This is a genomic window from Stenotrophomonas sp. SrG (genome assembly GCF_050031795.1).
Taxonomy (GTDB): Bacteria; Pseudomonadota; Gammaproteobacteria; order Xanthomonadales; family Xanthomonadaceae; genus Stenotrophomonas; species Stenotrophomonas rhizophila_A.
The window spans coordinates 1-55,353 of sequence record NZ_JBNBBE010000017.1; the positions used below are offsets into that span (position 1 = coordinate 1).

Consider the following 55,353-nt stretch of genomic DNA (forward strand, 5'->3'; position numbering starts at 1 on the left):
TGCCGACGCCGGGGGACATTCGCCGGAAAGGGCATGGCGGCCCGGCGCTCGATTCACCGGCAGCCGCGTCTGATCGGAGCGCGCGCTCCAATCAGACGGGAGAAGAACCAGGGCTCAGGCGACGCCAGCGCCCTTTGCCTGCACATCGGCGTGGTACGAAGAGCGCACCATCGGGCCGGAGGCCACGTGGCTGAAGCCCAGCTCGTAACCGTAGACCTCCAGTTCCTTGTATTCCTCGGGCGTCCAGTAACGCAGCACCGGGTGGTGGTGTGCGGTCGGCTGCAGGTACTGGCCGATGGTGATCATGTCCACGTCGTGCGCGCGCAGGTCGCGCATGGTTGCCCGCACCTGGTCCATGTCCTCGCCCAGGCCCAGCATGATGCCGGACTTGGTCGCGATCGACGGGTGCTGCGCCTTGAAGTTCTTCAGCAGGGTCAGCGACCACTGGTAATCCGCACCCGGGCGTACGTTGCGGTACAGGTCCGGCACGGTTTCGATGTTGTGGTTGAACACGTCCGGCGGGTTGGTCGCCAGGATGTCCAGCGCCCGCTCCATGCGGCCCTTGCCGCGGAAGTCCGGGGTCAGCACTTCGATGCGCGTGTTCGGCGACTTGGCCCGGATCGCCCCGATGCAGTCGGCGAAGTGCTGGGCACCGCCGTCGCGCAGGTCATCGCGGTCCACGCTGGTCACCACCACGTACTTCAGGCCCATGTCGGCCACGGTCTGGGCCAGGCTGGCCGGCTCACCCGCGTCCGGCGGCTTCGGCCGGCCGTGGGCCACGTCGCAGAACGAGCAGCGCCGCGTGCAGACCTCGCCCAGGATCATGAACGTTGCCGTGCCGTGGCTGAAGCACTCGTGGATGTTGGGGCAGCTGGCTTCCTCGCAGACCGTCACCAGGCGGTTCTCGCGCAGCTTGGCCTTCAGCGTCTGCACCGCGTTGCCCGACGGAATCCGGACCCGGATCCACGACGGCTTGCGCAGCACCGGTGCGTCGGCGAACTGCACCGGCGAGCGGCCGATCTTGTCACCGCCCAGCTGTTTGACACCGGCCTGCAACGGCGCGGCGGACGGCGTGTCGCCCTGCACGACCTGCAGGGGAATGATGCGAGCGGTGGTTTCAGTCATGGCCTTGGTCGGCGGCGCTCAGGCCGCGTCAGTCAGATCGGGCAGGTCCGTGGCAGGCTGGAGGTCCAACCCGAACTGGCGGGCCAGATGGCCCAGCAGTACCGGCTTGACGGCCGCCATGCCGGACGGTCCCCCCAAGTCTACCATCGAGGTGACCTGCAGCCCTTGGTAGCCGCAGGGGTTGATGCGGTGGAATGGCTCCAGGTCCATCGCCACGTTGAAGGCCAGCCCATGGAAGGTGCAGCCGCGGCGGACCCGGATGCCCAGCGCGGCCACCTTGGCCCCGCCCACGTAGACCCCCGGCGCGCCGTCCAGCCGTTCAGCCCCGATATTCCACTCGTCCAGCGTGTCGATGATCGCCTGCTCGATCCGGCACACGTAATCGCGCACCCCGATCCCCAGCCGGCGCAGCTGCAGCAGCGGGTAGACCACGATCTGGCCCGGCCCGTGGTAGGTCACCTGGCCGCCGCGGTCCACGTGCAGCACCGGGATATCGCCCGGGGCCAGCACGTGCTCGTCCTTGCCGGCCTGGCCCAGAGTGAACACCGGATCGTGCTCGACCACCCACAGTTCGTCCGGGGTGTCGTCGTTGCGTGCATCAGTGAAACGCTGCATTGCGTGCCAGACCGGCGCATAGGGCTGGCGGCCCAGGTCGCGCACGATCGCCGGCTGCGCCGGGCGCTGGCCCGGTGCAGCGGTGGTTTCGCAGCTGGTTACAGCGTCCACTTCACTTCCGGGTGGTCGCGCAGCGCGGTGTGGGCAAGGTCCAGCTGCTCGCGGCTTTCGGCCATGAAGACCAGCTTCACGGACACGTATTTGCCGTTGGACGAGGTCTTCCAGGTGATGCGCTCTTTGAGCACCTGGATGCCGGCCAGATGCAGCAGCTGCGGAAGTTCGTGCTCCAGACCGATGTTCGCGGCGCCCATGGCGCTGAGCTCGAATTGACCGGGGAACTGGAAGCCGTGTTCGGGATTGTCAGACTTGATTTCCATGACCGCGATTATGGGGACGGAAGCGTCTGAACCCAAGACCTGCATGATCGTGCCCACAGCTGCGCCGAACGGTACGTGAAGATCGGCCTTCACGAACAAGACGCACCAGTGCGTGCGCGGTGCTGGTCAGGGCATCACGCCGTGAATACCCTGCTCCCGCTTAAAAATGAATAAACCATCCGCGGGAATCTTATGCTTCTGAAGCGATTCGCGTTACCGGCCGCACTTGCCGGTGTTCTTGCAGCAGCCGCGCCTGCGGTACAGGCAGCCGAACAATGCGGGCCCGACGCCATGCGCGAGCACCCGCCGCAGGTCAACTTCCGCGTCGACAACGATCTGTTCGGCGGCGCCGACCAGGACCAGGGCTACACCAACGGGGCGCAGATCACCTTCGTCTCGCCCAACCTGGTCGATTACACCGACGATCCGTGCCTGCCGAAGCTTGCCCGCTGGGTCAACCGCCACCTCGAACGCCTGGCCCCCGGCGAGTTCGAGCAGCAGAACATGATCTTCAGCTTCGCCCAGCAGATCTACACCCCCAAGGACTTCACCCGCCGCGACGTGATCGAGGACGATCGGCCGTATGCCGGCGTGCTGATCGGCAGCTTCGGCTACAACGCCCGTCGCGGCGACCGCCTGCAGACCACCCAGCTCGCGCTCGGCGTAGTCGGGCCGTGGGCGCTGGGCAAGGAAGTGCAGGACGCCGTGCATGACGCGCTGGGCGATGAGAAATTCCAGGGCTGGGACAACCAGCTGCACAACGAGCCGGTGTTCATGCTCACCCACGAGCGCATGCACCGCTGGGGCGATGCCGAGGACAACCTGGCCGGCTGGGGCTGGGATGCGATCAGCCACTACGGCGGTGCGGTCGGCAACCTCGCCACCCACCTCAATGCCGGCGGCGAAGTCCGCTTCGGCTGGAAGCTGCCGGACGATTTCGGCAGCACCCCGCTGCGCCCGGCCGGCGAAAACACCGCGCCGACCCGCGGCGGCAAGCCGACCGGGTGGTCGTTCCACCTGTTCGCCACCACCGACGCGGCCTGGGTGATCCGCGACATCACCCTGGACGGCAACACCTTCCGCAACAGCCACAGCGTGGACAAGCGCAACTGGGTGGCCCAGGGCGGTTACGGCCTGGCGGTGATGTACAACCGCTGGAAGTTCGCCCTCGCCCGCTACCACAGCACCCGCGAGTTCGACCTGCAGGACCAGTCGCCGATCTACGGGTCCTTCACGATCAGCAGATCGCTATAGCGATCTGCGGGTAGGTGCCCACCGTTGGTGGGCACACCGAAAAGAAAAAAGACCGGCTTGCGCCGGTCTTTTTTTTGCCGTTCCAGGCGGAACCGTTATTCCGATTCCCACCACATCCAGAAGCTGTCCCACAGGCGCTTGAAGAAGCCGGCTTCTTCCACCGCGGCCACTGCCACCAGCGGAGCCTGCGCCACCACCTTGCCGTCCAGGGTCACCTTCAGCGTACCCACTGCCTGGCCCGCGGTGAACGGGGCTTCCAGGGTCTTGGGCACGTCGATGCTCGGCTTGAGGTCGTTGTAGCGGCCGCGCGGCACGCTCACCAGCAGCGGCTGGGCCACGCCCAGCTGCAGCGTATCGGCCTTGCCCTTCCACACCTTGTGTTCGGCCACGGCCTTGCCCGGCTCGTACATGCGGTGCGTTTCGAAGAAGCGGAAGCCCCAGTTGAGCAGCGCCAGGCTGTCATCGGCGCGCTGCTTCTCCGAAGCACCGCCCAGCACCACGGCGATCAGGCGCTGGTCGCCACGCTGGGCCGAGCTCATCAGGCAGTAGCCCGCTTCGGAGGTGTGTCCGGTCTTGATGCCGTCCACGCTCTGGTCGCGCCACAGCAGCAGGTTGCGGTTGGGCTGGGTGATGTTGCCCACGGTGAATTCCTTCACCTTGTTGTAGGCGTAGGTTTCCGGGTAGTCGCGCACGAACGCACGGCCCAGCAGCGCCAGGTCGTAGGCGGTGGTGCGATGCCCTTCGGCGCTCAGGCCGTGGGCGTTGACGAAGTGCGAGTCCTTCATGCCGATCCTGGCGGCGTAGCTGTTCATCAGCGAGGCGAAGGCTTCTTCGCTGCCGGCCACATGTTCGGCCAGCGCGATGGCGGCGTCATTGCCCGACTGGATCGCCATGCCCTTTTCCATGTCTTCCAGACGCGCGGTCTGATTGACCGGGAAGCCGCTGTAGCTGCCGTCGGTGCCGGCGCCACCTTCGCGCCAGGCACGCTCGCTCATCATCACCTGGTCGTCGGTACGGACCTTGCCGTTCTTCACTTCGGCGGCAACCACGTACGAGGTCATCACCTTGGTGATGCTGGCCGGGGCCAGCTGTTCATGGATGTTCTCGCCGGCCAGCACCTGGCCGGTGGCGTAATCCATCAGCACCCAGGCCTTGGCCACGCTGGGCTTGGGCGCCGGCGGGGTGGCCACGGTAACGGGGGCGGCGGCGGCAGGAGCGGGTGCCGGGGCCGGGGTCGGCAAGGGGGTCTGGGCGGAGACCATGCCCACGAACAGGGTCGTGGCCATGGCAGCAGCGGCAAAGCGGAATTTCATCGGACAGCAAGCTCCAGGAGGGCGCCAAGGGAATTACAGGGGACGGTCATTGTAGGTCGTTTACTCTTTCACGATCTGCGGCGACCCGAATCCCAGACCGACAATGCGGCCGGCAAGTTCCGAGGCGCTGGCATGGTCGGCCGCCGGCACCCGCAGGCGCCACAGGGTGCGGCCGCCGCTGACGATGTCGCTGATGCTGGCGCCGACGATGCCGGCCGAGGACAGCTGGCCCAATGCCTTGGTGGCGTTCTCGCGGCTGGCGAAGCTGGCTACCTGCAGCAGCACGTTGCCGACCTGCTGCTGCAACGAGGGGCTGGGTGTGGCGGCCGCGACGGGCGCAGGCAGGGGGCGGGCGGCGGCGGCCACCGGCGCAGCCGCCGGCAGCGCGCTCACCGTGACCGGGCCCGTCTCCAGCGTTGCCGCCTGGGTCGCGGCCGGCTGGGCCGGGCCGGCCGGACGCGCGGCAGGCGCCGGCAATGCGCCGACCAGCTTGTCCATGTCGCTGGCGCGGCGCACCGTGGCCGGCGGCGTTGCAGCTGCCACGGTCGCGGCCGCTTCCGCCGCACGGCGCTCACGGCGCGAGGGCTTGTCGGCCAGCAGGTTGTCCTCGCCCGGGGTCAGCGCACGTACTTCCACGTTGCCGGTGCCGCGCTGGGTGATGCCCAGGCGCACGGCGGCGGCGTAGCTGAGATCGATCACCCGGCCGTCGTGGAACGGGCCGCGGTCATTGACCCGCACGATCACCGATTCGCCGTTGTCCAGGTTGGTGACCCGCGCAAAGCTTGGCAGCGGCAGGGTCTTGTGCGCGGCGGTGAAGGCGTACATGTCATACACCTCACGGTTGGAAGTCAGCCGGCCATGGAACTTGGCACCGTAGTAGGACGCCGTGCCCTTCTCGGCATAGCCCTTGGGCCGGTCCAGTACCTGGTAACTCTTGCCCAGCACCACGTAAGGCGATTTGTTGCCGATCGCCGAGCGTGGCAGGTCCACCACGTCCGGTTCGGGAATGCAGGCCACGTTGGGAATGTAGGTCGGGGTGCTGTCGTTGACGCCCGGCTTGTACAGCCCGCCCGCGCGGTAATCGCCGCGCGTGCTGGGGTCTTCGGAGGCGGCCTTGTACGGCGAGCCTTCAGGGCAATGCGCAGGGCGGCTGCCCTTGCCCTTGCCCTGCCCCTGCACCAGCGCGCCCGACGGTTTGCCGGTAGTGCCGCTCGCGCTGGGCGGCTTTTTAGGTGCACTGCTGCAGGCGGCCAGCGCCAGGATCAGCAGGCCGGGAACCGCCCATCTGCAGCGCGCGCGTGCGTTCATGCCGGCGGCAGCTCCTGGCCGGCGATGGCCTGCGACAACTGGTACACGGCCATCGCGTACATCTTGGACAGGTTGTAACGGGTGATGGCGTAGTAGTTCTGGAAGCCCAGCCAGTACTGCTTGCCGGTGCTGCCCTCCAGCGTGATCGGGGTGGCCGTCAGCCCGGACGGGACGGGTGCCGCGGGCTGGTAGCCGCGCTGGGCCAGGTCGGACAGCGTCCAGGTCGGGGTCCAGTCGGTGGGGTCGAACGGCGCGCGGCCGGGCGCCAGCGTGGCCGGGACCGCAACCGGGCCGCCGCGCACCCACCCGCCCTTCTTGACGAAGTAATTGGCGATGGAAGAGAACACGTCGTCGTAGCTGGTGAACAGATCGCGGCGACCATCACCGTTGCCGTCCACAGCGAAGTCCAGGTAGCTGGACGGCATGAACTGGCCCATGCCCATCGCGCCGGCATAGCTGCCCTTGATGGACAGGATGTCCAGCTTCTCGTCGCGGCTCAGCGCGAACAGGCGCGCCAGCTCATCGCGGAAGAACAGTTCGCGCCGCACTTCGCGTTCGAGCTTGGCCGGGTCGCCGCTGCGCGGGTAATTGAAGGCCAGCGTGTACAGCGCATCGAGCACGCGGTAGCTGCCGGTGTTGGCGCCGTAACTGGTTTCCACGCCGATGATCGCCACGATCACTTCAGCCGGCACCCCGGTACGTTCCTGCACGCGCATCAACTCATCGCGGTGCTGGGCCAGGAACTTCCTGCCGCCGTCGATCCGCGCCTGGCTGATGAACATCGGCCGGTACTCGTTCCACGGCTTGACCCGCTCGGCCGGACGCGACATGGCGGCAATGATGGGAGCGCGCACCTGCGCCTGGGCCAGCGTGGCCTCGATCTGCGCAGCGGGAATGCCATAGCGGGCGGCGGTATCGCGCACGAAGTTGGCGCGTGCCACTTCGAACGGCACCGGGGTGAGGTCAACCGGCGGCGCGTTGGCTGCGGCCCCTTCCGGCGCGGCTTCGGCAGGCCCCTTGTGGGCAACTCCCGGCTTGTTGGGCGCACCTGACGCCTGCGGCGGCGGTGACGGGGAGTGCGGCTGGGTCGCGCAGGCAACCAAACCGAGCGTAAGCATGCAAGCCAAAGTGCGTCGAATCATCGCCGCAGGTTAGCAGGTCAAAGATGAAATAAAACCCCTAACACCATGAATCCCAACGATTTGCCTGAAGTTTCGGGGGTTCGTTAAGAGCGTGTGTAAAGGTATTCCGGCTGCGCCCCCATCCCCATGGGCGCAACCGGGCTACCGACCCGGTCGATACTGGTGCGACGCGCTACTCCCCAGCGCAACGCCGCACCCCCTGTACCCGTTGGGTCAACTACGTCCCGCAGCGCCTTGCGCGTCGCTTGGCTCGATGCGCAGCTGCTTGCGGGCCGCCATTGTGCAGGCCGTTTACGACAAGTCCATTGATCGTGATCAAGCGCATTCATATTTGTGCGCTACATCTCACTTTACCGACGGGTTGTTGACACCCTCTACATCCACACCGCCGATTTCAGCACAATCCTCACGCTGCAATAACGAATCTGCGCAAGAACCTGTCCCTGCTTGCCGATCTTTTGACGGTCAGCTGTAGCCGCCGTGCACCGGGTTGTGGCTGCGTGCGGCCATGACCAGCCCGAACCCGGCCAGCAGCGATACCGCCGAGGTGCCGCCGTAGCTGATCAGCGGCATCGGCACGCCCACCACCGGCAGCAGGCCGGAGATCATGCCGCCGTTGACCAGCACGTAGACGAAGAACGCCAGCCCGGTGGCGCCGGCCAACAGGCGCGAATAGGAATCGCGCGACTGCGAGGCGATCCACAGGCAGCGCCCGATCACCACCAGGTACAGGAACAGCACCAGCGCGACGCCGATCCAGCCGAACTCCTCGCTGAGCACGGAGAAGGCGAAGTCGGTGGTCTGCTCGGGAATGAAGTTCAGGTGCGACTGCGAGCCCTGGCCCCAGCCCTTGCCATCGAAACCGCCCGAACCAATGGCGATCTTGGACTGGATGATGTTCCACCCGGCGCCCAGCGCATCCATCTCCGGGTCCAGGAACATCATGATGCGGTCTTTCTGGTAGGGCCGCAGCAGCCAGATCCAGGCGACGGGTGCGGCGGCGGCGACGCCCCCCACGGCCACGCCCACCCACCACCACGGCAGGCCGGCCAGCAGCAGCACGAACGCACCGCTGGCGGCGATCAGCACGCCGGTACCGAAGTCCGGCTGCAGCATCACCAGCCCCGTCGGCACCCCGATGATCACCGCGCTGACCATCACCGTGGAAAAGCGCGGCGGCAGCGGCATGCGGTGCAGGTACCAGGCCACCATCATCGGCAGGCTGACCTTGAGCAGCTCGGCCGGCTGCAGGTAGAACAGCTTCAGGTCCAGCCACTGGCGGCCGTACTTGCCGGTGCCGAGCACGAACACGGCCAGCAGCGGGATCATCGACACCGCGTAGATCAGCGGGGTGGCCGAGCGGATGCGCAGGATCGGCATGCGCGAAATCGCCCACATCGCGCCCAGCCCGACCACGAAGCGCGCGCCCTGGGCGAACACCAGCGAATCGCCGCCGGCGCTCTTGAGCACGGCAAGGCCGATCAGCATCAACGCACCCAGCGCCAGGCACAGCACCCAGTCCAGGGTGCTGCTGAAGCGCACGACCATGTCGCTGGCCCAGCGCAGGAAATCCTTCATCGGCTGCGCTCCGGCGGGGCGGGAGGTTGGGCCGCCGGCGCCAGTGGCGCGCCAGGTACGGGTGCAGGCGCGGGAACCGGTTCAGGCAGGCCGACCAGCACCGGCAGCGATTCCAGCACGGCGGCAGCGGCATCGCCGGCCTCGCGCGCGGCACTGTCGCCTTCGAATGCGGTGATGCCGATCGCGGTGGTGCCGCGCAGGCTGTCCAGCGGCTCCATGCCTTCGGGCATCTTGCCCAGCAGCCAGGCATCGAACAGCTTGCGCGCGATCGGCGCCGCCGCCGAGCCGCCGTAGCCGCCGCCTTCGACCGCAATGGCCAGCACGATCACCGGGTTTTCGGCCGGTGCAAAGCCCACGAACAGCGAGCGGTGGCGCAGGTGCATCGGCAGGCTCTTGGGGTTCACCGCCGCAGTGCCGCGGCGGCTGATGACCTGCGCGGTGCCGGTCTTGCCGGCGATGGTGTACGGCGCGCCGGCCGCCGCGCGCGCGCCGCTGCCGCCCGGGCGCATGGTGCCCATCATGCCTTCGCGCACGGCTTGGAGGTTCCCCGGACTCGGGCTGACCGGCTTGCTCGTGCCGGCCGGCGTGGGCACCCAGTCCGAATCGAAGCTTTCGCGCTGCTGCATCACCAGGTGCGGGGTGCGCAGCTGGCCGTCGGCAATGCCGCCCACGCCGTGCACCAGCTGCAGCGGGGTGACCTTCCAGTCGCCCTGGCCGATGCTGACGTTGACCGTATCGCCGGGATACCAGCGTTCCTTGCGGGATTTGTACTTGTTCTGCGGCGAAGGCAGGATGCCGCCGATCTCGCCGGTGAGGTCGATACCGGTCGGCTCGCCGAAGCCGTAATAGCCCATGTAGTGGTCGAACCGCTCGATGCCCAGGTCCAGCGCCAGCTTGTAGTAATAGGTGTTCACCGACTGGGTGATCGACTTGCGCAGGTCGGTCCAGCCGTGGCCGCCACGGTTGGCATCGCCCCAGCCACGCGAGGTGCCCGGAAGGTAGAACATGCCGGTGGAGAGGATCTTGTCTTCGGGCTTGCGCACGCCGCTGTCCAACCCGGCCAGGCCGATCAGCGGCTTGATGGTCGAACCCGGTGCCACGCCACCCAGCACCAGGCGGTTGAACTGCGGGCGCGAGGGGTTGTCGTTGAGGGCCTTGAAATCGGCATGCGAGATGCCGTTGACGAACAGGTTGGGGTCGTACGACGGCAGGCTGACCATGGCCAGGATTTCGCCGGTGCGCGGATCCATCGCCACGCCGGCGCCGTCGAAATCGCCGAAGGCCGCCACCATGGCGCGCTGCAGGTCGGCATCGATGGACAGTCGCAGGTCGTTGCCCGACTGCGCCGCGACCCGGCCGATGGTGCGGATGGCGCGGCCCTGCACGTTGGTTTCAACCTGCTCGTAGCCGACCTTGCCGCGCAGCTGCTGCTCGTAATAGCGCTCCAGGCCGGACTTGCCGATATGGGTCAACGCGGCATTGCCCTCGCCCAGCGTTTCCAGGTCCTTGTCATCGACCCGGCCGACGTAACCGATGATGTGCGCGAACAGATCGCCGTAGGGATAGCGACGGGTCAGGTACGGTTCCAGCTCCACGCCGGGATAGCGCCAGCGGTCGACCGCGAAGCGCGCCATTTCCTCGTCGGTGACCCGCAGCTTCAGCGTCACCGGCAGGAAGCTGCGACGCGCCTTGCGTGACTTGTTGAACGTTTCCAGGTCTTCCGGGGTGATCGTCAGGATCTTCGCCAACCCGGCCAAGGTGGCGTCCATGTCCTTGACCTTGTCCGGGGTGATGTCCAGCCGGAACGCGGGCACGTTTTCGGCCAGCAGCCGCCCGTTGCGGTCATAGATCATGCCGCGCCCGGGCACCACCGGCCGCGGCTTGATGCGGTTGGCTTCCGAACGCGTGGCGTAGGTGTCGTGGTCCAGCACCTGCAGCTTGAAGTACCACCCGCCCAGCCCGACCAGGCAGACCAGCACGCCGAGGAAGCCCAGCGCGGCGCGGCGCCGGAACTGCTCGGCTTCGGCGCGCGGATTCTTGGCCTGGCGGCGCACGTACATGTCAGCGCCCGCGACGCCCGAAGCGCACGGCGTCGAGCAGCACGAACACCAGCGGCCACAGCCCCATGCCCAGCAGCGGCGCCCACCAGTACGACCACGGCAGGGTCGGTTCGCCCACGGCGATGTGGACCACGGCGCTGACGATGCGGTCGTTGAACAGCAGGCCACCGATGGCCAGCACCTGCTGGGACATCGGGAAGAAGCGGATGCGCGCACGGAAGCGCTGCAGGATGAAGGTGAGCATCACCAGCCGCAGCGCCTGTTCGCCGAGCACGCCGCCGTACAGCAGGTCGGCGATCACGCCGCAGGCGAAGGCCACGCCCAGCCCGACCCGGTCCGGCGCCTCGATCACCCAGTACGCCAGCACCAGCGCCAGCCAGTACGGGCGCAGCGGCTGCAGCAGCACCGGCAACGGCAGCAGGCCGAGCAGCAGTGCCAGCACGATGCTGACCGGGAGCACCCAGGGTTTGTCGCGCAGGCGGCTCATGGGGTGGGCCCGGTTGGGGATGGCTGGGGTGCGGGTTGGGCCGGTTGTGGCGCGGTTTCCGTGGGCCGACTAACAGTCGGCGCTACCGGGGTTGCCGCCGCAGGTGCAGGCGCTGCCGGTCCGCCTGCGGCTTCGGACAGTTGCACATTGGGCGGAACGCGAATTGCTGCGCCGGGGCGGAGAAGCAGTACGTCGCGGCCGCGGTCGAGCTGGGCGGCGGGCTTGAGTTCGCCGACCAGGAAGGCATGGGTATCGTCCGGGCGCAGGGCGGTGATCCTGCCGACCGGGAAGCCGGCCGGGAAACGGCCGCCCAGGCCGGAGGTGACGATCTCGTCGCCCACTTCCACCCCGGCGCTGAGCGGAATGTCGCGCAGTTCCAGGGTGTCGCCGCGGCCGTAGACGATCAGGCGCACGCCGTTGCGGGCCACGGTGACCGGCACCGCGTGGTCCGGATCGGTGAGCAGCAGCACGGTGGCGTTGCTGGCGGTGGTGGCGATCACCTGCCCCATCAGGCCGCCGGCGTCGATCACCGCCTGCCCCATGTGCACGCCATCGCGGGTACCGGCGGCCAGCACCAGGCGCTGCCGGACCGGGACCAGGTCGATGTCCAGGATCGGCGCCAGCTGCACGTCCAGCCCGCTGCGTTCGGCCACGTTGAGCAGTTCGCGCAGCTGGGCGTTGTCCAGCGCGGCGGTCTGCAGGCGGGTCAGGCGTGCATTGGCGATCAGCAGCTGGTTGCGCAGCTCGCGGTTCTCATCGACCAGCTGGCCGTGGCTGGCCGCATTGTCCTTGACCTGGGTGCCAAGCCGGCCCGGCAGGCCGGCCAGCGCCCACACCGGCTGCACCAGCACGTTGGCCTGGGCGCGCGCGCGCGCCAGCCAGCCGGCCTGGTCATCGAGCACGATCAGGGTGATGGCCAGGGCCAAATAGGCGAGCAGCCGCAGGGGGCTGCTGGCATCACCCTGGCGGGAGGCTACGGGAGGACCGGCGTAGGGCGGCACGACTGGCTTCGACTGGACAAGGTGGAAAGGGAGCGCGGGGCCGCCACGTGCGGCGGCACCGGGATGCAACAACGCCCCGGCGCTGCGATGCCCGGCGTGGCAGGCACGCAGCGGGCATCACGCCGCAGGGGCGCGTCCAACACACAGGACCGGTACGGCTTACTCCGGCGCAAAGAACTCGTTGCCGTGCATGTCCACCAGCTCCAGCGCACGACCGCCACCGCGGGCCACGCAGGTGAGCGGGTCGTCTGCCACCTGCACGTGCAGGCCGGTTTCCTCGGAGATCAGGCGGTCCAGGTCGCGCAGCAGGGCGCCACCACCGGTCAGCACGATGCCGCGCTCGGCGACGTCGGCGCACAGTTCCGGCGGGGTCTGCTCCAGCGCCAGCTTGACCGCGCTGACGATGCCCGAGAGCGGTTCGTGCAGCGCTTCGAGCACTTCGTTGGAGTTGATCTTGATCATCTTCGGCACGCCCTCGGCGAGGTTCCTGCCGGAGATTTCCATCTCGATGACCTCGGCCTGCGGGTAGGCGCAGCCCAGCTCGACCTTGATCCGCTCTGCGGTGGCCTCACCGATCAGCATGCCGTGGTTGCGGCGCACGTAGTTGGTGATCGACTCGTCGAAGCGGTCGCCGCCGATGCGCACCGAGGCCGAATAGACGATGCCGTTCAGCGAGATCACGGCCACTTCGGTGGTGCCGCCGCCGATGTCGATGACCATCGAGCCACGGGCTTCGGTGACCGGCATGCCGGCGCCGATCGCGGCGGCCATCGGCTCTTCGATCAGGAACACGTCACGGGCACCGGCTTCCTCGGCCGATTCCTTGATGGCGCGGCGCTCGACCTGGGTCGAACCGGCCGGCACGCAGACCAGCACGCGCGGGCTCGGGCGCAGGAAGCGCGACTTGTGCACCTTCTTGATGAAGTGCTTGAGCATCGCCTCGGTGTAGGTGAAGTCGGCGATGACGCCATCCTTCATCGGGCGGATGGTGGTGATGTGGCCCGGGGTACGGCCCAGCATCTGCTTGGCTTCGGCGCCGACGGCGGCCACCGAGCGGGTGCCACCGATGGCACGGTCCTGGCGCACGGCCACGACCGACGGTTCGTTCAGCACGATCCCCTGCCCGCGCACGTAGATGAGGGTATTGGCCGTGCCCAGGTCGATGGACAGGTCATTGGAGAACATGCCACGCAGTTTCTTGAACATCTGGGAGTTGATCCTGAGGGGTGTCGCGCCCAACGCGGGATGGCGAAAAATTGGGCAGAATTCGAGGTCGACAAGCCTAGCAATCCCCCTGTGCGCGAGCAAGGAGAAATGTCCGTCAACGCCAGCCTTGGCGGCCATTCAGCCCAATCCGGACAGCCGGGGTTCTGGCCCTGCGGCGCCGCACCCGTTAACCTTTGCGCCATTGGGCGCCTCAGGGCGCCGTTTCGTTGCCCGCCTGCCGGGCCTCAAACCCCTTCCGCATAGGCCTTAATCGATGTCCGCTTTGATCTGTGGTTCTCTTGCCTTCGACACCATCATGGTGTTCCCGGACCAGTTCAAGAATCACATCCTGCCGGACAAGGTGCACATCCTGAACGTGTCGTTCCTGGTGCCGCGCATGCGCCGCGAGTTCGGCGGCTGCGCAGGCAACATCGCCTACAACCTGCACCTGCTGGGCGGCGAGCCGATCCCGATGGGCACGGTGGGCTCGGACTTCGGCCCGTACCGCGAGTATTTCCAGGGCTTGGGCATCGACCTGAGCCGGATCAAGGTGATCGACGAGCTGTTCACCCCGCAGGCATTCATCACCACCGACCACGACAACAACCAGATCACCGCCTTCCACCCGGGCGCGATGATGCGGTCCTACGAGAACCATGTGAAGGACGTGCCGGGCGTGACCCTGGGCCTGGTCGGCCCGGACGGCCGCGAGGGCATGATCCAGAACTCGCAGGAGTTCTTCGAGGCCGGCGTGCCGTTCATCTTCGACCCGGGCCAGGCCATGCCCCTGTTCAACGGGCCGGAGCTGCGCACCTTCATCGAGCAGGCCGACTACGTGGTGGTCAACGACTACGAGTCCAACCTGCTGCAGGAGCGCACCGGCTGGGATGAAAAGGAGATCGTGAGCCGGGTCAAGGCCTACATCACCACCCGCGGCCCCAAGGGCGCGGTCATCCACACCCCGGAAAAGACCTACGACATCCCGCCGGCGCACGAGCGCCGCGTGGTGGATCCGACCGGCTGTGGCGACGCCTTCCGCGCCGGCCTGATCTACGGCATCGAGAAGGGCTACGACTGGCTGACCATCGGCCGCATGGGCAACCTTATGGGCGCGCTGAAGGTGGAGCATCCCGGCACGCAGAACCAGCGGTTCACCTTCGAAGAATTCAACGAGCAGTTCAAACAGCAATTCGGTTACGCGCTGGGCGCGTAACCGAATCGCTGGTTGACCTGCTCGCCCAGAATTCGCCTCCGGCGAATTCTGGGCCCCGTGGCATGTTTCCTATCCCCGCGCCTTCGGCGCGCCCCCTTAACAAAAGGGGGCTGTTCCTCCAGCGAGGTCCCCGCGCCGACTGTACCGACCAACGGTCGGTACCTACCGGGACACGCAAGGTTGGTAGGTGCCGACCGTTGGTCGGCACTTTGCCTCACCGCTCGGTTAATTCCACCAGTTGGGCATGCGGCTGGCGTCTACGCCGCCGGTTTCGAATACTGCGGTGCGGGTGCCGCCGGCCTTGACCGGGAATTCGATGGTGATGGACCTGGCCTTGCGGGCCAGCTTCCATAGCGCCTTCTGGTCGGTGATGAACATGGCGATGGCCTCGTCGGTCTTCGGGCGCCAGGCGGCCATCGAGATCGGCTTGCCGTCGTCGACCGTCACCTTCACCGTGCACTGCGGGCAGCGGAAATCACCGGCCTGCAGCACCAGGTAGGCGTGGCGCTTCCACTCCGGGTGGTCGCGGAAGATCAGCTGCACCGTCGTCGGGCCGCTGCCGTCCACGTCCACCCGCTCCTTGCTGTAGATCGAGGCCGAGACCTGGTTGCCCTTGCTGCCCACCGGCACCTGGTTGTACTGCCACAGGCCCTGCATGCGGCGTAGTTCGCGCGCGGTTTCGGCCTTGGCCTTGACCTCGGCGTAGCCGGGTTCGATCCGTGCCGCGACGTCCGTGTCCTTGTACTGGTCCAGCAGCGAACCGCCATGGATGCGTGCACGCTCCCAGTCCTGCGCGGCCACGGCCATGTCGTACTGCTTGGCCACGCCTTCGGCCTTCTCTTCCTGCTGCGCCTTGGCGGCGGCAGTCGCGGCTTCCTGCGCCTTGCGCTCTTCTTCCGGGTTGCTGCAGGCAGCCAGGGCCAGTGCGCAGGCCGCGGCAAGGATCAGTCGTTTCATTACGGGCTCCAGGTGTCAGCGAGGACGCCAAGAGGCGTCACCTGTGTACTTTAACAATGAAAAACGGCGGGGTTTCCCCCGCCGTTCCTGATCAACGCAGCGCTGGCGGTTACTTGCCCGCGCTTGCCTTGTCCAGCATGTCCTGCACCGATGCCGTGGTGATCGGGTGGTAGCTGGGCTTGGCCTTTTCAAAGGCCGCCTTGGCGAACGCCAGGCCTTCCGGGGTCTTCACCAGTTCGGCGTAGATCGGCAGGATCAGCTTGCGCCGGCCAACGCGTTCGATGAAGGCACCGGCCGCTTCATTGGCCTCCAGATAACCGCTGCGGATGGCCAGCGGGTACCAGCGCATGGCGATCTCGCCATTGGCGGTGCCGGTGAACGCGTACGCCTTGTCCAGCGCGGCCAGCTTGTCCACGGGCAGGGTCTTGCCCATGCCGTCGATGAAGTGCACCCATTCCTGGGTACCCCACTCGCTGGTGATCTGCGCGCTCGGCAGCGTGCCACTGCCCTGCCATGCAATGCGCGCGGTATCGACGATGGAGAAGTTGCGCGAACGCGCCTTGGTGGCGAACGCCGGAATACCCGGCTCGTCCAGCCATGCCTTCAGCTCGGCGTCGGTCACCGCGCCGGGCTTCTTGGACAGCAGGTTCTTCTTCAGGTACTCGACGAACTGGTCGGTGTTTGCGCTCTGGAACGCATGGTCATCGAACCAGCCACGCAGGAACGGATCGAACACTTCACGGCCAAAGCGCTGCTCCAGGAACTGCAGGAACCACGAGCCCTTGACGTAGGCCACGTTGCTCAGCGCCTCGTCCGGGTCGCGCTCGGTCAGCGGCGGCAGGGCCAGGGCCTGGTCGGCCGGGCTCATGTCCTTGACCTCGGCCAGCAGGTCGTTCTGGTCGATCTCGCGCTCCATCTCGGCCATTTCCTGGCCGTACAGCGCTTCGGTGATGCGGCCCTGCACGTAGGTGGTAAAGCCTTCGTTGAGCCAGATGTCCTTCCAGCTGGAGTTGGTCACCAGGTTGCCCGACCAGCTGTGCGCCAGTTCATGGGCCACCAGCGAGACCAGCGACTTGTCGCCCACGATCACGGTCGGGGTGGCGAAGGTCAGGCGCGGGTTTTCCATGCCGCCGAACGGGAACGACGGCGGCAGTACCAGCATGTCGTAGCGGCCCCAGCGGTATTCGCCATAGAGCTTTTCGGCCGCACCGATCATCTTCTCGGTGTCTTCGAATTCCTTGGCGGCCTTGCCGACCATGGTCGGTTCGGCCCAGACGCCGGAACGCCCGGAGATCGGCTCGAACACCAGGTCGCCGGCGGCAATGGCCAGCAGGTAGGACGGAATCGGCTGCGGCATCTTGAAGGTGTAATCACCGTCACGCGCGGCCTTGGGGTCGTTGTCGGCGCTCATCAGCACCATCACGTCCGGGCGCGAGGCCACGTGCGCGCTGTAGGTGAAGCGCACGCTCGGCGTGTCCTGCAGCGGCACCCACGAACGCGCGTGGATGGCCTGGGACTGGCTGAACATGAAGGGCAGCTGCTTGCCTTCGGTCATCGACGGCTCCAGCCACTGCAGGCCCGAGGCGGTCGGCGCGGTGTGGTAGGTCACCCGCACCTTGCCCGGCTGGGCCGGGGCTTCGATGGTCAGCTTGCTGCCGAACACCTTGTCGGCCGGCGCCAGCGCGAACTGCAGCGGCGCGGCGCTGCCATCGGCGGCGACGGCTTCGACCTTCTCGATGGTCAGCTCGCGGGTGTCCAGCACCAGCTGCTTGGCTGCCTTGTCCTTCCACTCCAGGGTGTAGGTGGCGGTGCCGCCGATCTGCCTGCTGTCGAAATCCAGCTTCAGGTCCAGCCCCAGGTCCTTGATGACGACCTTGTCCGGTTCGGCGTAGGAACTTTCATCGTGGCTGCGGTTGACGGCTTTCACGGCAGTGTCGGCGCTCGGCTGGGCGGCGGGGGCCGCGGTCGGGGCGGCGGGCTCTTTGGAGCAGCCGGCGGCAAGCGCGACGGCCAGGGGAATCAGCAGGAACGGGGATCGCATGAATCGGGACCGATCAGGGTGAAACCGCCAGTTTACCCCCGACTTCGCTCGCCCGGGATGTGACCGGCTGCCCATTCCCCATTCAGTTACCCTCGCACAGCAGGCGCGCCCCACCGGCCGCCTTGGCTCACCGGGAACCGGACCGGTGTCTCAAACCTTGTAGCCGGAGTGGATCGAGACGATGCCGCCGGTCAGGTTCTTGTAATGGCAGCGCGCGAAACCCGCCTCGCCCATCATGCTCTTGAGCTGCTCCTGCGGCGGGTGCTTGCGGATGCTCTCGGCCAGGTACTGGTAGCTGTCGCCGTCGCGGGCGAACAGCTGGCCCAGCTTGGGCAGGATCTTGAACGAATGGAAATCGTAGATCGGCTTGAACCAGTCGGCGGTGACTTCGGAGAACTCCAGCACCCGCGCCTGGCCGCCCACCTTGAGCACGCGGTACATCTCGCGCAGGGCGGCGTCCTTGTCGGTCACGTTGCGCAGCCCGAAGGCGATGGTCACCAGGTCGAAGCTGGCATCCGGGAACGGCAGCGCCTCGGCGTTGCACTGGACGAAGTCCAGGCCAGCCACCAGGCCGCGGTTGGTCAGGCGGTCGCGGCCCACGGTGAGCATGCCGGCGTTGATGTCGCCGACCACCACCTGGCCGTCGTCGCCCACGCGCTCCTTGAGCAGCGCGGCGATGTCGCCGGTGCCGCCAGCCAGGTCGAGCACGCTGTCACCCGGCTTCACCTGCGCGGTGGCCACGTAGTAGCGCTTCCACGCCCGGTGGATGCCCAGGCTCATCAGGTCGTTCATCAGGTCGTAGTTGCGCGCGACCGAGGTGAACACTTCGCCCACCAGCTTCTGCTTGTCCTTGGCGGCGACATCGCGGAAGCCGAAATGGGTGGTGCCAGTCTTGTAGGGGGATTCGCTCATGGCCCCGATTATCGCACCGCTGGCCGGCCGGCGGCACCTTATGATGGCCCCTTCAGTTGAACGGACCGCCCATGATCACCACCCCCGACTACGCCGCCCTGCTTGAAACCGCCATCGCCGAAGCCCGCCAGGGCCTGGCCGAAGGCGGCATCCCCATCGGCGCTGCCCTGTACCACAACGACGGCCGCCTGCTCGGCTGCGGCCACAACCGCCGGGTCCAGGAGGGCGACCCGTCCGTGCACGGTGAAACCGACGCGTTCCGCAAGGCCGGCCGCCAGCGCCGCTACCAGGACACCATCATGGTCACCACCCTGGCCCCGTGCTGGTACTGCAGCGGGCTGGTACGCCAGTTCAACATCGGCACGGTGGTGGTGGGTGAATCGGTCACCTTCCAGGGCGGTATCGACTGGCTGCGCGAAAACGGCGTGCAGGTGATCGACATGCAGAGCCAGGAATGCATCGACCTGCTGGGCGGTTTCATCTCGGCCCATCCCGACGTCTGGAACGAAGACATCGGCGAGTGAGCGCCGGTTCCTGCGCGGTCACGCAGCAAAACATGCCAGATGCGCCACACCGCCTGCGTGTGGCGCCACGCAGTCATGAATGCTTCAGTTGAATGGCAGTGCGCGCACGCGCGCTGCACATCGCCATGACGCGGCATGCACCGGGTTTTACGCACTATCAGGTTGCCTTTCCCTTCCTTCCTTTCGAATCGAAGCAGCCATGTCCTCCGTCCCGCGCTCCATTCCCGCCGTTATCAATGTCGAGGCCGAGGTGAACTACTGGCGCGAGAAGCATGTCGCTGACGAGCTGAAATCCGCGTCCTTCGGGCATTACATCCCGTGGATCAAGTTCGCCTGCGATTCGCTGATCACCCACCCCAAGGCCTCCGACGAAGAGCGCGAAGAAGCCTTCCAGCACCAGTACGCGGCGCAGATCATGGCCAAACTCAGCGTGGATGACGCGCGGAAATTCGTCGAGGACGTCTGGGAACACGTCTACCTGATGAGCCAGCATGACCAGAATGCGCGTCCCCGCCTGAGCGCGAGCGCCTGAGCCACGGCTGCACGGCGCCTACACGGGGCGCCTGCCATTGATGGGGCCAGTTCCCGCGTTACGGTTCCCATGAAACTTCGCAGCGTGTTCAACCTCGTCGCCAAGAAGGCGTCCTACGCGGCGGGTACGCCGTGGACCTTCCTCGGTGCAGTCAGCATCGTGCTGATCTGGGCCCTCACCGGGCCCGTATTCAAGTTCAACGACACCTGGCAGCTGGTGATCAACACCGGCACCACCATCATCACGTTCCTGATGGTGTTCCTGATCCAGCACAGCCAGAACGCCGACACCGCCGCCATCCAGATCAAGCTCGACGAGCTGATCCGGGTGACCGCGGCGGCCAACAACGAACTGCTGGATCTTGAAGAACTGGACGAGGAGCGGCTGGAAGAGATCCGCCGCACCTACGAACAGATGGCGCGCGATGCGACCAAAGCCCTGGAAAAGGCGCGGAATCGGTAGTTACCGCGCGGCCACATCGCCGCGTTCATACCACCCGCCACCCAGCACCTTGTACAGGGCCACCTGGTTGGACAACCGGTTCAACTGCGTGGTCACCAGCGACTGCCGCGCGGTGTACGCGGTCCGCCGCGCGTCCAACAGGGTCAGGAAGCTGTCCAGCCCAGCGTCATAGCGCGCCTGCGACAGCGTCCGTGCCTGTTCGGCCGCCGCCACCAGCGCCTGCTGTGACGCCAGCTGCGCATCCAGGCTGTCGTTGAGCGCCAGTGCGTCGGCGGCCTCGCGGAACCCGGACTGGATCGCCTTCTCGTACTGCGCCAGCGCGATATCGCGGTTGGCATTGGCCACGCCCAGCCCAGCGCGCAGCTTGCCGCCCTGGAAGATCGGCAGGTTCAGCGTGGGCAGGAAGCCCCACGCGCGGGTGCCGGCATCGAACAACCCCGACAGTTCAGACGAGGTGGACCCAATGCTGCCGGTGAGGCTGATTGACGGGAAGAACGCCGCGCGTGCGGCGCCGATGTTGGCGTTGGCCGCCAGCAGCGTGTGCTCTGCCGCCATCACGTCCGGGCGGCGCAGCAGCACCTCACCGGGCACGCCCGCCGGCACCGCGCGCACGGCGGCCACGCCGGTGGCTTCGCTGGCGGGCAGCAACGCCTCGTCGATCGGGCCACCGGCCAGCAGCGCCAGCGCGTTGCGGTCCTGCGCGACCTGGCCCTGGTAGCGGGCAACATTGGTGCGCGCGGTTTCCACCAGCGTGCGCGTCTGGCTCAGTTCCAGCGCCGAGGCACCGCCCAGCTGGTGGCGCGCCTCGCTCAGGCGCAGCGAGTCCTCATAGGTGGCCAGGGTGGCCTCGGCGATCTTCAGCTGCTCGCTGTCGGCGCCCAGGGTCAACCACGCATTGGCCACTTCGGCCACCAGCGACAGCTGCGCGTTGCGGCGGTTGGCCGCCTCGGCGAAGTACTGCTGCAGCGCCGCCTGGCTCAGGTTGCGCACACGGCCGAACAAATCCAGTTCGAACTCGACCACGCCGAGGTTGGCGCTGAACTGCTCGGTGACCGGCACATCGCCACCGCTGCGGGTCATCTGCCCCTGCACGCCGAGCGCGGGAACCCGGTCGGCACGCTGGATGCGGTACTGCGCACGCGCCTTGTCCACATTGAGCACGGCCACGCGAAGGTCGCGATTGTTCTCCAGCGACTGGGCGATGAGCGATTGCAGCCGCTCGTCGACGAAGTAGTCGCGCCAGCCGATGTCGGCCACCTCCACCGTCGCAGCGGTGGAGGTGGTGGCCGGCCACTGTGCCGGGATCGCCGGGGCGACCTCGGTGCTGCGTGGCTCGAGCGTGGCGCAGCCGGAGAGGGCGGCGGTCATGGCCAGGGCAAGGAGCGCCTTATTCATGGGTGTCACCTTCGTTGGCGTTCGTCCCGACCAACGGTCGGGACCCACCGTTCCTGGTGCCGCGGTTGAACAGCTTCTGCACCACGACAAAGAACAGCGGAATGAAGAACAGGCCCAGCACGGTGCCGACGATCATGCCGCCCAGCACGCCCGTACCGATCGCGCGCTGCGCACCCGAACCGGCGCCCGAGGCGATGGCCAGCGGCAGCACGCCCAGGCCGAATGCCAGCGAGGTCATGATGATCGGCCGCAGGCGGTCGCGTACCGCGTGCATGGTGGCTTCCAGCACGCCTGCGCCCTTCTCCAGGTTTTCCTTGGCGAACTCCACGATCAGGATCGCGTTCTTGCTGGTCAGGCCCACCGTGGTCAGCATCGCCACCTGGAAGTAGATGTCGCGTTCCATGCCACGCAGGGTATTGGCCAGCACCGCCCCGAGGATGCCCAGCGGCGCCACCAGCAGCACCGAGGTCGGCACGCTCCAGCTTTCATACAGCGCGGCCAGGCACAGGAACACGATCAGCAGCGACAGCGTGTACAGCAGCGGCGTCTGCGAACCGGCCTGGCGTTCCTGGTAGGACAGCGCGGTCCATTCGATCTCGAAGCCCGGCGGCAGGTCCTTGGCGATGCGTTCGATCTCGGCCATGGCATCGCCCGAGGCCACGCCCGGTGCGGGCTCGCCCTGGATTTCCATTGCCGACACGCCGTTGTAGCGCTCCAGGCGCGGCGAACCATAGTCCCAGCGCTTGGAGGCGAAGGCGCTGAACGGCACCATCTCACCGGCGTTGTTCTTCACCGACCACAGGTTGAAGTCGTCCGGGTTCATGCGGAACGGCGCATCGGACTGCACATACACGCGCTTGACCCGGCCACGGTCGATGAAGTCATCGATGTAGCTGCTGCCCCACGCGGCGGCCAGGGTGCTGTTGATCGCGCTGGTCGACAGGCCCAGTGCATTGGCCTTTTCCACGTCCACGTCGATGCGCAGCTGCGGGGTGTCTTCCTGGCCGTTCGGGCGCACGTTGGCCAGCAGCTTGCTCTGCCCGGCGCCGCCGAGCAGCTGGTTGCGCGCATTGAGCAGGGCCTCGTGGCCCTGGCCGCTGTTGTCCTTCAGGAAGAAGGTGTAGCCCGAGCCGATGCCCAGCTCCGGCATGGCCGGCGGCGGGAAGGCGAAGATGAAGGCGTCCTTGATCTGGCCCAGCGCGCCCATCGCGCGCCCGGTGATCGGGCCTACGCCCTGGTCGGCATCACGCTCCTTCCAATCCTTGAGCTTGATGAAGGCCATGCCCGCGTTCTGGCCCATGCCGGCGAAGCTGAAGCCCTGCACCGAGAACACCGACTCCACCGCCTCGGTCTCGTTCTTCAGGAAGTGGTCTTCCAGCTTGTACATCGCCTCCAGGGTACGTTCCTGGGTGGCGCCGACCGGGGTCTGCACCAGCGCCATCAGGATGCCCTGGTCTTCATTGGGCAGGAACGAGCTGGGCAGCCGCGCGAACAGCACGCCCATCGCCACGGCCAGTGCCACGAAGATGGCCATGAAGCGCCAGGGCCGCGCCAGGATGCCCTTGACCCCGCGCTGGTAGGTTTCGCTGGAACGGTCGAAGCCGCGGTTGAAACCGCCGAAGAAGCGCCCGGACCAGCCCTTGTGCGCCACGTGGTGCTCGCCCTTCTTCAGCGGCTTGAGCATGGTGGCGCACAGCGCCGGGGTGAGCACGATGGCGACCAGCACCGACAGCGCCATCGCGGACACGATCGTGGCCGAGAACTGCCGGTAGATGACGCCGGTGGAGCCGCTCATGAAGGCCATCGGAACGAACACCGCCGACAGCACCAGGCCGATGCCGACCAGCGCGCCGGTGATCTGGCTCATCGACTTGCGGGTGGCCTCCAACGGCGACAACCCTTCTTCGGACATGATGCGTTCGACGTTCTCCACCACCACGATGGCATCGTCCACCAGCAGGCCGATCGCCAGCACCATGGCGAACATGGTCAGCATGTTGATCGAGAAGCCCAGCGCGGCCAGGATGCCGAACGTGCCCAGCAGCACTACCGGTACGGCGATGGTGGGGATCAGGGTGGCGCGGAAGTTCTGCAGGAACAGGTACATCACCACGAACACCAGCACGATGGCTTCGATGAGGGTCTTGATGACGCCCTTGATCGAGACCTGCACGAACGGGGTGGTGTCATACGGCACTACCGATTCCAGCCCGGCCGGGAAGTTTTCCTTCAGGTCCTCCAGCGCGGCGCGCACGCCGTTGGCGGTATCCAGCGCGTTGGCGCCGGTGGCCAGGGTGATCGCGATACCGCTGGACGGCTTGCCGTTGTAGCGGGTCACGAAGTCATAGCTTTCGGCGCCCAGCTCGACCCGGGCCACATCGCCCAGGCGCAGCTCGCTGCCATCGGCACCACCGCGGACCAGGATGTTGCGGAACTGTTCCGGGGTCTGCAGGCGGTCCTGCGCGTTGATGGTGGCGTTGAGCTGCTGGCCCTTCACCGACGGCGCGCCGCCGAGCTGGCCGATGGCCACCTGGGCGTTCTGTGCGGTGATCGCCGCGGTGACTTCGTCCACCGACAGCTTGTAGGTGTGCAGCTTGTTGGGGTCCAGCCAGATGCGCATGGCGTACTTGCCGCCGAACACCTGGATGTTGCCCACGCCCGGCACGCGGCTGAGCGGATCGACGACATTGGAGCCGACGTAATCGGAAATGTCGTTGGCATCCATGCTGCCATCGTTGGAGACGAAGCCGATCACCTGCAGGAAGCCGCTGCTGGACTTGGCCACGTTGATGCCCTGGCGCTGTACTTCCTGCGGCAGCAGCGGCATGGCCAGCTGCAGCTTGTTCTGCACCTGGACCTGGGCGATGTCCGGATCGGTGCCGCTTTCGAAGGTCAGGGTGATGGTGGCTTGGCCGTTGGCCGAGCTGTTGGAGGAGAAGTAGATCAGGCCATCGATGCCCTTCATGTTCTGCTCGATGATCTGGGTCACCGAGTCCTCGACCACCTTGGCCGATGCGCCCGGGTAGGAGGCGCTGATCTCGACGGCGGGCGGTGCCACTTCCGGGTACATCGACACCGGCAGCTTGAGCACCGCCAGCGCACCGGCGAGCATGATGATGATCGCAATCACCCACGCGAAGATGGGGCGATCAATAAAGTAACGAGCCATGGAATTCTCCGCTTACTGCTTGTCGGCCGCGGCCGCCGGCGTTGCCGGCCTGGCCGGTGCGGCGCCCATCTCGGTGGCCTGCACGGGCATGCCCGGCTGGATCTTCTGCAGGCCTTCAACGATGACCTTGTCGCCGGGCTTCAGGCCGTCTTCGACCAGCCACTTGCTGCCCAGCGCGCGGCTGACCTTGACCGGGCGCACTTCGACCTTGTTGTCCTTGCCGACCACCATGGCGCTGGTGTCGCCCTTGGCGTCGCGGGCGATGCCCTGCATGGGCACCAGCAGCGCGTTGTCGCGCACGCCACTACCGACCACGGCACGCACGTACATGCCGGGCATCAGCACCTGGTCGGGGTTGGCGACCTTGACCCGCAGCGCGTAGCTGCCGGTGGCGGGGTCGACGCTGACTTCGGAGAATTCCAGGGTGCCCTTGTGGTCGAACTCGGTGCCGTCGTCGAGCAGTACGGTCACCGGCAGGCTCTGGTTGTCCTGCAGGCGGCCACTGGCCAGTTCGCGGCGCAGCTGCAGCAGTTCGCTGGCCGACTGGGTCAGGTCGACGTAGATCGGGTCGAGCTGCTGCACCGTGGCCAATGCGTCGGCCTGGCCGGCGCTGACCAGCGCGCCCTGGGTGACGCTGGACTTGCCGATGCGGCCACTGATCGGTGCGGTGATCCGGGCGAAGCCCAAGGTGACGTTGGCCGCGTCCAGGGCGGCCTTGGCGGCGCCGACATCGGCTTCGGCCTGTTTCTGGGCGGCCACGGCGTTTTCCAGGTCCTGCTTGCTGACTGCATCGACCTTGGCCAGCTCGGTGATGCGCTTGGCGCTCAGGCGGGCGGCGTTGGCGGTGGCTTCGGCGCGGGCCAGCTGGGCGCGGGCACTGTTGGCGTCGGCGCGGTAGCTGGCGTCATCGACCTGGTACAGCGGCTGGCCGGCGTTGACCAGGCCGCCCTCGGTGAACAGCCGCTTGGCGACGATGCCACTGACCTGCGGGCGCACTTCGGCGACCAGGAAGGCATTGGTGCGGCCGGGCAGCTCGCGGGTGAGGCCGACCTGTTCGGCCTTCAGGGTGGCCACGGTGACCTGCCCCGGCCCGCCTTGCGGACCCTCTTCACCTCCCCCGCCGCAGGCGGACACGGTCAGGGCGATCGCGAGGGACAGCGCGAGAAGACGGTACGGGGTACGGGACATGGGAGGCTCGCAGCAGGAACGGGAATGGGGGTGGCCGGGCCCGCGCGGGTACGCGCACGCCTCACCGGATAGCAGTGGGGCGTAAATATACATACATGCATGTTTGTTTGTAAACGGGTACAATTCAGGCCGGTTTCATCCAGCACGTGCACACAGCGCCATGGCCAGAAAAACCAAAGAAGCGGCGCAGGCCACCCGGGAAGGCATCCTGGATGCGGCCCAGAGCTGCTTCCACGAATTCGGGGTCGCCAACACCAGCCTGGCGATGATCGGCGAGCGCGCGGGCTATACCCGCGGCGCGGTGTATTGGCATTTCAAGAACAAGACCGAAGTGCTGACGGCGATGATCGACCGCGAGCGGGTGCCGTTCATCGAGCGGCTGCGGCGGACGACCTCGTCACGGCGCAACACGCCGGTACTGGACCTGCGCTCGGCGCTGTTGGTCTCCTTCCGGGAACTGGCCACGGACGAGCGGTTGCGCAACATGATGGAGATCATGCTGCGCAACGATCTTTCGGTGGAAAGCCAGGCGATGCAGCAGCTGCAGCTGGAGGCGTCACGTGAGGAGCTGGCGATTTTCAGCGCGGCATTCGAGCGCGCGCGCGAGCTGGGGCAACTGCGCGAGGGCGTGGACGTGGACACGGTAGCCCGCATCATCAGCACCAGCCTGACCGGCGTGCTGTACAGCGCGATGCTGGAACCGGAACTGTTCGAGCTGCAGCGCGACGGCACCCAGACCCTGGACGCCGTTTTCGGCGCCTTCGTAAATCCCGGCGTATTCGTACCGGGCGCCCCACCCGAAGCCCTGCCGACCGACGACGAGGCGTGATTGGTCCGATGTCGCCCGTGTGCCGGCGACAAGGGTGACTGCTGGGTGGTTTCGGTCTGGGTTTACACCCGGACGCATGAATCCGACCGGTCACGTCACCGGCTCCGGACATTCGGGCCGCGCTGCGCGCGGTGTCCGGCCAACGGCCGGGGCTACGAATTTCTACGGGGCCATTGGGATCGGGATCAATCAACCATCGGCGTCGGCTGGCATATCCAGATCTCCGGACGTTACGTAACAACTCGTAGCCCCGGCCGTTGGCCGGACACCGCGCGTAGCGCGGCCCAACCGTCCGAAGGCGTTTGCGCGACGATCACGGCCAACATTCCGGCGTTTAGAGGTTCCGAAGCCGCCCATCAGGCGCCATGACGTTCGAGCGAAGAGCAGCCGGGCAAAGCCCGGCTCTGCCTCGTTGACCCGCCGCTTACAGGATGTACCGGCTCAGGTCCGGATCCTTTACCAGCTCGCCCAGGTGCTTGTCGACGTAGGCCGCATCGATGGCCAGGGTTTCGCCATCGCGGTCCGGAGCTTCGTAGCTCAGCGAATCCAGCAGGCGTTCCAACACGGTGTGCAGGCGGCGGGCGCCGATGTTCTCCTGGCGTTCGTTGACCTGGAACGCGATTTCGGCGAGGCGATCCACGGCGTCTTCGGTGAAGTTCACGGTCACGCCTTCGGTGGCCAGCAGCGCTTCGTACTGCTTGGTCAGCGCGGCCTTGGGCTCGGTCAGGATGCGGACGAAATCCTGCTTGCTCAGGGCACCCAGTTCCACGCGGATCGGGAAGCGGCCCTGCAGTTCGGGAATCAGGTCGCTCGGCTTGGCCAGGTGGAACGCGCCGGAGGCGATGAACAGGATGTGGTCGGTTTTGACCGTGCCGTACTTGGTGGACACGTTGGAGCCTTCCACCAGCGGCAGCAGGTCGCGCTGCACGCCTTCGCGGGAGACATCGCCGCCGCCGACGTTGTCGCCGCGCTTGGCGACCTTGTCGATCTCGTCGATGAAGACGATGCCGTGCTGTTCGCAGGCTTCGATCGCGGCGCTGCGGATGTCGTCTTCGTTGACCAGCTTGCCGGCTTCCTCTTCCACCAGCAACGGGCGCGCGGCCTTGATGGTGACGGTGCGCTTCTGCGCCTTGCCGCCCCCCAGGCTGGAGAACATCTGGCGCAGCTGCTGGCCCATTTCCTCCATGCCCGGCGGGGTCATGATGTCCACGCCGATGTTGGCGGCCACTTCCAGTTCGATCTCGCGCTCGTCCAGCTCGCCGTTGCGCAGCATGCGGCGGAACTTGATGCGGGTTTCGTTGTCCTGGGCGGAGGGTTCGTTGCGGGCGGCTTCCGGATCAAAGCCGATGCCGCCGGCACGACGCGGCAGCAGTGCGTCAAGGATGCGGTCTTCGGCACGCTCTTCGGCCTGGTTGCGCACGCGCACCTTGGCCATTTCGCGGTACAGCTTGACGGCGGTATCGGCCAGGTCGCGGATGATCTGTTCGACGTCCTTGCCGACGTAGCCGACTTCGGTGAAGCGGGTGGCTTCCACCTTGACGAACGGGGCCTTGGCCAAGGTGGCCAGGCGGCGTGCGATTTCGGTCTTGCCGACGCCGGTCGGGCCGATCATCAGGATGTTCTTGGGCATCACTTCATCGCGCAGCTCGGCCGGCAGCTGCATGCGCCGCCAGCGGTTGCGCAGGGCGATGGCCACGGCGCGCTTGGCGTCGTGCTGGCCGACGATGTGGCGGTCCAGCTCCTGCACGATTTCGCGCGGGGTCATGGTGGCGGAGGATGATTCGTTGTTATGCGGCATGGGTGCGCTCACAAAAAATTCTGGGGAAAATGGCAGGGCTGTCCGGGCCTGCGACACTGACGTAACGGTGAGGTAGAGCCGGCTGGTAGAGCCGACCGGTAGAGCCGACTGTTAGTCGGCTGCTGATCCATGCTGCCGACTAACAGTCGGCACTACTGCTGATCCATGCTGCCGACTAACAGTCGGCACTACGGCTGATCAATGCTGCCGACTGACAGTCGGCACTACCGATCTGACCCGCAGGGTCAAAGCTCCTCGACCACCACGTTGCGGTTGGTGTAGATGCAGATGTCGCCGGCGATGTTGATCGATTCGGTGGCGATGGTGCGCGCATCCAGTTCGGTGTGCGCCAGCAGTGCGCGCGCGGCGGACAAGGCGTAGGAACCGCCGGAGCCGATCGCGATGATGCCGTCTTCCGGTTCGATAACGTCACCGGTGCCGCTGATGATCAGCGAGGTGTCCTTGTCGGCCACGGCGAGCAGGGCTTCAAGCTTGCCCAGGCGGCGTTCGGTACGCCAATCCTTGGCCAGCTCCACGGCGGCACGCTGCAGTTGGCCGTGCTTTTCCAGCTTGGCTTCAAACAGCTCGAACAGGGTGAAGGCGTCGGCGGCGGCACCGGCGAATCCGGCCAGCACCTGGCCCTCGCGGCCCAGGCGGCGCACCTTGCGCGCGTTGCCCTTCATGACGGTGTGGCCGAGGGTGACCTGGCCATCGCCGGCGACGGCGACATGACCGTTGCGGCGCACCGAAATGATGGTGGTGGCGTGAAACACGTTGGGGTTCTGACTGGGGTCCATGGAGCCTCCGGGGTGACAAGAACAGAGGTGGGGCCACCGGCCGATCCTTCAAGCCGCCCTGCCCTGCGCCCGGGTGACGCAGTGGTCCGGTTCAGCTTTCGTTGTCACCGGTGCGCCGCTTTGCCCGTGGGTGCGCGGCGTCGTAGACCTTGGCCAGGTGCTGGAAATCCAGGTGGGTGTAGATCTGCGTGGTGGCAATATCAGCATGGCCCAGCAGCTCCTGCACGCCGCGCAGGTCACCGGAAGATTCGAGGATATGGCTGGCGAAACTGTGCCGCAGCATGTGCGGGTGCACGTGCTTGAACAGGCCCTGGCGCTGGGCCAGCTGGCGGATGCGGATCTGCACGGCGCGCTGGGTGATCGGCCCGCCCTTGCGCCCGGGGAACACCGGCTGCGCATCGCCGCCGCCGCTCTCCGCACGCCATCCCAGCAGCGCCTCGCGCGCGTGCGAACCAAACGGCACGCGACGCTGGCGATTGCCCTTGCCGAGCACGTTGACCAGACCGGTGGCGAAATCCAGGTCACGCCAGATCAGGGCGCACAGTTCACTCAAACGCAGGCCGGAGGAATAGAACAGTTCGAGCAGCGCGCGGTCGCGCAGACCGAGCGGTGCATCGGTGGGCAGTTCCACCAGGCGCACCGCTTCGTCGGCATCGAGCACCTGCGGCAATTTGCGCGGCGCCTTCGGGGCTTTCAGGCCGGCAGCGGGACTGACTGCGATGCGGTGGTGCTTGAGCAGCCACGCGTAGAAACTGCGGCAGGCCGACAGCCGGCGCTGCAGTGATTTTGGCGCCAGCCCGCGGCGGTGTTCGGCCGCGATGAACTGGCGCAGCTGCGCGCCATCAAGCCCTTCCGCGCTGCCCTCCTGCTGGGTCGCCCAGGCATCGAGCGCGGCCAGGTCACGGCGGTAGGCATCCAGCGTGTGCGCTGACGCGCGGCGCTCCACCTGCAGGTACCCGAGGAAATCCTGGACGGCGTTCATGCGGGATGCCGCCGGCGCGGTCTCAGGCCGGGTCGAAGCGCTTGAGGGCCACGGCCAGCGCCTCGCCCATCATGCGCAGGAACAGCGTGCCCATGCCCGGGTAGAAGCGGTTGCCATCATGGCTGCCCACCGCGATCAGGCCCACGCCCGGCAACGGCAGCAATGCGCTGGACTGCACTTCATCCACGCGCCCGCCGTACAGCACCGTGTTCTTCTCCGGCTGCAGGCGGCCGCAGATCGGCTCGCCATCCTTCAGGCAATCGCGGAACGAGGCCAGCAGCGGGCTGCCTTCTTCGATCACCTGCAGCCACGGCGCCTGCTCCAGGCCCTGCACCGGGTGCAATACCACCAGCCGCACCAGGTCACCAGCGAAGTCTTCCTCCAGCGAGGCGGCCATGGCGCGCAGGGTATCGGCGGCGCTGTCCTGCTTCATCAGTGCCAGCGTGAGCTGGTGGGTGCGCACGGCCAGGCGTTCGTTGACCTGCGCGTTGGCCGCCAGGTCGGCCAGCCGGCGCGACAGCTCGCGGTTCTTGTCGCGCAGCACTTCCAGCTGGTAGCTGGCCAGCGACGCGGTGGGGCCATCGTCGCGCGGCACCACCAGGGTCAAGGCCAGGTCCGGGAACTGCTTCAGGAACGCCGGGTGCCGGCGCAGCCACGCGGCGACTTCATGTGCGCCGATCTTCTCGATGGTGTCGCTCATGCGTTCCACTCCCCTTCGAAGACGAATGCAGCCGGTCCGGACATGACCACCTGGGCGTCGTCGGCCGGCCAACGCAGGCGCAGATCGCCACCTGGCAGCGACACCGTGGCGTCGCGCTGCAGGCGGCCGCGCTGCATCATCACCACGGCGGCGGCGCAGGCGCCACTGCCGCAGGCCAGCGTTTCGCCGACGCCGCGTTCGAACACGCGCAGGCGCGCATGCTGTGGATCGATCACCTGCACGAAGCCGACATTGACCGACTGCGGGAAGGTCGCGTGCTGCTGCAGCAGGGGGCCCAGCCGTTCGACCGGTGCGGCGTCGACCAGGCCGACTTCGATCACGGCATGCGGGTTGCCCATGGAGACCGCGCCAAAGCGCACGGTATCGCCCTGCAGCGGCAGCAGGTATTCCTCGCGCGCACGGGCAAAGCCCAGCAACGGCACCTGGTCCGGTTCGAAGCGCGGCACGCCCATGGCCACCGCGTAGTGATCGGCGCCGATACGTTCAATGGCGTGGGTGGCCAGCGGGCTGTCGATGTTGAAACGTTCGCCCTGCGCCGCACCATCGCGCACCAGCCAGGCCGCGACGCAGCGCGCGCCGTTGCCGCACTGTTCGGACTGCGAGCCGTCCGAATTCCAGATGCGGTAGGCCGCAACCGAGCCGTCCGCGCGCGGCGGTTCGATGGTCAGGATCTGGTCGCAGCCGACGCCGGTGTGGCGGTTGGCCAGCTGGGCCGCCAATGCCGGGGTGGGTGCAGGGGTACCGTCGCGCAGGTCGAGCACGACGAAGTCGTTACCCGCGCCGTGCATCTTGCTGAAGCGCAGCGCGGTGGAGGTGGCCTTACTCATTCCCGTCGTCGGAGTTGAGCTGCGGGTCGACCGGATCGGGCACGACCGGCGGATCGTCGGTGGCGTTGGTGTCTTCCGGTACCGCCTCGGCATCGGCGGCCGGCTCGACGGCCTGCTCTTCGACCGGCACCGGCTTCTGCGGCATGACCAGCGGGCCCTTGTTGCCACAGGCCGAAAGGAACAGCAGCGCCAGCGCTGCCAACGGAATCAGGATGCGATTGCGATGGGGGATGCTCATGGCCCGAGTATAGCGGCGCGCGAAAGGACAGGTGTGCCGATTCAATGAACGCCCAGATGGGACCGGTGCGCCCGGACCGGTGACTGCCGCCGCGGGTAGCGCCGGCCATTGGCCGGCCCAGGCAGTGCTAGGGCGGCAACGGCCGAGTCCACAGCCACGCCGCCACCACCGTCATGCAGCCGATCGACAGCCACTTCACCCAGTCGATCGGCACGCACCACAGCATGATGCCGGCGCACACCGCCATGGTCAGGGTGGCCATCCACTTGCCCTTGCGGCTGACCGCGCCATGGGCCTGCCAGTTGCCGATGGCCGGGCCGAACCGTGGGTGCTGCAGCAGCCAGGTGTGCAGGCGCTCGGAACCGCGTGAGGCGGCCCAGGCCGAAATCAGGATGAATACCGTGGTCGGCAGGCCGGGCACGAAGATGCCGACGATGCCGGTGCCCAGGCTGGCATAGGCAAGCAACCACCAGGCCCAGCGGAAGCGCACCGGTGGCCGCGCAGGCGCGGCATCGGGGTGCTCGGGGCGTTCGGGCAGGGTCATGCCGTGAGGATAGCGAGGCCCGGCGCCGACCGCGATGGTCGGCGCCGGCACGCAGCGTTACGGCGCCGTATCGATGCCCAGCTGGTAGAGCACGAACGCATACGACTCGGCCAGCTCCAGGTAACGCTGGAAGCGGCCGGACTTGCCGCCGTGGCCGGCTTCCATGTTCGTGCGGAACACGATCGGCGCGGTGCCGGTGTTGTCGTCGCGCAGGCGCGCCACCCACTTGGCCGGCTCCCAGTACTGCACCTGCGAATCCCACAACCCGGTGCCGACGAACAGCGACGGGTAGGCCTGGCGCTGCACGTTGTCATACGGGGAATAACCCAGCATGTAGTCGTAGTACTCGCGGTTTTCCGGGTTGCCCCACTCGTCGTATTCGTTGGTGGTGAGCGGGATGCTGGCATCCAGCATGGTGGTCACCACGTCCACGAACGGCACCTGTGCCACCATCACCCGGTAATCCTGCGGGGCCTGGTTGGCCACCGCACCCATCAGCAGGCCGCCGGCGCTGCCACCGGATGCGGCCACCCGGTCCTTGGCGGCATAGCCCTGCCGGACCAGTTCGCGGGTGACATCGACGAAGTCGTTGAAGGTGTTCTGCTTCTTCAACAGCTTGCCGTCCTCGTACCAGGCGCGGCCCATTTCCTCGCCGCCGCGGATGTGCGCGATGGCATACACCACGCCGCGATCGAGCAGGCTGACCACGGTCTGGTTGAAACCCGGGTCCATCGACATGCCATAGCTGCCGTAGGCGTACTGATACAGCGCGCCCGTGCCGTCCTTCCTGAAACCGTTGCGGTAGACCAGCGACACCGGCACCTTGGCGCCGTCACGCGCGGTCACCCACACCCGTTCGGTGGTGTACTGCGCCGGGTCATAGCCGATCACCGGCTGCTGCTTGAGCTGGCGGCGCTCGCCGGTGGTGGTGTTGAGCTCGTAGGTGGTGGTCGGCGTGGTCAGCGAGGTGTAGGCATAGCGCAGCCACGGCGTATCCGCTTCGGGATTGGCGGCCAGGCCCATGGAATACGCCGGCTCGTCGGCCTTGACGTAGTCCTGGCGCCCATCGGCGAACAGCAGGCGCACCCGCTCCAGCGCGTTGGAGCGCTCGGCGATCGCGGTGAAGCCGTCGAACAATTCGAAGCCCTCCACCAGCACGTTGTCATCGTGCGCCACCCAGTCGGTCCACTGGCTGCGTGCGGTGGCATCGGTGGGCGCGGTGACGATCTTGAAGTTCTTCGCACCGGCATCGTTGGTGCGGATCACCCAGCGCCCACCGAAATGGTCGGCGTCGTATTCCACATCGCGCGCACGTGGCGCCAGCACCGTGAACTGCTGCGGGTTGGCGGCGGGTGCGTAGCGGCTTTCCGAGCTGACGGTGCTGTGCAGGTCGATGGTGATGAAGCGGTCGTCACGGGTGCGGCCCACGCCCATGTAGAAGCTGTCGTCCGCTTCCTCGTACACCAGCACGTCGCTGCGGGTCGGGGTACCCAGCACGTGCTTCTTCACCCGCACGGTGAGCAGGGTTTCCGGGTCGTTTTCCACGTAGAACAGCGTGCGGTTGTCGTCGGCCCAGACCACGTTGGCGGAGACATTCTCAATGCGGTCCGGCAGCACCTCACCGGTGCGCAGGTCCTTGAAACGGATCACATACTGGCGGCGGCCCACGTCATCCTCGGCCCAGGCCAGCAGGTGGTTGTCCTGGCTGACGTCGGCATCGCCCACGTCGAAGTAGCCCTTGCCTTCAGCCATCACGTTGAGGTCGAGCAGGATTTCTTCCGGCGCGTCCATGCTGCCCTTGCGGCGCGCCTGGATCGGGTAGTCCTTGCCGGTTTCGTAGCGGCTGTAATACCAGTAGCCGCGCTCGCGCGCCGGCACGCTGGCATCGTCCTGCTTGATGCGGCCGACGATTTCCTTGTACAGGGTGTCCTGCAGCGGCTTGAGCGGGGCCATCACCTGGTCGGTGTAGGCGTTCTCCGCATTCAGATAGGCAAGCATGGCCGGCGCTTCGCGCTTGTCGTCCCGCAGCCAGTAGTAATCGTCATTGCGGGTCGCACCGAACGGAGTGGTGACCGCGTGCGGATGCTTCTCGGCGTCGGGTGGGGTCAGCGCGGGGGCGGCATGCACGGAAGCGGTCATCAGGGTGGCAACCAGAAAAGGAATGGGGGATTTCACGAGATAGGGCTCCTTGCCAGTGAATGCAATGGTGGCCAGTCTGGCGGCGTGGCGGCACCCACGGCAAGCGCGCAGGCCCTCGCCTATCATGGGCTGCATGAGCACCCGCATCCCCACGGCCGGCTACAGCCGCCGCAGCCAGGAAATCGAACCCTTCCACGTGATGTCCCTGCTGGCCCGCGCGCAGGCGTTGGAACAGGCCGGCCATGATGTGATCCACCTGGAAATCGGCGAGCCGGACTTCACCACGGCCGCGACCATCGTGCAGGCCGGCCAGGCCGCGCTGGCCGCCGGGCATACCCGCTACACCGCCGCGCGCGGGCTGCCGGCCCTGCGTGCGGCCATCGCCGGGTTCTACGGCACCCGCTACAACCTGGACCTGGACCCGGAGCGGATCCTGGTCACCCCGGGCGGCTCGGGCGCGCTGTTGCTGGCCAGCAGCCTGCTGGTCGATCCCGACCGCCATTGGCTGCTGGCCGACCCGGGCTACCCGTGCAACCGCCATTTCCTGCGGCTGGTGGAAGGCGCGGCGCAACTGGTGCCGGTGGGGCCGCACACCGCCTACCAGTTGACCCCATCCCTGGTGGACACCCATTGGAATGCCGCCAGCGTCGGTGCGCTGGTGGCGTCTCCAGCCAACCCGACCGGTACGGTGTTGTCGTCGGCGCAGTTGGCTGCGCTGTCGCAGTCGTTGAAGGCGCGTGGCGGCCACCTGGTGGTGGATGAGATCTACCACGGCCTCACCTACGGCATGGATGCGCCCAGCGTGCTGCAGGTCGACGACGAGGCGTTCGTGCTCAACAGCTTCTCCAAGTACTTCGGCATGACCGGCTGGCGGCTGGGCTGGCTGGTGGCACCGCCGCAGGCCGTGGCGGACCTGGAGAAGCTGGCTCAGAACCTGTACATCAGCGCCTCCAGCATCGCCCAGCATGCCGCGCTGGCCTGCTTCGAGCCGGACACCATCGCCGTCTTCGAGCAGCGCCGCCACGCCTTCCAGGCACGTCGCGACTACCTGCTGCCCGCCCTGCGGGCCTTGGGCTTCCGCATCGAGGTCGAACCGGAAGGCGCGTTCTATCTCTATTGCGACGTGAGCGGGTTCACCGATGACGCGCAGGCCTTCTGCGCGCACTTCCTGGAAACCGAGCACGTGGCATTCACCCCGGGCCTGGATTTCGGGCATTACCGCGCCAACCAGCACGTGCGGCTGGCCTATACGCAGGAAATTCCGCGATTGGAGGAAGCCGTGGCACGGATCCCGCGCGGCCTGGAAACCTGGAAGGGCTGAAAAAAAACGCCGCGCATCACGCGCGGCGTTCCAAAGGGGTGGAGCCAACCAGACGCCCCACCACCCGGAGGCGTGCACCGACCAACGGTCGGTGGCTACCGAGGGTCGGTGCCGACCGTTGGTCGGCACACCTTCTTATTTCAACCGTTCCCACAGGAAGCTGTAGGCCAGCGCCGACATGTGCGCGGCCTGCGCATTGTTCGCCGCGCCGCCGTGGCCGCCTTCGATGTTCTCGTAGTAGGTCACGTCCTTGCCCGCCTCGATCATCTTCGCCGCCATCTTGCGGGCATGGCCCGGGTGGACGCGGTCGTCACGGGTCGAGGTGGTGAACAGCACCGGAGGATACGTCTTCTTCGGATCGAACAGGTGGTACGGCGAGAAGGTTTGAATGTACGCCCAGTCGGCGGTGTCGGGGTTGCCGTATTCGGCCATCCACGAGGCGCCGGCCAGCAGGTGGCTGTAGCGCTTCATGTCCAGCAGCGGCACCTGCACCACCACCGCCCCGAACAGTTCCGGGTACTGGGTGAGCATGTTGCCGGTGAGCAGGCCACCGTTGCTGCCGCCCTGCACGCCCAGGTGCCGGGGCGAGGTGATCTTCCGGCTCACCAGGTCGCGGGCGACTGCGGCCATGTCCTCATACGCCTTGTGCCGGTTCTGCTTCAGCGCCGCCTGGTGCCAGCGCGGGCCGTACTCGCCACCGCCACGGATGTTGGCCACCACGTACACGCCGCCCTTTTCCAGCCAGGCGCGGCCCATGCCGCCGGAGTACGACGGGGTCAGCGAGATCTCGAAGCCGCCGTAACCGTACAGCAGGGTCGGGTTGGACCCGTCCAGCTTCATGTCCTTGGCATGCACCACGAAGTACGGCACGCGGGTGCCGTCCTTGCTGGTGGCGAAGTGCTGCTCGATCACCTTGCCTTCGGCATCGAAGAACGCCGGCATGGTCTTGAGCACTTCCGGCTGCTTGCCGATCTCAGCCAGCGCCAGGGTGGTCGGGGTCAGGTAGTCGGTGACGGTCATCCACACCGCATCGCTTTCGTCGGCATCCACCGCGCCTACCGCCACGGTGCCGAACGAGGGCGCGCCGGTGAAGTCGCTCTTCTTCCAGCCCTCGGCTGACGGCGTCAGCACCTGCAGGCGGCTCTTGACGTCATCCAGCACGTTGAGCACCAGGTGGTTCTTCGTCCAGCTCGAGCCGGCCAGCGAGGTGGTCGCGGTGGGGGCGAACAGCACCTCGAAGTCGCGCTTGCCGGCAATGAAGTCGTCCAGCTTGGTGATCAGCAACGAACCGGCGGCATAGGTCTTGCCACCCACCGTCCACGGATCGCGCAGCTCCAGGGTGAGCCACTGCTTGCGCAGGCCTTTTTCGGCCGAGTTCGGCGCATCGATCCTGGTCAGCGTGCCATCGTCGGCGCGCAGGTAGATCTCGTTGTTGTAGAAGGCCAGCGTGCGGCTGACCAGGTTGCGCTCATAGCCGGGCGTATCGTCGTGCATCGCCGCGATGTACATGTCATCGGGCTTGCCTTCGTAGACCACGCTGGCCGCCGACAGCGGCGTGCCGCGCTTCCACAGCTTGGCCACCCGCGGGTAGCCGGAGGTGGTCATGCTGTCCTTGCCGAAATCGGTGTAGACGAACACGGTGTCGCGGTCGATCCAGCCCAGCCCGCCCTTGGATTCGGGACGGAAGAAGCCGTCCTTGATCCAGCGCTTGTTGGCCAGGTCGAATTCGCGGGTCACGTCGGCATCGGCGCCACCGCGCGACAGCGCGACGAGGCAGCGGGTGTACTCCGGGCGCAGGCATTCGGCACCGTGCCATACCCAGTTCTCGCCTTCGGCCTTGTTCAGCGCGTCCAGGTCGAGCACGGTCTCCCACTTCGGGGCCGGCTTGCGGTACTCATCCAGCGTGGTGCGCCGCCACAGGCCGCGCTCGTGCTGCTTGTCCTTCCAGAAGTTGTAGTAGTACTCGCCGATCTTCTGCACGCCGGGAATCTTGGCATCCGAATCGAGCACCTCGCGGATGCTGGCTTCCATCTGCTTGAAGGCCGGGGTCTGGGCCAGGCGGCCTTCGGACTTGGCGTTCTGCTGCTTGACCCAGTCCAAGGACGTGTCGCCGGTGACATCTTCCAGCCAGGCGTAGGGATCGGCAGGGGTCTCAGCGGCCATCGCGGTTCCAGCGGCACCAGCAGAGAACAGGCCTGCCATCAGGCAGGCAGAGGCGAGTCGTGACATTGCGGCTCCAGGCGGTCATATCCCCCCGACGCTATCACACGGCCTGCCCCGCTCCCCCCTGTCGAAGGTCAGGGCGAAGGCGGGGAGCCGCGCGGCGGACCCGGCGCCGCGCCTGCGGGCCGCGCCGGCGGCGTGCCTGCCAGGCCAACAGCGACGTCGGCAGGCGGAAGCGGTACAGGCTCCACCACGCCAGGCACGGCATGCCGACCAGCCACATCGGCAACCACCCCACCCATTCACTGCTGCCACGCGCGGCCGGCCACACCAGCACCACGGCCAAGCCGGCCAATGCCACCTGGCGAACGCCCCGCAGGATGCGGGGATCGGGGGCCTGCAGGGCACGGGTGCCAGGCTGCGGGGTGCGGGAACGGCGCGAAGACGACAGGGTCATGACAGGGCTCCATGCGAAAGTGATGCGTCACCTTGCCGCGCTGCCATCTCACAGGCTGCGACCTTCGCATTCCCGCCATTGACGTTCTCTTCCGTCCCACCCACCATGCCTGCAGCCACGCTGACCGACCCATGGCCTGTACCACCACTGGAGCTTTTCGCCGCATGTCTTCGAACCGCCCGCTTCGCGTTGTCCTGCTGCTGTCGACGCTTTCGCTGCTGTCCGCCTGTGCGTTCGGCGACAGCAAGCCGACCCCGGTGCCGACGGTCAGCACCCCGGCCAGCGCCCCGATCGACCTGCAGAAGTTCATGGGTACCTGGTACGTCATCGGCCGCGTGCCGAACCCGGTCGAGCGTGGCCACGTGGCCAGCGTGAACCAGTACACGCTGCGCGGCGACCAGAAGGTCTCGATCACCTATCGGTTCCGCGACGGTTTCTCGCAGCCGCAGCAGGAGCTGACCGTGCGTGCCTCGGTGGACGAGGAGAGCGGCAACCACAACTGGCGCACCTGGTTCTACAAGGTGGTGCCGACCCATACCCGCGTACTGGAAGTGGCGCCGGACTATTCGTGGGCGATGCTGGGGTACCCGGGCCGCGAGATGGCCTGGATCTTCGCGCGCAAGCCGGACATGGACAAGGACCTGTACAAGGAACTGGCCACCCGCCTGCGCGACCAGTACGGGGTCAACACCGACAAGCTCAAGCGCGTGCCGCAGCACCCCGAGCAGGTGGACCGCCTGGGCTACGAGGTTCCGAACGTAAGGTGATCAGGCCGCAACGCGCGGCATGACCCTGCGTTCGATGTCCTGCCACGTAGACAGGGTCTTGAGGTCGTATTCGGCCTGCAGTGCGAGCCACGAGGCGGCGTCACCGCCGAAATGGCGCGCCAGCCGGGCCGCCGTATCCGCGGTGACGCCCCGGGTTTCATGCACGATGGCATGCAGCCGGGTGGCCGGCACGTCCAGGGCACGCGCGAGCGCATTGATGCTCAGCTCGAGCGGCACCATGAATTCCTCCCGCAGGATTTCGCCCGGGTGGATGGCCCTCAGTTTGTTGGCGGCACGGCTCATGGTCGGCATCCTCAGTGGTAATCAACGATTTCGACATGGCACGGACCTGCATCCGTCCAGGTGAAACACACGCGCCATTGGACATTGATGCGGATGCTGAACTGCCCTCGTCGTTCGCCCGCCAGCGCTTCAAGACGGTTGCCGGGCGGACTGCGCAGGAACTGCAGGGTCTGCGCCGCGTCCAGCATCTGCAGCTTGCGCTCGGCAACCGCCTGGATGCTGCGGAACCGTCGCGGGCATCGGCCTTCGAACAGGGCAAGCGTATGGCGGCAGCGGAAGGACTGGATCATTCCGTTTAGCGTAATACGCTGAACGGAATATAGCACAGACGCAGATCACGCAATGCCGACGCGGTCGAACGTCGGATCAATCCGATCGCCGGTTCGTATCGCCAGGCTCAATGATTGCGCCAGGTGCACCCCTTACTTGCGCGAATACCGCCCCACCAGCCAGTCACCCAGCATCTGCAGCAGTTGGACCAGCACCAGCAGCAGCACCACGGTGACCAGGGCCACATCGGTGTGCGAGCGCTGGTAGCCGTCGCGGAAGGCCAGGTCGCCCAACCCACCTGAGCCGATCGCGCCGCCCATGGCGGTGAAGCCGATCAGCGCGATCACCGTGACGGTGGCACCGGCAATGAGGCCCGGCCGTGCTTCGGGCAGCAGCACCCGGCTGACCAGCTGCCAGGTGGTGGCGCCCATCGCCTGGCTGGCTTCGATCACGCCGCGGTCCACTTCGCGCAGCGCGGTTTCCACCAGGCGCGCGTAGAACGGCGCGGCACCGATGACCAGCGGCACGATCGCGCCGCGTACGCCGAGCGAGGTGCCCATCATCCACAGCGTGATCGGAATCAGCACGATCATCAGGATGATGAAAGGCACCGAGCGCAGCAGGTTGACCAGCAGCGCCAGCCCGCCATACAGCACCGGCTTGCGGTGCAGCTGCGGCGAACCGGTCAGGAACAGCAGCACGCCCAGCGGCAGGCCGATGGCCAGCGTGAGCGGCAGCGAGCCGGCCAGCATCAGCAGGGTGTCGACGGTGGCCTGGCCGATATCGGCCCATTTGGCCGCATCGAGGTGGCGGAAAAACCCGCCCGCAGTAGCGATGATCATCGGCGCAGCTCCTCCAGGTGGACACCGGCCGCAACGAAACCAGCCTGCGCGGCCTGCACGTCGCCGCCCACCAGCGACACCGTCAGCTGGCCATACGGGGTGTCTTTGATCCGGTCGATGCGGCCGGACAGGATGTTGTAGTCCACCCCCGTCTCGCGGGCGATGCGGCCCAGCACCGGCTCATAGGTATCGGTACCGAGGAAGGTCAGGCGCACGATGCGCCCGGCCACGGCGTCGAAATCCTTGTGCAGCTCGCCTTCGTCGACCTGCTCGGATTCGTTGACGAAGCGGCGGGTGGTCGGGTGCTGCGGGTGCAGGAACACCTCGGTGACCGGCCCGGTTTCCACCAGGTGGCCAGCATCCAACACGGCCACGCGGTCGCAGACGCGGCGGATCACATCCATCTCGTGGGTGATCAGCACGATGGTCAGGCCCAGCTCGCGGTTGATCCGGCCCAGCAGCTTCAGCACCGAGGCGGTGGTCTGCGGGTCGAGCGCGCTGGTCGCTTCGTCGCACAGCAGGATCTGCGGGCGGGTGGCCAGGGCGCGGGCGATGCCGACGCGCTGCTTCTGGCCGCCGGACAGCTGTGCCGGATACTTGTTGGCGTGCGCCTCCAGGCCCACGGTATGCAGCAGTTCGCTCACCCGGGCGTCGATGTCCGCACGCGGGGTGCCGGCCAGCTCCAGCGGGAAGGCCACGTTGGCCGCCACCGTGCGCGAGGACAGCAGGTTGAAGTGCTGGAAGATCATGCCGATCTTCCGGCGCAGCGCACGCAGGCCGTCGGTGTCCAGCGCGGTGACGTCCTCGCCGTTGATCAGCAGGCGGCCACCGGTGGGTTCTTCGAGCCGGTTGATCAGCCGGATCAGGGTCGATTTGCCCGCGCCGGAATGGCCGATGATGCCGAACACTTCGCCGGCCTCGATGGTCAGGTCGAGCGGCTGCAGCGCGGCGATCGCGCGGCCGCCGACGGCATAGGATTTGTGCAGGCGCTGGAACTCGATCACTTCGCGGTCAACCGGGGCATCGACGGGAGGGGGCGTGCAGCCTACCAGCGCGGGACGGCCCTGGCCCGCGCGGCAGCAGCGAATCATATTCCGTTTGATTATAAGGCGGCGTCATCGCCCGCCCGGCGGCGCTCAGGGATGGTCCAGCGGCTGCGGCGCCCGCACCTGGCGGACCCGCTCGCGGTGCAGCAGGTACAGCCCGGAGGCCACGATGATCGCCGCGCCCAGCCAGGTGAAGCGGTCCGGCAGCACGCCCCAGAACAACAGGTCCCAGCCGATCACCCAGACCAGCCCGGTGTACTCCAGCGGGGCGATCAGCGAGGCCTCGCCCAGCTGGAAGGCCCGCGTGAGCGCCACCTGGCCACCCGCCCCCGCCAAGCCCATGCCGGCGATCAGCCAGCCATGGCGCAGCTGCAGCGGCTGCCAGTCCGGGATCGCCAGCAACCCGGCGCCCAGCGCCAGGATCACCAGGAACCAGACCACCATCGACTGCGGCGTATCGGTGCGGGTCAGCATGCTGACGGTGATCGCCGCCACCGCATAGGCGGTGGCGGCCAGCAGCACCATCAGGCCCGGAATGGAAATGAAGCCATCCACGCCGGGACGCAGAACCACCAGCACTCCGACCAGGCCGATGCCGATGGCGATCCAGCGGCGCGGCCCGACGTATTCACCGAGCAGCGGCACCGACAGCGCGGCGATCAGCAGCGGCGCGACGAAATAGATGGTGTAGGCGGTGGACAGCGGCAGGCTGCGCAGGGCGAACACGAAGCACCCGATCATGGCCATGCCGAGCAGCCCGCGCAGGAGGTGCAGGCCCCACCGCACCGGGATCAGCGAGCGCGGGCCGGCCGTGGCCAGCACCCAGACCAGCACGAACGGCAGCGACGCCGCGCCACGCAGGAAGGTGACCTGCAGCGTCGGGTAGCTGGAGGAGAGCTGCTTCATGCCCGCATCCATCAGCGAGAAGCAGGCCACCGCCATGAGCATCCAGGCGACGGCACGGGTGGGGGTGCGTTGGGATTCCATGGCCCATTATCACCGCCCTTGCCGGGACGTCCATGCGGGGGTTGTTAGAATGGCGGCTTCACCTGCAGGAGTTTGCCCTATGCCCTCTTTTGACGTCGTTTCCGAAGTCGACATCCACGAACTGACCAACGCGGTCGACCAGGCCAACCGGGAGCTGTCCACCCGCTTCGATTTCAAGGGCGTGGATGCCAAGTTCGTGCTGGAAGACAGCGTCATCAGCCAGTCCGCGCCCAGCGACTTCCAGCTGCAGCAGATGACCGACATCCTGCGCCAGCGCCTGACCGCGCGGAAGATCGACGCTGCCTGCCTGGAATTCGGCGATATCGAAACCAACCTCGCCGGCGCCCGCCAGAAGATCACCGTGAAGCAGGGCATCGAACAGAAGGTCGCCAAGAAGATCGCTGCGGCAATCAAGGAAGCCAAGCTCAAGGTCGACAGCCAGATCAACGGCGACAAGCTGCGCGTGACCGGCAAGAAGCGCGACGACCTGCAGGACGTGATGGCCCTGCTGAAAAAGGGAACGTTCGAGGTACCTCTGCAGTTCGACAATTTCCGCGACTGATTGCCCATGAATGACATGCCCCTCATCGCCGACACCGCGCCGGACGGCAGCGATCCCATCGCGGAAACCCGGCGTTGGCTGGAGCAGATCGTCATCGGCCTGAACCTGTGTCCGTTCGCCAAGGCCGTGTACGTGAAGGACCAGGTGCGCTTCGTGCTCAGCGACGCCACCACCGTCGAAGCGCTGGTGGAAGAACTCGCCGAAGAGCTGGTGCTGCTGCGCGACACCCCGGCCGAGCAGATCGACACCACGCTGATCGTGCACCCGGACGTGCTGACCGATTTCCTGGATTACAACGACTTCCTCGACAACGCCGATGCCGCGATCGAAGCCTTGGACCTGCAGGGCATCCTGCAGGTAGCCAGCTTCCACCCGCAGTACCAGTTCGCCGGGGTCGCGCCGGATGACGTGAGCAACTACACCAACCGCGCGCCCTACCCGACCCTGCACCTGCTGCGCGAAGACAGCGTGGAACGCGCCGTGGCCGCCTTCCCGGACCCGGACGTGATCGTCGAGCGCAACATCGAAACGCTGGACAAGCTGGGCATCGAAGGCTGGACCCGACTGCTCGGCCGCAAGGACACCCCCCGGTGCCACTGACCCCCGCCATCACCGACTGGCCCGCACAACCGCTGCGCGACCGCGTGGTGATCGTCACCGGTGGCGCGCAGGGCGTGGGCCGGGGCATCGCGCAGGCGGTACTGGGCGCCGGCGGCAGCGTGATGATCGCCGACCTGGACGCCGACGCCGGCCGCGCCTGCCTGAAGGAATGGGCACTGCCGGAGCGCGCCGCGTTCCAGCGCGCGGATGTCGCCAGCGAACGCAGCGTGCAGGCGCTGGTCAAGGCAACGCTGAAGCGTTTCGGGCGGATTGATGGGCTGGTCAACAACGCCGGGATCGCCAGCGCGCATGGCACCCCGCTGGCGGAGATGACCCTGGCCGAATGGCAGCGCCGCCTGTCCAGCCTGCACGGCGCGTTCCTGTGCAGCAAGCACGCACTGCCGGCGCTGCGCGCGCAGGCCGGCGGGTCAATCATCAACATCGCCTCCACCCGCGCCTGGCAGTCCGAGCCGGACAGCGAAGCCTATGCGGCGGCGAAGGGTGGGCTGGTGGCGTTTACCCACGCGCTGGCGATCAGCAGCGGGCCGTTGGTGCGGGTCAACAGCATCAGCCCCGGCTGGATCACCACCGATGCGTGGCAGGCCCCGGCTCGGCGGCGCACGCCGAAGCTGTCGCGCCGCGACCACGCGCAGCATGCGGTGGGGCGTGTCGGCCAGCCGGAAGACATCGGCGCGCTCGCGGTGTTCCTGCTCTCGGACCTGTCCGGCTTCATCACCGGACAGGACCACATCGTCGATGGCGGCATGAGCCGCACGATGATCTACGCCGAGTGATTCACCGCCGTGCCGACCAACGGTCGGCACCTACCCGGATCCATGGTACGTGCGGACCAACGGTCGGCACCCGCCCCGAATCACCGGTAGGTACCGACCGTTGGTCGGTACCCATCGCATCAACCGGCCATGCCGTTGTGGCGCAGCAACGCGTCCACGTTCGGCGCACGCCCGCGGAACGCGGCGAAATTCTCCGCTGCACTCCGGCTGCCGCCCCGCGACAACACTTCATCGCGGAAGCGCCTGCCCGTTTCGGCCACCTGCTCCGGCGCTTCCTCGAATGCGGCGTACGCATCGGCGCTGAGCACCTCGGCCCACTTGTAGCTGTAGTAGCCCGCCGCATACCCACCCGCGAAAATGTGGCTGAACTGGTGCGGGAAGCGGTTCCATTCCGGCGGGCGGTTGACCGCCACTTCGTCGCGCACGCGTTCCAGCAGTTGCAGCACGCTGTCCTGCACCGGATCGAAACTGCTGTGCAGCTGCATGTCGAACAGTGCGAACTCCAGCTGGCGCACGGTGAACATGCCGCTCTGGAAGTTGCGCGCGGCCAGCATCCGGTCAAACAGCGCGCGCGGCAGCGGCTCGCCGCTGTCCACATGCGCGGTCATGGCCTGCACGCGGTCCCATTCCCAGCAGAAATTCTCCATGAACTGGCTGGGCAGCTCCACCGCATCCCATTCCACGCCATTGATGCCGGCCACGCCCAGCTCGCCGATGCGGGTCAGCAGCTGGTGCAGGCCATGGCCCATTTCATGGAACAGCGTGGTCACCTCGTCGTGGCTGAAGGTCGAGGCCTTGTCATCGGCTCCCTTGCCGAAGTTGCACACCAGATACACCAGCGGCGTCTGCACGCCCTGCGCGGTATCACGGCGGTTGCGGCAGTCGTCCATCCACGCGCCGCCGCGCTTGCCTTCGCGCGCGTACAGGTCCAGGTAGAACTGGCCGACCAGCGCGCCCTGCGCATCGACCAGGCGGAAGAAGCGCACGTCCGGATGCCACACCGACGCCTGGTCGGGCTGCACCTGCAGGCCATAAAGGCCGTGGATGACGCTGAACAAACCCTCCAGCACCTTCGGCTCGGTGAAGTACTGCTTCACTTCCTGCTCGGAATAGCTGTAACGCGCCTGCTTCAGTTTCTCGGAGGCAAAGGCGAGGTCCCACGCTTCCAACGCAGGCAGGCCCAGTTCGTCGCGTGCGAATGCGTCCAGCTCGGCGCGGTCGCGCTGCGCATAGGGCTTGGCACGCCCGGCCAGATCTCGCAGGAAACCCAGCACCTGCGGCGCGTCGTCGGCCATCTTGGTGGCGATGGAGTACTCGGCGTAGTTGGCAAAGCCCAGCAGGGTCGCCAGCTCGGCGCGCAGCGCCAGCACGCGATCGATGTGCGCGCTGTTGTCCAGCTTGGGATCGCCGAACTCGGAGGCGCGCAGCGCGTTGGCGCGGTACAGCGTCTCACGCAGCGGGCGGTGTTCTGCATAGGTCTGCACTGGCAGGTAGCACGGCATCTGCAGGGTCAGCTTCCAGCCTGGAAGACCGTCCTTCTCCGCGGCGGCGCGCGCAGCGGCGACCACGTCATCGGGCAGGCCGGCCAGTTCGCTGCGGTCTTCCACGTGCAGCGACCACGCATCGGTAGCATCGAGCACGTTCTGCGAGAAGGTGGCCGACAGCGCCGACAGTTCTTCGCGGATCGCGCTGTAACGCGCCTTGCCGGCCTCGTCCAGTTCGGCGCCACCCAGGCGGAAATCGCGCAGTGCGTTGTCCAGCACCTTGCGCCGCGCCGGGTCGTACTGCGTCGCTTCCGGCGTGGCGGCCAGCGCGCGGTACTGCTCGAACAGCGCCAGGTTCTGGCCGAGCGCGCTGCCAAAGCGGGTCACCTTCGGCAGGTTGCTGTTGTAGGCCTCGCGCAGCGCCGGGGTGTTCACCACCGCCTGCAGGTGGCCGACCTGGCCCCAGGCGCGCCACAGGCGTTCGGTGGCATCGTCCAGCGGCTCGACGAAGCTGGCCCAGCTGACCGGCTGCACGGTTTCGGCGGCTTTCACCGCCGCTTCGGCCTGCGCCAGCAAGGTGTCGATGGCCGGCCCGATGTGCTCGGGCTGGATCGCATCGAAACGGGGCAGGCCGGAAAAATCGAGCAGGGGATTGGCAGGGGTCACAGGGGTCTCCAGACAGCGGGCCGGCACGCCGGCGTTTCCCACGATATGGCACCGGACCCGGCGCTGCACAAGCCCCGCCGGCCACGGGTTCGTGGCCGTTCACCCGCCTGCGGTGCTCAGTACAGGGCTTCCAGCGCGGCGTTGGGCAGCTCCGGCAGGCCCTGCCCGGCAACGGCCGCCGCGATCACCGCATCGGCCTGCTCCACGTCGATGCCCTGCCGCGGGTACCAGTCCGGGTTGTAGTAGCTGTGCGCATAGCGTTCGCCGCTGTCGCACAGGATCGTCACGATCGAGCCGCTGCGGCCGGCCGCGCGCATGCGTTCGGCCGCGTGCAGCACGCCGATGAAGTTTGTGCCGGTGGAGCCGCCGACCCGGCGCCCCAGCTGGCGGCTCACATGGCGCATGGCGGCCAGGCTCAGCGCATCGGGCACCTTGACCATCGCATCCACGCTGGTCGGGATGAAGCTCGATTCCACTCGTGGGCGGCCGATGCCTTCCACCCGCGAACCACCGCTGCAGGTGAGCTCGCGCCACGGTTCACCGGCCAGGGCCGCGCGGTAGCCGTCGAAGAACACCGACACTTCCGGGTCCGCGCACAGGATGCGGGTGTCGTGCCGGCGGTAGCTGACATAACGGCCCAGCGTGGCGGCGGTACCGCCGGTGCCGGGGCTGCACACGATCCATTCCGGCACCGGATGCGGCTCTTCGGCCATCTGCTTGAAGATGGATTCGGCGATGTTGTTGTTGGCACGCCAGTCGGTGGCGCGCTCGGCGTAGGTGAACTGGTCCATGAAGTGGCCGCCGGTTTCGCGGGCCAGCTTTTCCGAATCGCAGTTCAGGTCGCAGGCGCGCTCCACCAGGTGGCAGCGCCCGCCATGGAATTCGATGGCGGCGATCTTTTCCGGCGAGGTGGTGGCCGGCATCACGGCAATGAATGGCAGGCCCAGCAGGCGCGCGAAGTAGGCTTCGGACACCGCGGTTGAGCCGCTGGACGCCTCGATCACCGGGCGCCCTTCGCGCAGCCAGCCGTTGGCCAGTGCGTACAGGAACAGCGAGCGCGCCAGGCGGTGCTTCAGGCTGCCGGTGGGATGGCTGGATTCATCCTTGAAGTACAGCTCGATGCCCGGGTGGCCCGGCAGGTCCATCGGAATGAGGTGGGTATCGGCCGAACGGTTGAAATCGGCTTCGATCTTGCGGATGGCGGCGGCCACCCATTCACGCTGCGACATGTCGACGACGGGCCAGGAAGATGCAGCATTCTACGTCCCCTTGCCGCCGCCCCGCTAAAATGAACGGCCCGCCGCGTTGCGCGGCCCCCCCACAGGATCCCCCATGAGCCTTGCCTCCCTGCAGTCCCAGCCGGGCGTTGCCGCCCAGCCGCCGGCCGAAACCACCGGCTTCGTGTTCAACCACACCATGCTGCGCGTCAAGGACGCCGCCGCCTCGCTGGACTTCTACACCCGCGTGCTCGGCTTCCGCCTGCTCGACCAGCGCGATTTCCCCGAGGCGCAGTTCAGCCTGTACTTCCTGGCCCTGCTGCCGGCGGACACGTCCATCCCCGAGGGCGACGACGCCCGCCGGGTGTGGATGGCCGGCCTTCCGGGCGTGCTGGAACTGACCCACAACCATGGCACCGAAACCCAGGAAGGCCGCGTGTACCACGACGGCAACCAGGACCCCCGCGGCTTCGGCCACATCTGCGTCTCCGTGCCGGACATCCACGCGGCCTGCAAGCGCTTCGATGACCTCGAGGTGCCCTACCAGAAGCGCCTGGAAGACGGCCGCATGAAGCACCTGGCCTTCATCAAGGACCCGGACGGCTATTGGGTGGAGATCATCTCCAACACCCCGATCGGCTGACCGCCCCCGGCTTCAACAATGTGCACGCCCTGCCAAGGCGGGCGTGCACCGCCGGTGGTATACCTGCGTTCCTTTCCACCCGAAGGAACCCGCATGGAAACCATGGAACTGCACCGCGGCCGGCTCATCGACCACCTGCAACTGATCGTGCGTGACCTGCCGGCCAGCCGCCGCTTCTACCAGGCCGTGTTCGACACCATCGGCATTCCCATCGCCGGCGAAGGCGATACGTATTTCTGGGCCGATGAGCTGTTCATTTCCACCGCCGACAGCGAAGCGGCCGCCGGTGAACTGACCGGCCGCCACCACCTGGCCTTCCAGGCCCGCGACCGCGTCACCGTCGATGCCTTCCACAAGGCGGCGTTGGCCGCAGGCGGCAAGGACAACGGCGCCCCCGGCGAACGCCCCTACCACCCGGGCTATTACGCCGCCTTCGCGATCGATCCGGACGGCAACAACATCGAGGTCGTGTATCACGGCCCGGCGACCTACAGCGCCGACTCGGTGAAAGTCACGTTCTGAGTACCGTCGTTACCCAGCCGCGCCTTCGTAGAGCCACCCCTTGGGTGGCTGCATCCATGCCGGCACCCTGAACCCTTCAGCCACCACCCACGCCAGTCTCACAACGTGAGACTGGCCGCCCCTACCGTCTCTCCATGGAGACGATACGCAAACTGGCGATCCTGGCCGATGCCGCCAAGTACGACGCGTCCTGCGCCTCCAGTGGCGCGGGGCGGCGGGATTCGCGCGCGTCCGGCGGCATCGGCAGCACCGAAGGCGCCGGCATCTGCCACAGCTACACCCCCGACGGTCGCTGCGTATCGCTGCTGAAGATCCTGCTCACCAACTTCTGCATCTACGACTGCGCCTACTGTGTGAACCGGGTCTCCAGCAACGTACCGCGCGCACGCTTCAACGTGGCCGAAGTCGTCGCGCTGACCATGGATTTCTACAAGCGCAACTACATCGAAGGATTGTTCCTTTCCAGCGGCATCATCCGAAATGCCGACTACACCATGGAGCAGATGGTGGAAGTGGCGCGGCAGCTGCGCGAGGAACACCGGTTCTCCGGCTACATCCATCTCAAGACCATTCCGGAAGCCTCGCCCGAACTGCTGGCGGCCGCCGGTCGCTACGCCGACCGCCTGTCGATCAACATCGAGCTGCCCACCGAGGAGGGCTTGAGCAGCTTCGCGCCAGAGAAATCGCTGCCTTCCATTCGCGGCGCGATGGGTGAACTGCGCTGGCGCATCGAAGAAGCCAAGGAGGCCAAGGCCGCCAGCGAGGCCAAGCCCACCACGGTGGCGGCACCGACGCCGACCGCCCCGGCCAAGCGCGCTGGCCGCGCCCGTGCGCCGCGCTTTGCACCTGCTGGCCAGAGCACGCAGATGATCGTCGGTGCCGACGGCGCCAGCGACCAGCAGATCCTGGGTGCTGCCGACAACCTGTACGGCAATTACCGCATGCGCCGGGTGTACTACTCGGCCTTCAGCCCTATCCCCGATGCGAGCCGGCTGCTACCAGTGCAGGCACCGCCGCTGGCGCGCGAACACCGCCTGTACCAGGCCGACTGGCTGCTGCGCTTCTATGGCTATGGCGTGGAGGAAATCACCGATACCACGCAGAACGGCATGCTCGACCTGGACATCGACCCGAAGTTGGCCTGGGCGATCCGCCACCCCGAACGCTTCCCGGTCGATCTCAACGTGGCGTCGAAGGAGATGTTGCTGCGCGTGCCGGGGTTGGGCGTGCGCAACGTCAAGCGCGTGTTGATGGCACGCCGCCATGGCCGCCTGCGCGTGGCCGACGTCGCCCGCCTGCGCGCACCGATGAGCAAGCTGCTGCCGTTCGTGCAGCTGGCCGACCATCACCCGCGTCGCGCACTGGATGACCCCACCGCGCTGCGCGCGCGGCTGGCACCGCCACCGCGCCAGGCTTCGCTGTTTCCCGACGCCGCCGCATGACCCGCTGGAGTGTGCGACTCGACCCGGCGTGGTCGGTGCAGTCCTGGCGTGAGGCCGCGCGGCGGGCGCTGCAGCACCGCGTCGCACCGGAGCAGCTGGACTGGCTGCAGCAGGGTGAAGGTTCGCTGCTGGACGCGCCGGCGCTGGCCCCCCTGTCCGCGCCTGACGCTGAAGCCGCCATTGCGGTGCCGAAGGCGTTCCTCGAACTGGCCGCCACCTGCCTGTGCCACCGCGATCCTCAGCGTCACCCGCTGCTGTACCGCATGCTGTGGCGAATCACCCACGGCGAGCGTGGCCTGCTCACCAACCCGGCCGATCCGGACGTGCTGCGTGCGATGGCCCTCGCCCAGGCGGTGCGCCGCGACAGCCACAAGATGAAAGCCTTCGTGCGTTTCCGCGAAGTACCGGGCGAAGAGGATGCCTTCATCGCCTGGTTCGAGCCCGATCACTTCATCGTGGATCGGGTCGCGCCGTTCTTCGCGCGCCGCTTTGCGGGGATGCGCTGGGCGATCCTCACGCCGTATCGCAGTGCACGCTGGGACGGCCAGGTGCTGGCATTCGGCCCCGGCAGCAAGCAGGCGGACGCGCCGGTGGAGGATGCGCGCGAAGAGCTGTGGCGCACCTACTACGCCAACATCTTCAACCCTGCCCGGCTCAACACGCGGATGATGCAGCAGGAAATGCCGGCCCGGTACTGGAAGCACCTGCCGGAAGCAAGCCTTCTGCCCACGCTGGTGCGCGATGCCGGTGACCGCGTGCAGGAAATGCATGACCGTGAAGCGCAGGCACCACAACGTCGGATACCGGAGCAGCACATTCCCCTGCGCGGCCCGGCAACTGCGAACGGCGATTCCCTCGACGAGCTGCGCACCGCGGCCGCCGCTTGCCGCCGTTGCCCGCTCTGGGAGCCGGCCACCCAGACCGTGTTCGGCGAAGGCCCGCGCGATGCGCAGGTGATGCTGGTCGGCGAGCAACCCGGGGACTCCGAGGACCTGAGCGGCCACCCCTTCGTCGGGCCAGCCGGGCAGCTGTTGAATCGGGCGCTGCAGGAACTGCGCATCGATCGCAACACGCTGTACCTGACCAACGCGGTGAAGCACTTCCGCTACGAGCGGCGCGGAAAGAAGCGCATCCATTCCAAACCTCAGGTCACCCATATCAACGCGTGCCGGCCATGGTTGCTGGCGGAGATTGAACAGGTAAACCCGAAAGTAATTGTCTGTCTGGGCGCCAGTGCAGCGCGTGCCGTGTTTGGTCCCGGCTTCCTACTAGGCCGCGACCGTGGCCAATGGCATACCCTGGAAGACGGCACGCGCGGGTTCGCCACGGTCCACCCGTCGTGGGTACTGCGGCAAAGCGCGGGCCCGGCGCAGGCGGATGCGTATCGACTGATGCTGGACGACTTGGCGAACCTTGCGGATCACATTCCCACCCACCACCCTTCCGGCAAACAGGGGTAGTTCGAAACCCACCCGATTGCCATTCGCGACAAGGGGCAGGGGCTGATCCGCAGCGTGCCTGAGTGATTGAAGTCGTTTTTTTTGTGCATTTTTCAGCCTCCTTGCCATGTTTGGCACGCTGGCCGATTGCAGGTTGAAGAGGCACCTGAGTGGGGCAGGCTGCGCGACGGTATGCTGCATCCATGGCTACTTCGAAATCCAGTCCGCAGCCGTCTGTTGTCGAAAGGAGTGAAAGCAGACGCGTCCGGATGACCGCCGCGGACCTCCTCACTTTGAGCGACGAGGAAAGGATTCGCCGGATATATGACATGACGCCGGAGCAGGCGGAGGCGATCATACGCAAGTCCGGCATCTTGACCGCTTCTGGCAAGCTGAAGCGCGGCTACCGATGAACGATGGACATCTTCAGCTCGGTTATCACGGCTGCGACGTCACGGTCAGAGACGGACTGGTTTCCGGACGACTGTCGCCTTCGCCCAGTGGCAATCAGTACGACTGGCTCGGCCCAGGCTTCTACCTGTTCGAAGGCGATGAAGAGAGGGCGATGGCCTTTGCCGAAGCAGCGGCCAGCCAACCGCAGCGCAGATTGACGGCGAGACCCATTGCGACACCAGCCGTCGTTGGGTGTGTCTTCAGCGTTCACCGATGCCTTGACATGACCACAAAGGCCGGCCGTCTGGAGTTCGAGAACGCCTACCTGAACTTCCAGGCGGGCTACCTTCGTATTGGGCAGTCACTCCCTCTGAATGTCCCGGTGGACGCACGTGACGAAGAGATCCTACTTCGTGGACTGGATAGAGCGGTGATCCAATTCATACATTCAAGCCGCCAGGACGTTGCCGGGCTCGAGCAGTTCCAAGCCGTGCGGGGCGCCTTCCGACAAGGTCCCGAAATCGCGCCGAACTCCGGATTTCACAGGGATAGCCATGTGCAGATTGCCTTGAGAGACACCGGCTGCATCAAGGGCTGGTTTTTCCCTCCGGGTACGAAGCAGCTCTCTCAACCAGAGCTCACCAAGGCGCAAACCGCGCTGCGTCTAGTACGAGAAAGCACTGCCAAGTTCCGCCAACGCGTTGAAACTGCCACGCGCTGAGCCAGTAGATCGAGGCTCTGAACCGCTGCGCAGAGCCCCGCTCTACGGCGTTCCTTTAATGCGCGGCCATGTAGATGTCCTGAAGCACCGCCTTCTCCAGCTCCAGCTCGCTGAGCAGGTTCTTGACGATGTCACCCAGGCTCAGGATGCCCACCAGCTTGCTGCCCTCGGTCACCATCAGGTGGCGGTGGCGCGAGTAGGTCATCAGCGCCATGGCCTGCTTCAGCGTCGCCTCGGGGGCGATGCCTTCCAGACCGGCCGAGGGAAGCGTGGCGATCACCCGGCGACCCGCCTGCGGGCCGTCGTCGGCCAGGCTGCGCACGATGTCTTTCTCGGAGATGATCCGGACCGGCACATCATCCTTCATCACCACCAGCGCGGCGATCTTGTGCGCGCTCATCTTGTGGGCAGCGGCGCCGATCGTGTCTTCGACGTCGATGGTGACAACGGAGTCTTTCTTGGATTGCAGAAGTTCGCGGACGTTCATTCTATTTCCTGTTGCAGACTGGGTGAAGCCACACGCCTTGCGTGGTGGGACCGATTGACGCAGCCAGCGGCTGACACCCCGAGAATGGCATTCCGACTAGAACCGACGCTGAATGTCGCTGGCGCCCGCGACTAAAGTTTTCCCAACGCCAGAAACGGCAAAGGGCGGCCCTGCTGGGCCGCCCCCTTTTTTTTTTGTTGAAGCGTGCCCACCAACGGTGGGCACCTACCCGCGAGCGACCTGGGTCGATCGCTTACTCCACCGTCACGCTCTTGGCCAGGTTGCGCGGCTTGTCCACGTCGGTGCCGCGCGCCAAGGCAGTGTGGTACGCCAGCAGCTGCACCGGGATGGTGTGCACCACCGGGCTGAGCACGCCGGCGTGGCGTGGGGTTCGGATGACGTGCACGCCTTCGGATTCGACGAAGTTGCTGTCCTGGTCGGCGAACACGAACAGCTCGCCGCCGCGCGCGCGCACTTCCTGCATGTTGGATTTGACCTTCTCCAGCAGGCTGTCGTTCGGCGCGATCACCACCACCGGCATGTCTTCATCCACCAGCGCCAGCGGGCCGTGCTTGAGCTCGCCGGCCGGGTAGGCTTCGGCGTGGATGTAGGTGATTTCCTTGAGCTTGAGCGCGCCTTCCAGGGCGATCGGGTAATGCAGCCCGCGGCCCAGGAACAGCGCGCTGTTCTTGCGCGCGAAACGCTCGGCCCAGATGGCGATCTGCGGCTCCATGTTCAACGCGTGCTGCACGCTGCCCGGCAGGAAGCGCAGCTGCTCCAGGTAGTCCGCCTCCTGCGCGGCGTCGACACGGCCGTGCAGCTTGCCCAGCACCACGGTCAGCTGGAACAGCGCCGCCAGCTGGGTAGTGAAGGCCTTGGTCGAGGCGACGCCGATCTCGGCACCGGCACGGGTGTAGCAGACCAGTTCGCTGGCGCGCGGGATGGCGCTTTCCGGCACGTTGCAGATCGACAGCGTGTGCAGGTGGCCCAGCGATTTGGCGTACTTCAGCGCCTCCATCGTGTCCAGGGTTTCACCGGACTGGGAGATGGTGACGATCAGGTGCTTGGGGTTGGCATACGCGGCGCGGTAGCGGTACTCGCTGGCGATCTCCACGCTGCACGGCAGGCCGGCGATGGATTCGATCCAGTAGCGCGCGGTCAGGCCGGCGTAGTAGCTGGTACCGCAGGCCAGGATCTGCACGCCTTCGATGCCGGCCAGCACGCTTTCGGCGTTCTTGCCGAACAGCTCGGCCGGGAAGCCACCGGCGTCGATCGCCGCTTCGATGGTGTCGCCCAGCGCGCGCGGCTGTTCATGGATTTCCTTCTGCATGAAGTGGCGGTACGGGCCCAGCTCCAGCGAGGCCAGCGACACATCCGACTGGTGCACGCCACGGTCCACCGGCTGGTTGTGTTCGTCATACACCTGCACGCCATCGCGGCGGATGTCGGCGGTGTCGCCCTCCTCCAGGAAAATCACGTTGCGGGTGGCCGAG

Annotated in this window: 53 protein-coding genes (1 of these 53 only partly in view); 17 read left to right on the plus strand and 36 right to left on the minus strand. The window is 66.8% G+C overall.

The annotated features are described in order from the left end of the window. Window positions 1–114: 114 nt before the first annotated feature. The 3 genes from lipA to ACQG3P_RS15515 are packed head-to-tail and all read right to left on the minus strand — an operon-like array spanning window position 115 to window position 2,117. Window positions 115–1,125 carry a lipoyl synthase gene (lipA, locus tag ACQG3P_RS15505; RefSeq protein ID WP_068854039.1) on the minus strand — a complete coding sequence of 337 codons (1,011 nt, stop codon included), beginning with the start codon at window positions 1,123–1,125 and terminating at the stop codon, window positions 115–117. Between the two features lie 18 nt (window positions 1,126–1,143). Further along, window positions 1,144–1,851, minus strand: a complete 708-nt coding sequence (gene lipB, locus ACQG3P_RS15510; RefSeq protein ID WP_217535768.1) for a lipoyl(octanoyl) transferase LipB — start codon at window positions 1,849–1,851, stop codon at window positions 1,144–1,146. Continuing rightward, a complete protein-coding gene (locus ACQG3P_RS15515) occupies window positions 1,839–2,117 on the minus strand; it encodes a DUF493 family protein (RefSeq protein ID WP_068854041.1) in 279 nt (92 codons plus the stop codon). The genes lipB and ACQG3P_RS15515 overlap by 13 nt, the downstream gene beginning before the upstream one ends. A gap of 192 nt (window positions 2,118–2,309) precedes the next feature. Here ACQG3P_RS15515 and ACQG3P_RS15520 point away from each other — a divergent pair, with 192 nt between their 5' ends. Next, complete coding sequence (locus ACQG3P_RS15520) at window positions 2,310–3,371, plus strand: lipid A deacylase LpxR family protein (RefSeq protein ID WP_093533521.1); 1,062 nt, start codon at window positions 2,310–2,312, stop codon at window positions 3,369–3,371. Between the two features lie 95 nt (window positions 3,372–3,466). On the opposite strand, the gene ACQG3P_RS15525 is transcribed toward ACQG3P_RS15520, so the two are convergent. The 8 genes from ACQG3P_RS15525 to ACQG3P_RS15560 all read right to left on the minus strand — a co-directional run bounded on the left by ACQG3P_RS15525 (window position 3,467) and on the right by ACQG3P_RS15560 (window position 13,466). Further along, window positions 3,467–4,684 carry a D-alanyl-D-alanine carboxypeptidase family protein gene (locus tag ACQG3P_RS15525; protein ID WP_068854043.1) on the minus strand — a complete coding sequence of 406 codons (1,218 nt, stop codon included), beginning with the start codon at window positions 4,682–4,684 and terminating at the stop codon, window positions 3,467–3,469. A gap of 60 nt (window positions 4,685–4,744) precedes the next feature. Further along, window positions 4,745–5,992: a septal ring lytic transglycosylase RlpA family protein gene (locus ACQG3P_RS15530; RefSeq protein WP_093533957.1), complete on the minus strand. Its 1,248-nt coding sequence runs from the start codon at window positions 5,990–5,992 to the stop codon at window positions 4,745–4,747. Then, window positions 5,989–7,134, minus strand: a complete 1,146-nt coding sequence (gene mltB / locus ACQG3P_RS15535; RefSeq protein ID WP_426805565.1) for a lytic murein transglycosylase B — start codon at window positions 7,132–7,134, stop codon at window positions 5,989–5,991. The genes ACQG3P_RS15530 and mltB overlap by 4 nt, the downstream gene beginning before the upstream one ends. A 465-nt stretch (window positions 7,135–7,599) precedes the next feature. Then, entirely contained in the window at window positions 7,600–8,712 is a 1,113-nt protein-coding gene (rodA, locus tag ACQG3P_RS15540; RefSeq protein ID WP_068854046.1) for a rod shape-determining protein RodA, read from the minus strand. Continuing rightward, window positions 8,709–10,772 (minus strand): penicillin-binding protein 2, encoded by a 2,064-nt coding sequence (mrdA, locus tag ACQG3P_RS15545; RefSeq protein ID WP_093533961.1) that lies wholly within the window; start codon window positions 10,770–10,772, stop codon window positions 8,709–8,711. The genes rodA and mrdA overlap by 4 nt, the downstream gene beginning before the upstream one ends. Window position 10,773: 1 nt before the next feature. Next, the gene (gene mreD / locus ACQG3P_RS15550) at window positions 10,774–11,259 is read right to left on the minus strand and encodes a rod shape-determining protein MreD (protein WP_068854048.1); all 486 of its coding nucleotides are present in this window, start codon (window positions 11,257–11,259) and stop codon (window positions 10,774–10,776) included. After that, window positions 11,256–12,260 carry a rod shape-determining protein MreC gene (mreC, locus tag ACQG3P_RS15555; RefSeq protein WP_426805566.1) on the minus strand — a complete coding sequence of 335 codons (1,005 nt, stop codon included), beginning with the start codon at window positions 12,258–12,260 and terminating at the stop codon, window positions 11,256–11,258. Before mreC ends, mreD begins: the two co-directional genes overlap by 4 nt. 159 nt (window positions 12,261–12,419) lie before the next feature. Then, window positions 12,420–13,466 (minus strand): rod shape-determining protein, encoded by a 1,047-nt coding sequence (locus tag ACQG3P_RS15560; protein WP_038686189.1) that lies wholly within the window; start codon window positions 13,464–13,466, stop codon window positions 12,420–12,422. 274 nt (window positions 13,467–13,740) lie between these two features. On the opposite strand from ACQG3P_RS15560, the gene ACQG3P_RS15565 reads away from it, so the two are divergent. Beyond that, the gene (locus ACQG3P_RS15565; protein WP_095362973.1) at window positions 13,741–14,679 is read left to right on the plus strand and encodes a carbohydrate kinase family protein; all 939 of its coding nucleotides are present in this window, start codon (window positions 13,741–13,743) and stop codon (window positions 14,677–14,679) included. Between the two features lie 225 nt (window positions 14,680–14,904). On the opposite strand, the gene ACQG3P_RS15570 is transcribed toward ACQG3P_RS15565, so the two are convergent. From ACQG3P_RS15570 to ubiE, 3 genes are all read right to left on the minus strand, one after another. Continuing rightward, complete coding sequence (locus ACQG3P_RS15570) at window positions 14,905–15,636, minus strand: hypothetical protein (protein ID WP_320457949.1); 732 nt, start codon at window positions 15,634–15,636, stop codon at window positions 14,905–14,907. A 109-nt stretch (window positions 15,637–15,745) separates the two neighbouring features. Beyond that, on the minus strand, window positions 15,746–17,677 hold the full coding sequence (locus ACQG3P_RS15575) for a M1 family metallopeptidase (protein ID WP_426805567.1): 1,932 nt from the start codon (window positions 17,675–17,677) through the stop codon (window positions 15,746–15,748). A 150-nt stretch (window positions 17,678–17,827) separates the two neighbouring features. Next, on the minus strand, window positions 17,828–18,589 hold the full coding sequence (ubiE, locus tag ACQG3P_RS15580; protein ID WP_306987507.1) for a bifunctional demethylmenaquinone methyltransferase/2-methoxy-6-polyprenyl-1,4-benzoquinol methylase UbiE: 762 nt from the start codon (window positions 18,587–18,589) through the stop codon (window positions 17,828–17,830). Between the two features lie 71 nt (window positions 18,590–18,660). Between ubiE and ACQG3P_RS15585 the strand changes: the two genes are divergently transcribed. The 3 genes from ACQG3P_RS15585 to ACQG3P_RS15595 all read left to right on the plus strand — a co-directional run bounded on the left by ACQG3P_RS15585 (window position 18,661) and on the right by ACQG3P_RS15595 (window position 20,107). Then, window positions 18,661–19,113, plus strand: coding sequence for a nucleoside deaminase (locus tag ACQG3P_RS15585; protein ID WP_426805568.1), 453 nt, complete (start codon window positions 18,661–18,663; stop codon window positions 19,111–19,113). 199 nt (window positions 19,114–19,312) lie between these two features. Then, window positions 19,313–19,645: a hypothetical protein gene (locus ACQG3P_RS15590; RefSeq protein ID WP_068854055.1), complete on the plus strand. Its 333-nt coding sequence runs from the start codon at window positions 19,313–19,315 to the stop codon at window positions 19,643–19,645. Between the two features lie 69 nt (window positions 19,646–19,714). Beyond that, complete coding sequence (locus tag ACQG3P_RS15595; protein WP_426805569.1) at window positions 19,715–20,107, plus strand: low affinity iron permease family protein; 393 nt, start codon at window positions 19,715–19,717, stop codon at window positions 20,105–20,107. Here the strand turns inward: ACQG3P_RS15595 and ACQG3P_RS15600 are convergent, their stop codons facing one another. From ACQG3P_RS15600 to smeD, 3 genes are read right to left on the minus strand one after another with little or no spacing between them, the layout of a single operon-like run. After that, window positions 20,108–21,502: an efflux transporter outer membrane subunit gene (locus ACQG3P_RS15600; RefSeq protein WP_426805570.1), complete on the minus strand. Its 1,395-nt coding sequence runs from the start codon at window positions 21,500–21,502 to the stop codon at window positions 20,108–20,110. Beyond that, window positions 21,495–24,671: a multidrug efflux RND transporter permease subunit SmeE gene (smeE, locus tag ACQG3P_RS15605; protein WP_426805571.1), complete on the minus strand. Its 3,177-nt coding sequence runs from the start codon at window positions 24,669–24,671 to the stop codon at window positions 21,495–21,497. Before smeE ends, ACQG3P_RS15600 begins: the two co-directional genes overlap by 8 nt. Window positions 24,672–24,683: 12 nt before the next feature. Next, window positions 24,684–25,859, minus strand: a complete 1,176-nt coding sequence (gene smeD / locus ACQG3P_RS15610) for a multidrug efflux RND transporter periplasmic adaptor subunit SmeD (RefSeq protein WP_426805572.1) — start codon at window positions 25,857–25,859, stop codon at window positions 24,684–24,686. A 160-nt stretch (window positions 25,860–26,019) separates the two neighbouring features. On the opposite strand from smeD, the gene ACQG3P_RS15615 reads away from it, so the two are divergent. Beyond that, window positions 26,020–26,688 (plus strand): TetR family transcriptional regulator, encoded by a 669-nt coding sequence (locus tag ACQG3P_RS15615; protein ID WP_217535733.1) that lies wholly within the window; start codon window positions 26,020–26,022, stop codon window positions 26,686–26,688. 424 nt (window positions 26,689–27,112) lie between these two features. Here the strand turns inward: ACQG3P_RS15615 and hslU are convergent, their stop codons facing one another. From hslU to ACQG3P_RS15655, 8 genes are all read right to left on the minus strand, one after another. After that, window positions 27,113–28,486: an ATP-dependent protease ATPase subunit HslU gene (gene hslU / locus ACQG3P_RS15620; protein ID WP_095362980.1), complete on the minus strand. Its 1,374-nt coding sequence runs from the start codon at window positions 28,484–28,486 to the stop codon at window positions 27,113–27,115. Window positions 28,487–28,731: 245 nt separating this feature from the next. Further along, window positions 28,732–29,283, minus strand: coding sequence for an ATP-dependent protease subunit HslV (gene hslV, locus ACQG3P_RS15625; protein WP_017356659.1), 552 nt, complete (start codon window positions 29,281–29,283; stop codon window positions 28,732–28,734). Between the two features lie 91 nt (window positions 29,284–29,374). Next, complete coding sequence (gene xerC, locus ACQG3P_RS15630) at window positions 29,375–30,265, minus strand: tyrosine recombinase XerC (protein WP_068854062.1); 891 nt, start codon at window positions 30,263–30,265, stop codon at window positions 29,375–29,377. 22 nt (window positions 30,266–30,287) lie between these two features. Beyond that, window positions 30,288–30,965 carry a DUF484 family protein gene (locus ACQG3P_RS15635; RefSeq protein WP_068854063.1) on the minus strand — a complete coding sequence of 226 codons (678 nt, stop codon included), beginning with the start codon at window positions 30,963–30,965 and terminating at the stop codon, window positions 30,288–30,290. Continuing rightward, entirely contained in the window at window positions 30,962–31,813 is an 852-nt protein-coding gene (gene dapF, locus ACQG3P_RS15640; RefSeq protein ID WP_426805573.1) for a diaminopimelate epimerase, read from the minus strand. Before dapF ends, ACQG3P_RS15635 begins: the two co-directional genes overlap by 4 nt. Continuing rightward, window positions 31,806–32,051, minus strand: a complete 246-nt coding sequence (gene lptM / locus ACQG3P_RS15645; protein ID WP_068854065.1) for an LPS translocon maturation chaperone LptM — start codon at window positions 32,049–32,051, stop codon at window positions 31,806–31,808. Before lptM ends, dapF begins: the two co-directional genes overlap by 8 nt. A gap of 127 nt (window positions 32,052–32,178) precedes the next feature. Then, window positions 32,179–32,595, minus strand: a complete 417-nt coding sequence (locus ACQG3P_RS15650) for a YbaN family protein (protein WP_426805574.1) — start codon at window positions 32,593–32,595, stop codon at window positions 32,179–32,181. Between the two features lie 57 nt (window positions 32,596–32,652). Beyond that, window positions 32,653–34,734 (minus strand): S9 family peptidase, encoded by a 2,082-nt coding sequence (locus tag ACQG3P_RS15655; RefSeq protein ID WP_426805575.1) that lies wholly within the window; start codon window positions 34,732–34,734, stop codon window positions 32,653–32,655. 133 nt (window positions 34,735–34,867) lie between these two features. Here ACQG3P_RS15655 and ACQG3P_RS15660 point away from each other — a divergent pair, with 133 nt between their 5' ends. Further along, window positions 34,868–36,055 carry a pyridoxal phosphate-dependent aminotransferase gene (locus tag ACQG3P_RS15660; protein ID WP_426805576.1) on the plus strand — a complete coding sequence of 396 codons (1,188 nt, stop codon included), beginning with the start codon at window positions 34,868–34,870 and terminating at the stop codon, window positions 36,053–36,055. Between the two features lie 135 nt (window positions 36,056–36,190). On the opposite strand, the gene ACQG3P_RS15665 is transcribed toward ACQG3P_RS15660, so the two are convergent. Together ACQG3P_RS15665 and ACQG3P_RS15670 are read right to left on the minus strand one after the other, a co-directional pair. After that, entirely contained in the window at window positions 36,191–38,284 is a 2,094-nt protein-coding gene (locus ACQG3P_RS15665; RefSeq protein WP_426805577.1) for a prolyl oligopeptidase family serine peptidase, read from the minus strand. A 34-nt stretch (window positions 38,285–38,318) separates the two neighbouring features. Continuing rightward, complete coding sequence (locus ACQG3P_RS15670) at window positions 38,319–38,675, minus strand: hypothetical protein (RefSeq protein ID WP_093533995.1); 357 nt, start codon at window positions 38,673–38,675, stop codon at window positions 38,319–38,321. Window positions 38,676–38,839: 164 nt separating this feature from the next. Between ACQG3P_RS15670 and ACQG3P_RS15675 the strand changes: the two genes are divergently transcribed. Continuing rightward, window positions 38,840–39,442 (plus strand): lipocalin family protein, encoded by a 603-nt coding sequence (locus tag ACQG3P_RS15675; RefSeq protein ID WP_184125697.1) that lies wholly within the window; start codon window positions 38,840–38,842, stop codon window positions 39,440–39,442. Here the strand turns inward: ACQG3P_RS15675 and ACQG3P_RS15680 are convergent, their stop codons facing one another. The 5 genes from ACQG3P_RS15680 to ACQG3P_RS15700 form a co-directional block, all read right to left on the minus strand. Continuing rightward, window positions 39,443–39,745 carry a HigA family addiction module antitoxin gene (locus tag ACQG3P_RS15680; RefSeq protein ID WP_095363104.1) on the minus strand — a complete coding sequence of 101 codons (303 nt, stop codon included), beginning with the start codon at window positions 39,743–39,745 and terminating at the stop codon, window positions 39,443–39,445. An 11-nt stretch (window positions 39,746–39,756) separates the two neighbouring features. Continuing rightward, window positions 39,757–40,035 carry a type II toxin-antitoxin system RelE/ParE family toxin gene (locus tag ACQG3P_RS15685; protein ID WP_068854073.1) on the minus strand — a complete coding sequence of 93 codons (279 nt, stop codon included), beginning with the start codon at window positions 40,033–40,035 and terminating at the stop codon, window positions 39,757–39,759. Between the two features lie 132 nt (window positions 40,036–40,167). Further along, complete coding sequence (locus tag ACQG3P_RS15690; RefSeq protein ID WP_217535714.1) at window positions 40,168–40,857, minus strand: methionine ABC transporter permease; 690 nt, start codon at window positions 40,855–40,857, stop codon at window positions 40,168–40,170. Beyond that, the gene (locus ACQG3P_RS15695) at window positions 40,854–41,861 is read right to left on the minus strand and encodes a methionine ABC transporter ATP-binding protein (protein ID WP_426805578.1); all 1,008 of its coding nucleotides are present in this window, start codon (window positions 41,859–41,861) and stop codon (window positions 40,854–40,856) included. Before ACQG3P_RS15695 ends, ACQG3P_RS15690 begins: the two co-directional genes overlap by 4 nt. Window positions 41,862–41,993: 132 nt before the next feature. Then, window positions 41,994–42,890 carry a DMT family transporter gene (locus ACQG3P_RS15700; protein ID WP_095362990.1) on the minus strand — a complete coding sequence of 299 codons (897 nt, stop codon included), beginning with the start codon at window positions 42,888–42,890 and terminating at the stop codon, window positions 41,994–41,996. A 79-nt stretch (window positions 42,891–42,969) separates the two neighbouring features. On the opposite strand from ACQG3P_RS15700, the gene ACQG3P_RS15705 reads away from it, so the two are divergent. From ACQG3P_RS15705 to ACQG3P_RS15715, 3 genes are read left to right on the plus strand one after another with little or no spacing between them, the layout of a single operon-like run. Continuing rightward, the gene (locus ACQG3P_RS15705; protein WP_095362991.1) at window positions 42,970–43,452 is read left to right on the plus strand and encodes a YajQ family cyclic di-GMP-binding protein; all 483 of its coding nucleotides are present in this window, start codon (window positions 42,970–42,972) and stop codon (window positions 43,450–43,452) included. A gap of 6 nt (window positions 43,453–43,458) precedes the next feature. After that, window positions 43,459–44,052 (plus strand): DUF1415 domain-containing protein, encoded by a 594-nt coding sequence (locus ACQG3P_RS15710; protein ID WP_095362992.1) that lies wholly within the window; start codon window positions 43,459–43,461, stop codon window positions 44,050–44,052. Next, the gene (locus tag ACQG3P_RS15715) at window positions 44,043–44,846 is read left to right on the plus strand and encodes an SDR family oxidoreductase (protein WP_184125699.1); all 804 of its coding nucleotides are present in this window, start codon (window positions 44,043–44,045) and stop codon (window positions 44,844–44,846) included. The genes ACQG3P_RS15710 and ACQG3P_RS15715 overlap by 10 nt, the downstream gene beginning before the upstream one ends. A gap of 119 nt (window positions 44,847–44,965) precedes the next feature. Here the strand turns inward: ACQG3P_RS15715 and ACQG3P_RS15720 are convergent, their stop codons facing one another. Then, window positions 44,966–46,996, minus strand: a complete 2,031-nt coding sequence (locus ACQG3P_RS15720; RefSeq protein WP_426805579.1) for a M3 family metallopeptidase — start codon at window positions 46,994–46,996, stop codon at window positions 44,966–44,968. A gap of 116 nt (window positions 46,997–47,112) precedes the next feature. Further along, the gene (locus ACQG3P_RS15725; protein ID WP_093534005.1) at window positions 47,113–48,225 is read right to left on the minus strand and encodes a PLP-dependent cysteine synthase family protein; all 1,113 of its coding nucleotides are present in this window, start codon (window positions 48,223–48,225) and stop codon (window positions 47,113–47,115) included. 103 nt (window positions 48,226–48,328) lie between these two features. Between ACQG3P_RS15725 and gloA the strand changes: the two genes are divergently transcribed. From gloA to ACQG3P_RS15755, 6 genes are all read left to right on the plus strand, one after another. Beyond that, complete coding sequence (gene gloA, locus ACQG3P_RS15730) at window positions 48,329–48,856, plus strand: lactoylglutathione lyase (protein WP_426805580.1); 528 nt, start codon at window positions 48,329–48,331, stop codon at window positions 48,854–48,856. 93 nt (window positions 48,857–48,949) lie between these two features. Then, window positions 48,950–49,378: a VOC family protein gene (locus tag ACQG3P_RS15735; protein ID WP_426805581.1), complete on the plus strand. Its 429-nt coding sequence runs from the start codon at window positions 48,950–48,952 to the stop codon at window positions 49,376–49,378. Window positions 49,379–49,512: 134 nt separating this feature from the next. After that, window positions 49,513–50,820 carry a putative DNA modification/repair radical SAM protein gene (locus ACQG3P_RS15740; protein WP_068854083.1) on the plus strand — a complete coding sequence of 436 codons (1,308 nt, stop codon included), beginning with the start codon at window positions 49,513–49,515 and terminating at the stop codon, window positions 50,818–50,820. Then, entirely contained in the window at window positions 50,817–52,280 is a 1,464-nt protein-coding gene (locus ACQG3P_RS15745) for a UdgX family uracil-DNA binding protein (RefSeq protein ID WP_426805582.1), read from the plus strand. The genes ACQG3P_RS15740 and ACQG3P_RS15745 overlap by 4 nt, the downstream gene beginning before the upstream one ends. Window positions 52,281–52,462: 182 nt before the next feature. Beyond that, entirely contained in the window at window positions 52,463–52,672 is a 210-nt protein-coding gene (locus tag ACQG3P_RS15750; RefSeq protein WP_426805583.1) for a hypothetical protein, read from the plus strand. Next, window positions 52,669–53,373 carry a hypothetical protein gene (locus ACQG3P_RS15755; RefSeq protein WP_426805584.1) on the plus strand — a complete coding sequence of 235 codons (705 nt, stop codon included), beginning with the start codon at window positions 52,669–52,671 and terminating at the stop codon, window positions 53,371–53,373. The genes ACQG3P_RS15750 and ACQG3P_RS15755 overlap by 4 nt, the downstream gene beginning before the upstream one ends. A 55-nt stretch (window positions 53,374–53,428) precedes the next feature. Here the strand turns inward: ACQG3P_RS15755 and ACQG3P_RS15760 are convergent, their stop codons facing one another. Continuing rightward, window positions 53,429–53,860 carry a CBS domain-containing protein gene (locus ACQG3P_RS15760; protein ID WP_095362998.1) on the minus strand — a complete coding sequence of 144 codons (432 nt, stop codon included), beginning with the start codon at window positions 53,858–53,860 and terminating at the stop codon, window positions 53,429–53,431. Between the two features lie 253 nt (window positions 53,861–54,113). After that, window positions 54,114–55,353 carry the 3' portion of a glutamine--fructose-6-phosphate transaminase (isomerizing) gene (gene glmS / locus ACQG3P_RS15765; protein ID WP_426805585.1) on the minus strand. 602 nt of this gene lie beyond the right edge of the window, so only the last 1,240 of its 1,842 coding nucleotides appear in the window; the start codon falls outside the window, past its right edge; the stop codon is at window positions 54,114–54,116.

Coding starts and splice junctions, on each gene's coding strand:
- gloA (WP_426805580.1), top strand. CDS start 48,329: ATGAGCCTTGCCTCCCTGCAGTCCCAGCCGGGCGTTGCCGCCCAGCCG.
- ubiE (WP_306987507.1), bottom strand. CDS start 18,589: ATGAGCGAATCCCCCTACAAGACTGGCACCACCCATTTCGGCTTCCGC.
- ACQG3P_RS15685 (WP_068854073.1), bottom strand. CDS start 40,035: ATGATCCAGTCCTTCCGCTGCCGCCATACGCTTGCCCTGTTCGAAGGC.
- smeE (WP_426805571.1), bottom strand. CDS start 24,671: ATGGCTCGTTACTTTATTGATCGCCCCATCTTCGCGTGGGTGATTGCG.
- ACQG3P_RS15665 (WP_426805577.1), bottom strand. CDS start 38,284: ATGTCACGACTCGCCTCTGCCTGCCTGATGGCAGGCCTGTTCTCTGCT.
- ACQG3P_RS15565 (WP_095362973.1), top strand. CDS start 13,741: ATGTCCGCTTTGATCTGTGGTTCTCTTGCCTTCGACACCATCATGGTG.
- smeD (WP_426805572.1), bottom strand. CDS start 25,859: ATGTCCCGTACCCCGTACCGTCTTCTCGCGCTGTCCCTCGCGATCGCC.
- ACQG3P_RS15615 (WP_217535733.1), top strand. CDS start 26,020: ATGGCCAGAAAAACCAAAGAAGCGGCGCAGGCCACCCGGGAAGGCATC.
- ACQG3P_RS15745 (WP_426805582.1), top strand. CDS start 50,817: ATGACCCGCTGGAGTGTGCGACTCGACCCGGCGTGGTCGGTGCAGTCC.
- ACQG3P_RS15690 (WP_217535714.1), bottom strand. CDS start 40,857: ATGATCATCGCTACTGCGGGCGGGTTTTTCCGCCACCTCGATGCGGCC.
- ACQG3P_RS15525 (WP_068854043.1), bottom strand. CDS start 4,684: ATGAAATTCCGCTTTGCCGCTGCTGCCATGGCCACGACCCTGTTCGTG.
- ACQG3P_RS15575 (WP_426805567.1), bottom strand. CDS start 17,677: ATGCGATCCCCGTTCCTGCTGATTCCCCTGGCCGTCGCGCTTGCCGCC.
- ACQG3P_RS15670 (WP_093533995.1), bottom strand. CDS start 38,675: ATGACCCTGTCGTCTTCGCGCCGTTCCCGCACCCCGCAGCCTGGCACC.
- mrdA (WP_093533961.1), bottom strand. CDS start 10,772: ATGTACGTGCGCCGCCAGGCCAAGAATCCGCGCGCCGAAGCCGAGCAG.
- mreD (WP_068854048.1), bottom strand. CDS start 11,259: ATGAGCCGCCTGCGCGACAAACCCTGGGTGCTCCCGGTCAGCATCGTG.
- ACQG3P_RS15515 (WP_068854041.1), bottom strand. CDS start 2,117: ATGGAAATCAAGTCTGACAATCCCGAACACGGCTTCCAGTTCCCCGGT.
- ACQG3P_RS15755 (WP_426805584.1), top strand. CDS start 52,669: ATGAACGATGGACATCTTCAGCTCGGTTATCACGGCTGCGACGTCACG.
- ACQG3P_RS15750 (WP_426805583.1), top strand. CDS start 52,463: ATGGCTACTTCGAAATCCAGTCCGCAGCCGTCTGTTGTCGAAAGGAGT.
- ACQG3P_RS15760 (WP_095362998.1), bottom strand. CDS start 53,860: ATGAACGTCCGCGAACTTCTGCAATCCAAGAAAGACTCCGTTGTCACC.
- mltB (WP_426805565.1), bottom strand. CDS start 7,134: ATGATTCGACGCACTTTGGCTTGCATGCTTACGCTCGGTTTGGTTGCC.
- dapF (WP_426805573.1), bottom strand. CDS start 31,813: ATGAGTAAGGCCACCTCCACCGCGCTGCGCTTCAGCAAGATGCACGGC.
- lptM (WP_068854065.1), bottom strand. CDS start 32,051: ATGAGCATCCCCCATCGCAATCGCATCCTGATTCCGTTGGCAGCGCTG.
- ACQG3P_RS15590 (WP_068854055.1), top strand. CDS start 19,313: ATGTCCTCCGTCCCGCGCTCCATTCCCGCCGTTATCAATGTCGAGGCC.
- ACQG3P_RS15680 (WP_095363104.1), bottom strand. CDS start 39,745: ATGAGCCGTGCCGCCAACAAACTGAGGGCCATCCACCCGGGCGAAATC.
- rodA (WP_068854046.1), bottom strand. CDS start 8,712: ATGAAGGATTTCCTGCGCTGGGCCAGCGACATGGTCGTGCGCTTCAGC.
- hslU (WP_095362980.1), bottom strand. CDS start 28,486: ATGCCGCATAACAACGAATCATCCTCCGCCACCATGACCCCGCGCGAA.
- ACQG3P_RS15520 (WP_093533521.1), top strand. CDS start 2,310: ATGCTTCTGAAGCGATTCGCGTTACCGGCCGCACTTGCCGGTGTTCTT.
- xerC (WP_068854062.1), bottom strand. CDS start 30,265: ATGAACGCCGTCCAGGATTTCCTCGGGTACCTGCAGGTGGAGCGCCGC.
- ACQG3P_RS15735 (WP_426805581.1), top strand. CDS start 48,950: ATGGAAACCATGGAACTGCACCGCGGCCGGCTCATCGACCACCTGCAA.
- ACQG3P_RS15700 (WP_095362990.1), bottom strand. CDS start 42,890: ATGGAATCCCAACGCACCCCCACCCGTGCCGTCGCCTGGATGCTCATG.
- hslV (WP_017356659.1), bottom strand. CDS start 29,283: ATGGACCCCAGTCAGAACCCCAACGTGTTTCACGCCACCACCATCATT.
- ACQG3P_RS15705 (WP_095362991.1), top strand. CDS start 42,970: ATGCCCTCTTTTGACGTCGTTTCCGAAGTCGACATCCACGAACTGACC.
- ACQG3P_RS15740 (WP_068854083.1), top strand. CDS start 49,513: ATGGAGACGATACGCAAACTGGCGATCCTGGCCGATGCCGCCAAGTAC.
- ACQG3P_RS15560 (WP_038686189.1), bottom strand. CDS start 13,466: ATGTTCAAGAAACTGCGTGGCATGTTCTCCAATGACCTGTCCATCGAC.
- ACQG3P_RS15530 (WP_093533957.1), bottom strand. CDS start 5,992: ATGAACGCACGCGCGCGCTGCAGATGGGCGGTTCCCGGCCTGCTGATC.
- ACQG3P_RS15710 (WP_095362992.1), top strand. CDS start 43,459: ATGAATGACATGCCCCTCATCGCCGACACCGCGCCGGACGGCAGCGAT.
- ACQG3P_RS15585 (WP_426805568.1), top strand. CDS start 18,661: ATGATCACCACCCCCGACTACGCCGCCCTGCTTGAAACCGCCATCGCC.
- ACQG3P_RS15655 (WP_426805575.1), bottom strand. CDS start 34,734: ATGACCGCTTCCGTGCATGCCGCCCCCGCGCTGACCCCACCCGACGCC.
- ACQG3P_RS15725 (WP_093534005.1), bottom strand. CDS start 48,225: ATGTCGCAGCGTGAATGGGTGGCCGCCGCCATCCGCAAGATCGAAGCC.
- ACQG3P_RS15675 (WP_184125697.1), top strand. CDS start 38,840: ATGTCTTCGAACCGCCCGCTTCGCGTTGTCCTGCTGCTGTCGACGCTT.
- ACQG3P_RS15635 (WP_068854063.1), bottom strand. CDS start 30,965: ATGAGCGACACCATCGAGAAGATCGGCGCACATGAAGTCGCCGCGTGG.
- ACQG3P_RS15660 (WP_426805576.1), top strand. CDS start 34,868: ATGAGCACCCGCATCCCCACGGCCGGCTACAGCCGCCGCAGCCAGGAA.
- lipA (WP_068854039.1), bottom strand. CDS start 1,125: ATGACTGAAACCACCGCTCGCATCATTCCCCTGCAGGTCGTGCAGGGC.
- ACQG3P_RS15650 (WP_426805574.1), bottom strand. CDS start 32,595: ATGACCCTGCCCGAACGCCCCGAGCACCCCGATGCCGCGCCTGCGCGG.
- ACQG3P_RS15595 (WP_426805569.1), top strand. CDS start 19,715: ATGAAACTTCGCAGCGTGTTCAACCTCGTCGCCAAGAAGGCGTCCTAC.
- ACQG3P_RS15570 (WP_320457949.1), bottom strand. CDS start 15,636: ATGAAACGACTGATCCTTGCCGCGGCCTGCGCACTGGCCCTGGCTGCC.
- ACQG3P_RS15600 (WP_426805570.1), bottom strand. CDS start 21,502: ATGAATAAGGCGCTCCTTGCCCTGGCCATGACCGCCGCCCTCTCCGGC.